We start from the raw sequence: 55,711 nt of genomic DNA, 5'->3' as shown, positions 1-55,711 counted from the left end.
CTCCTCCAGCCGCTTGATCCGGTCCCGCAATCCGGCGGCGGTTTCGAAATCCAGCGCCTTGGCCGCCGCCAGCATCTCCTTGCGCAGCTTCTTGACCAGCTTGGGGATCTCCTTGGGCGCTAAGTACTCCTCGGTCGTCTCGGCCACGCCACTCGCCGGGGTGTAGTAATCCTTCTCCTCGATGGACCCCAGGATCGTGCCCATCGCCTTTTTGACCGTCTCGGGGGTGATGCCGAACTCCTGGTTATAGGCCAACTGCTTGACGCGACGGCGCTCGGTCTCGTCGAGGCAGGCCTGCATGGAGCGGGTCACCACATCGGCGTACATCAGCACCCGGCCGTCCACATTGCGGGCGGCCCGGCCGCAGGTCTGGATCAGGGAGCGGGCGGAACGGAGGAACCCCTCCTTGTCGGCGTCCAGGATGGCCACCAGGGAAACCTCCGGCAGGTCCAGCCCCTCCCGCAGCAGGTTGATGCCCACCAGTACGTCGAACTCCCCCATCCTGAGATCACGCAGGATCTGCATACGCTCGATGGTGACGATGTCCGAGTGCAGGTAGCGCACCTTGACCCCCAACTCCCGATAATAGTTGGTCAACTCCTCGGCCATGCGCTTGGTCAGGGTAGTCACCAGTACACGTTCACCCTTGGCCACGGTTGCCCGGACCTCGTGGAGGAGATCGTCCACCTGGCCGAGTGCAGCCTCCCCCCCTAGTTTAGGGGGGGATTGAGGGGGGGTAGCCGTCGCCGGCCGGATCTCGATCTTCGGGTCCACCAGCCCGGTGGGGCGGATGACCTGTTCCACGAAGACGCCACCGCTCCGCTCCATCTCGAAATCCGCCGGCGTGGCCGAGACGTATACCGCCTGGCGGATGCGCCGTTCGAACTCCTGAAAATTGAGCGGCCGGTTGTCCAGGGCCGCCGGCAGACGGAAGCCATACTGCACCAGGGTTTCCTTGCGGCTGCGGTCTCCCCGGTACATGCCCCCCACCTGGGGGATGGTGATATGGGACTCGTCCACGAAGAGCACGAAATCCTCGGGGAAATAGTCGATCAGGGTGTAGGGGGGCTCCCCCTCCGTGCGCCCGTCGAAATAGCGGGAATAGTTCTCGATCCCCTGGCAGAACCCCATCTCCTCCATCATCTCGATGTCAAAAAAGGTGCGCTGCTCGATGCGCTGGGCCTCCAGCAGCATGTTCCGCTCCCCGAAATAGCGGAGGCGCTCCCCCAGGTCCACGCGAATCTGCTCCACCGCTTTTTCCAGGGTCTCGCGGGTGGAGACGTAATGGGATGCCGGATAGATGGCGCATTTGGCCAATTTCTGGAGCACCACCCCTCGTAACGGGTCGATCTCGCTGATGGCCTCAACCTCGTCGCCGAAGAACTCGATGCGCAGCGCCTTGTCGCTGTCGTAGGCGGGAAAGACCTCCACCACGTCGCCCCGCACCCGGAAGGTGCCGCGGTGGAAGTCCATATCGTTGCGTTCGTACTGGATCTCCACCAACTTTTTTAGCAGGGCGTCGCGGCCGAAATCCTCCCCCTGGTGGAAGAAGATGTGCAGGCTGGCATAGGCCTCGGGCGAGCCGATGCCATAGATGCAGGAGACCGAGGCCACGATGATCACGTCGCGCCGGGTCAGGAGGCTGCGGGTAGCCGAGTGGCGCATCTTGTCGATCTCGTCGTTGATCGATGAATCCTTCTCGATGAAGGTATCGGTGGTGGGGAGATAGGCTTCCGGCTGGTAATAGTCGTAGTAGGAGACGAAGTATTCCACGGCGTTGTCCGGGAAGAGTTCCTTGAACTCGCCGTAGAGCTGGGCCGCCAGGGTCTTGTTGGGGGCCAGCACCAGAGCCGGCCGGCCGGTCTGGGCGATGACGTTGGCCACGGTGAAGGTCTTGCCCGAACCGGTCACCCCCAGCAATACCTGATGTTGGTCGCCGCGCTCGATCCCTTCCACCAGTTCGGCAATGGCCTGGGGCTGGTCGCCGCGGGGGGTATAGGATGTGGTCAGGTTGAAGAGGGATGCACTCGAACTCATGGGGTTATTCTAGCCTTACCGGACAGCCCTGTCCAGCACCTTCCCGTCGGCCGATCTCAGCGTGACGGTCATGCCCATTCTGCCGACCGCATGGGTAGCGCAGGAAAGGCAGGGGTCGTAGAGGCGGATGCCGTGTTCGACCCGGTTAAGGAGCCCCTCGCCGAGCGCCCCCCCCTGGAGATGCTGTCGGGCGATGTCGGTGATGGTCCGGTCCATGGCGCGGCTGTTATGGGCCGTTGCCACGATCAGGTTGACCCCGGTCAACAGGCCGTCACGGTCCACATGGTAATGGTGGATCAGGGTGCCGCGGGGGGCCTCGGTGACGCCGACTCCCTCGGAGGCGTTGACTCCGGCTCGGGCCAGGAACTGACGATCGACGCACAGCGGGTCGTCCAGCAAGCCCGCGATCCGCTCCACGGCGTAGAGCATCTCGATCAACCGGGCCTGGTGGTAATCGAGGCTGGCGGTGGAGGTCCGCCGCCCCCCCAGAAGTTCCTTGCGGGCCTGCTCCGCCTGGGGCGCAGCCGCGAACGGGGCCACGGAGAGGCGGGCCAGGGGGCCGACACGGTAGAGACGATCCTCGCCAAAAATACATTCCGTGGGCTTCAGGTAGCTGTCGGTGGCCACGGTCTCACGGATGGCGGCGGCGTACTCCTCCGGCACCAGGTCGCCGACCGTCCCGCCGGCCGCATCCATGAACCGCAGCCGGCCGCTGTAATGGTCGAGGCACCCGTCCACGCCCACCAACCCCAGGAAGAGACTGGGAAAATCGCCGCAGTTGCCCATCTCGGACCGAAAGCCCTCGCTCCGCTCCCGCAACAGATCTAGGGCAAAGCGCGTCAACTCCCGCGCCTCGGGGAGTAGGGCGACGATGGCGGCGCGCCCCTCCTCGCCCAACGGCTCACCCATGCCCCCTGCCACGATATGTTCCGGGTGCAGGCGGCGGCCGGCGATCAGGTTGACGATCTCCTGGCCGATCTGGCGCAGGCGGACCCCCTTGCGGATGACCTCGGGGCGGTGGCGCGCCACGCCGACGATATTCCGTTCCGTGGGGTCGCTGTCAAGGCCGAGGACGATGTCCGGGGCGGAGAGGTGAAAAAAGCTGAGGGAATGGCTGAGGATCAGTTGGGCCAGGGAGAGAATCCGGCGGAGGTGCTGCGCTGCCGGGGGGATGGCTACCCCCATGATGTGTTCCCCGGCCATGGCCGCGGCCAGGGCGTGGCTGACCGGGCAGATGCCGCAAATCCGGGCGGTGATGGTCGGCATCTCCCAAAAGGGACGCCCCAGGCAAAAGGATTCGAAACCGCGGAATTCCCGGACGTGCAGTCGGGCCTCCGCCACCTGTCCGGCCGCGTCCAATTGGATGGTGATGGCGGCGTGCCCCTCGATGCGGCTCACCGGGGATATGGTGATGGTCGTGCCCATGGTGAAGAGTGTACCACACTTCAGAAGGATGTCAGGAAGAGGGGGAAGAGAGCTATAAACAGTAGGGGCGCATTGCATGCGCCCCTAACGATTCAGACAGGTAACCACCGAAGCAGTGGCATCCCGAATCTGCGGTCACGCGCTGTTTTCTTCGCTACGCAGCCACGGTTTCCCTAGCCCTGGCAATCCGCTTGACGGCCTCCCCGATCCCCAGGGTGACGATGATATCGCCGATACCGGGGGCTTGGCTGCCGCCCGAGAGGGCGACGCGTACCGGCTGTCCAACCTGGCCCATCTTCCACCCCTTGTCGGCGCAAATCTCCTTGAACAGGGCGTCGATATCCTCGGCCGTGGCGGTGGCGACGGTTGCCAGCCTTTGGGCCACCGCGTCGTAGACCGCCCGCAGGTGTTCCTTGTCGAACTTGGCCAGGGCGGCCTCGTCGTAGGCGTCGGGGGCCTTGAAATAGAAGGCGGCCCGGTCGGCCATCTCTTCCAGGGTCTGGGCCCGTTCCTGAAGCGTCTTTACCACCGCGGCCACCTCGGGCCCGCCCTGGGGGTCGATGCCGCGTGATTCCAGGTGGGGCAGGAGCAGCCCGGCCAGACGTGCCGGATCGCCGGTCTTGATGTAATGGGCATTCAGCCACAGCAACTTCTCCGTGTTGAAGACGCTGGCGGAGCGGCCGATGTTGGTGATGTCGAACTTCTGGATCATCTCCTCGCGGGTGAAGATCTCGTCGTCGCCGTGGCTCCACCCCAGACGTACCAGATAGTTCACCAGCGCCTCGGGAAGAAAACCCATGTCGCGGTAGGCCATCACGCTGGTGGCGCCGTGGCGCTTGGAGAGACGCGCCTTGTCGCTCCCCAGGATCATGGGAACGTGGGCGAATTTGGGCACCGGAAAGCCCAGTGCCTCGTAGAGCTGAATCTGGCGCGGGGTGTTGTTGACATGATCGTCGCCGCGGATCACGGTGGTGACCTTCATGATGGCGTCGTCGATCACGACGCAGAAGTTATAGGTCGGCGTACCGTCGCTGCGCTGGATGATCAGGTCGTCAAGTTCCTCGGCCGGGAAGGCGATGCGCCCCTTGATCAGGTCGTCGAAGGCCACCTCCCCCTCCTGGGGGGCGCGGAAGCGGACCACGAACGGCTTGTCGGCCGGCTGCTCGCCCAGTTCGCGGCAGGTGCCGTCATACTTGGGCTTGCGCCCTTCCTTCATGGCCTGTTCGCGCTTGGCCGTCAGCTCTTCGGCCGTACAGTAGCACTTGTAGGCCTTGCCCGCCTCCAGCAGCTTCTGGACATACTCCCGATAGAGGTCGAAGTTGTCGGTCTGGTAGAAGGGGCCCTCGTCCCAGTCCAGCCCGAGCCATTCCATGGCCTGCAGGATGGCGTCGATGGAGGCCTGGGTGGAACGTTCCACATCCGTGTCCTCTATGCGCAGGATGAAGGTGCCCCCCTGTTTTCTGGCCAGCAGCCAATTGAACAGGGCGGTACGGGCTCCCCCCACATGGAGGTAGCCGGTGGGGCTGGGTGCGAAACGGACGCGCAGGTCGGACATAGTGAATCTCCTTGACTATTTTAAGTGCGGCAGAGGCGTGGCATCTTTGCGGACGGTTACTATAGCACCGCCGGGCGGTCGAAAAAAGCACTTTCCCGGCGGAAAACGAATACATCCCCGCTAGCCGGCCCGATACCCCTGCCACGTGCCGCGCCGCCGCAGTTCGTTGATCACCGCGAACCACATCTGGTTGTTCTTCAGCCCCCATCGGGGAGCAACACAGATCGCCAGCGGTGCCGAACCGTACAGGCGCTGTATCGTGACATGGGCCGGCAGCCGTTCCAGAAAATCGGCGGCCGCGGCCACGTATTTCTCCAGGGTGAGCGGTACGAATTCGCCCCGGCGGTACATGGCGGCCAATTCGGTCCCTTCGACGGCATGGAGCTGATGGAGCTTGACCGAGTTGATCGGCAGGGAGGCGATCAGGTCGGCGCTTTTGAGGAATTCCTCCCGCCGTTCCCCGGGAAAGCCGTGGATCAGGTGGGCGCAGATATCGAAACTCCGCCCCGCCGCCCGTTTCACAGCCGCAACGAAATCGTCCACGGTATGGCCGCGATTGATCCGCGCCAAGATGGCGTCGTCCCGGGACTGCAGCCCCAACTCCAGGCAGACGTAATGATCGCGGGCGATCTCCGTCAGCAGTTCCAGCGCCCCATCGGTCAGGGAGTCGGGCCGGGTGCCGACCGAGATCCCGAGCACATCGGGATGGGCCAGAGCGCGGCGGTAGAGGTCGGCCAGCACATCCGCGGAGGCGTAGGTGTTGGTGTATTTTTGGAAATAGACGATGAACTTTTCGGAACCGAGACGGTGCCGATGGTAGGCCATGCCCGCCGAGAGTTGTTCTTCCAGCGGGATGACCGGCTGGGTGTCCTTGGGGGAGAAGGAGACGTTGTTGCAGTAGATGCAACCGCCGGTCCCCTTGCTGCCGTCCCGGTTGGGACAGGTGAAGCCGGCATCCACGTTGACCTTGCTGATCCGGCAGCCGAAGCGCCGGCGCAGGTAATGGCCGTAGGAGTTGATGCGCAGTTCGTGATGGACGGCGGTGGACAGCGGGTTTCCCAGGTTTGCCAGGAGTTCCTGCGTTGCGCGGCACGGATCGGGGGCGGCGCTGACGGCCGAGATCAAGGCGACATGGCTACAGCCGGCTTCCCGAACTGCGGGCAGGTTCTCCGACTTCACGCCGCCCAGGGCAAACACCGGGACCGGCAACGCCTCCACCGCCCGCTGCAGGGCTGCGCACCCCAGCGGTTCCCCATAGGCCGCCTTGGAGGGGGTCGCAAAGACCGGGCCGAAGGTGATGAAATCCGCCCCGTCATGCACCGCTTGGCGCGCCTCAGCCAAGCCGTGGCTGGAATAGCCGATCACCATCCCCTTGCCGTATTGTTGACGTACCTCGGCCACGGTCGCGGAGGCCGCCCCCAGATGGACGCCGTCGGCCCCCACCGCCAGGGCGACATCGACCCGGCTGTTGATGAAGAGCAGGGCTCCGAACTCCCGGGTCAGTACCCGAAGCGCCCGGGCAAGCTCCAAGTATTCGCCGTCCGGCAGATCCTTGTCCCGCAGTTGCACGGCGCGCACCCCGCCGGTCAGAGCAGTGCGCACCACGTCAACGAGCTGCCGACCGGCGGTCTGGGCGCGGTCGGTAATCAGATAGAGAGAGAAATCAATGGGTTTCATGGGTACATGGTGAACATAACGTAAGAGAAGCCGTGAAGGTGGTTGTTGAAAAACTCAGGTTGTTCAAAAATAGGCAGATCGTCGCACCCACAGAAAGACCTGCGGAGGCGTAGCAACGCTACGCCGCACAAGGGGCTTTCGAGGATGGCGGCGAGATGGCTGTTTTTCAACAACCTGTCAGGCAATCATGCCGTCCAGGGGGCTGGATGCGTTCGCATAGAGCTTGCGGGGAATCCGGCCGGCCTTGTAGGAAAGCCGTCCCGCCTCCACGGCCAACTTCATGGCGCGGGCCATGGCAATGGGGTCCTGGGCCCCGGCAATGGCGGTGTTCATGAGCACGCCGGCGCAGCCCAACTCCATGGCGACGGCCGCATCGGAGGCCGAGCCGACCCCGGCGTCCACGATCACCGGGATTTTGACCGACTCCAGGATGATCCTGATATTATAGGGGTTGCGGATACCCAGGCCGCTGCCGATGGGAGCCCCCAGCGGCATGACCGCAGCGCAGCCGATATCCTCCAGCTTCCGGCACATGATCACGTCGTCGCTGGTGTAGGGGAGCACGGTGAAGCCCTCCTTGACCAGGATCCGGGCGGCCTTGAGCAACTCCTCGTTATCCGGGAAAAGGGTTTTTTCGTCCCCCAGCACTTCGAGCTTGACGAAATCCGACATGCCCGCCTCGCGGGCCAGGCGGCAGGTGCGCACGGCGTCGTCAGCCGTGTAGCAGCCGGCGGTATTGGGGAGCAGGGTGTATTTCTTGGGGTCGATATAATCAAGGAGCGATTCTTTGCTCCGGTCCAGGTTGACCCGCCGCACCGCCACGGTAATAATCTCGGCCCCCGAGGCCTCCAGGGCCGCGGCAGTCTGTTGAAAGCTGGCGTACTTGCCGGTGCCCACCATCAGGCGGGAGGTAAACTCACGGCCGGCGATCGTCCATGTATCCTTTTGGGTTGTCATAGCAGAATGTCTCCTTGTTCAACAACGTGTTGACTTCAGGCGCAGGGGGCTGACGCGCGATTTTTCCCCACCGTTCCCCTACCCGTTTTTCATCCTCCGCCCACGAAGTGGACGACCTCGATCCTGTCCCCCTCCGCCAACCCACAGCTGTCGTAGGCCGCCTTGGGAACGATAGCCAGGTTGACCTCCACCGCCACCCGTTCGCGCGGGAGTTGCAGATGCTCCAGAAGCCCGGCGACCGTACTCCCCTCGGCGATGTCAGCCTGTTCGCCATTCAGTGTAATGTGCATGCTTTCTCCTTCAGCGCCCGGTACGAACTGACTGCACGGGTCACGAACAGGCTGTTGAAAAACCCAGGTTGTTCAAAAATAGTCAGATCGTCGCCCCCCGCAGAACGCCCAGAGGAGGCGTAGCAGCGCTACGCCGCACGAAAGGGCGTTCGAGGACGAAGGCCTGATGGCTGTTTTTCAACAACCTCCTAAAACGCAAAAAGCCGCGGAAGCGGCTTGGAACATCGGATGTTTGCGCTTCCCTACGCCGGCATTACCCGGATCAGGTACTAAGGGTCGCGACGCACCGCCGCTCTCAGTCGAAACTCCCCCAGCGTTTACATTAACCTAGTGTATTGACGCGGCTCTGTCAATTGAATTTATACCTGCACAGGAGCGAAAATAAAAAACTAAAACCCGCGTTTTTTCAATTCTTCTCCCGCATCCGCGATTTTGTGATATAGTCTTGGCGTTTTCGTCACATAATAAGCTCTTTAGTTTGAGGCCATAATGACCGAAAAGAGGATTATACGGCGGCTCAAAAAGCGTTTAACGATCCGTTTCGGTATAGACGGCGCCAACCGCGTAGCATTCAGCGAGGACCTATCGACAACCGGTATGTTCATCAAAACCGCCAATATCTGCCCGCCCAACAGCAGAATCAGGATCGAATTTACTGTCGATGACCATCTGGTTCAGGTTGATGCCCGGGTTATGTGGGCAAAGAAAGTGCCGCAAAACCTCTTCCACCTGGTCAAGAAGAGCGGCATGGGGGTGCGTTTTTTGCATTTCCAGGCCGGCGAAGAGCACTTCCTGCGGTTTCTTGAAGCGGCATAACCACGGTTAGCGGCAGCCGGTCGGACTCTCGACGGTTTTATGGCTTTGGGAAGGATGGCAGAGCATTCTATGGTGTGTAAAAAGATATTCATAGCCGCTACCGGCCAGCATTGCGGCAAAACCACCATCAGCCTGTCGCTCATGCATCTGGCCCGCAAAAAATATGAGCGGGTCGGCTTCATCAAGCCGATCGGCCCCAAGTGCATCGAGTACAACGGCCTGACCATGGACATGGATGCGGCCATGGTGGCCAGCGTTTACGGACTGGACGAGGACGCGCACCTCATGTCGCCCATGACCCTCACACCCGGTTCGACCAGAAAATTCCTGGACGGCAAAATTGCCCCTGAAACGCCCCGCATGCTTATCACCGGCGCGATTCGCGAGCTTGAGCAGAAATACGATTTTCTGATCATTGAGGGGGCGGGCCACGGTGGCGTCGGCTCGGTGGTCGGGGCGAACAATGCCCAGGTGGCGACCATGGCGGGCGCACCGGTGCTCATGGTTACCAACGGCGGCATCGGCAATGTGGTAGACGCCGTGGAGTTGAACCTGGCACTCTACGAACGGGAAAAAGCCGACGTTCGCGTTATCATGGTCAACAAGCTGCTGCCGGAAAAGCGCGAACGCTCCCTTGCCTATCTGAAAAAGGCCTTTAGCGGAAGCGACCTGCTGGTGACGAGTGCCTTCGATTACAGCCCGGTCCTGGCCCATCCGACCTTGCAGCATGTGGCCCAAATGCTCGGCCTGCCGCTCAAGGGGAACCCCGCTGAGAGGAGCCGCATCTGCCATAATATCCAGTTGGGTGCGGCATCGTCGCAGCGGGTCATCGACCATCTTGAGGATTCCACACTGCTCATAGTAACCAGTTCGAGGGATGAGTTGATTGTCACCGCCTCTTCGCTGCACCATATACCGGATTTCAAAAAGCGCCTGACCGGCCTGGTCATCAGCGGGCACGCACCCATGTCGCTCATCACCCAGCAGATTCTCGACGACAGCAAAATCCCCTATATCCGCGTCGAGGAGACCTCTTCGGAGGTTTTCTACCGCCTCAGGGAGCATGTCTCGAAGATCGGCCCGGATGACCTGGAAAAGATCGAACTGATCAACTCCACCTCTGAACGCTACATCGACTTTGCGGCTATCGATGCATTGTTGTAATGAACGATAATGTGCCGCTTTCAATTTCAGGCAAAAACTTCTTGACCTGACACTGTTTTTGATATTTATAGACAAACATTCATATTTCCGGTGGTATTATGATCCCATTGACCCGTCTGGACAAGCAGATGATGTATGTCAACCCCGACCACATCGTCAGTATCGAGGAGACACCCGATACGGTCATAACACTCTTCAACGGTCACCACTTCATTGTCAAGGAACCCGCTGCCGACATCATCACCAAGGTCGTGGCATTCCGCGCCAGGATCATTCGACGCGCCGGAGGCCCCGCGGGCAAGAAATACCTCGATAAGACGAAAAAAAATCTTTTTAGCAGTGCCACGCTGAACAGAGACCGTTCCATCGCCAATCGCGACGAGCACGAGCGCGTTCCATTTCACAGCCAGGAATTCTAGCACATGGATATAGCAACACTTATAGGTTTGTTAATGGGATTCGGGGCCGTCTTCGGCGGCGCTGCGTTGGAAGGGCTGCACATGAGCGCCCTGATTCAGCCGACCGCTGCCCTGATCGTTCTTGGTGGCACCTTTGGCGCCACGTTCGTAAGCTTCCCGCTTCCCGCCATCATCAAGGCCTTCAAGGATGTCAAAAACGCCTTCCTCCCCCCCAAGGTCGATCACGAGGCGGTTGTCAAGGACATCATCAACTATGCCACCAAGGCGCGGCGCAACGGCCTCATATCGTTGGAGCAGGAGGCCCAGTCGGCCAAGGACCCCTTCATCAAGAAAGGGATTTCGCTGGTGGTTGACGGCATTGACCCGCAAAAGCTGCGGGAAACCCTGGAAGCCGACATCATGTCCTACGAAGATCACACCAAACATAGTGTCGAGTTCTTCGAATCGGCCGGCGGCTACTCACCGACCATCGGTATCATCGGCGCCGTCCTCGGCCTGATCCACGTCATGAGCAACCTTTCCGACACCTCCAAACTGGGGGCCGGCATCGCCGTGGCCTTTGTCGCTACGATCTATGGTCTGATGGTTGCCAACATCGTCTGCATCCCCATCGGCACCAAACTCAAGATCCGCATGAAGGAAGAGGTGCTGCGGCGGGTCATGATCCTTGAGGGGCTGATCGCCATCCAGAACGGCGAAAACCCGCACTTCATCGAACAGAAGCTCAAAGCCTTTGTAGGCGCCCACTAACCCGCCATGGCACTGAAGCGAGAGCCCGAAAAGCATGTAAACCACGAACGCTGGTTGGTCTCCTATGGCGACTTCATTACCCTCCTGTTCGCGGTATTCGTCACCCTGTATGCCATGTCCCAGACCGACAAGAAAAAGGTCGAGGAGGTCATGCAGTCGCTTCAGCAATCCTTCGGCATGGTCACCGCCGGTGCTCCCACGCCCAAGATCAATGTCATCCAGTCCAAACCGATCAGCATCATACCGACCATCAAGCCGGAGATGTCCGTTGCCCCGTCCGGAAGGTCGCGGAGCGGCCAGGCCCGTACCCGCGCCGAGGAGAAGGACTTCCGCCAGATCAAATCTTCCATCGAGGCGTATCTGGTGAAACAGGGCGCCCAAAACAAGGTCGACCTCACCATTACCCGGCGGGGCCTGATCGTCAGCCTCAAGGAGGCAGGCTTTTTCGATTCCGGCCAAGCCCAGATCAAGCAGAGCGCCTATGAGCTTATCAACACCATTGCCGAGGTCATGACCCAGTATAACAACCCTCTGCGGATCGAGGGGCATACGGACAACGTCCCCATCAGTACCGCGCAGTTCCCGTCCAACTGGGAACTGTCCACCACCCGCGCCACCAATGTCCTCAAATACCTCCTCAAATACTACGACGCGGAGCCCGAAAAGATATCCGCCACCGGGTACGGAGAATTTCGCCCGGTCGCGGATAACTCCACACCTGAAAATCGCGCCAAGAACCGTCGCGTGGATATGGTTCTGCTCTCCGGAGAGGGCGAACGCGGCGAACCCTGAAACAGGCAACACTCCAGTTGGTAGCACCGGACTGTCTCCGTTTTTCCGTCTCCCACCGCAAGTTCTGCCTCCTCTTTCTCGAAAAGCAGCCCTTTCTAAACTTGCGACATTTACTGTCACACCCCCATGCTATTGTTTCCTAAAAACAATGTGGAGGTGCACGATGGAACCGATGGTATTGCTGGGATTGATTGTAGTAGCGTATGGCGGGTATGTGGCGTGGCTTGACCTGCGGAAGGATGTTTCAGCCGTGCTGCCCATCCGTGCCGCCAAGCGGGGGGGCGGACGTGCACGGATCGGGGAGTGCTACCTGCAATCGCCGATCAAGAAGGTGGCGGGGGTGTACGTTTGAAATTGCCTTCAACAGACTGTTCTTGACATGGGGAATATCCTTTTCCAACTCTTTCAGAAGCCGTTTCATCCGCTTGCGTTGCAGGTCGGCGGTGCCGCAGACCGGGCAGCAGCAGCAGACCACCGGCAAGGCGGCTTCTCGGGAAAAACGGATGATATCCTCTTCGGGCAGATACACCAGCGGCCTGATCACCACGGTCTCGCCGTTGTCCGCCAGCATGGAGGCGGCCATGGACTTGAGCGAACCGACAAAGAACTGGTTCAAGAGCAGGGTCTCGATAAAATCGTCCTGATGGTGCCCTAGGGCCAGTTTGTTGCACCCCAACTCCTGGGCTGCCGTATAGAGGGCGCCGCGCTTGAAGCGTGCGCAGATGGAACAGTAGGATGAGCCGGGCCGACGCTTCTCCTGAATCAGGGCATAGTGCTCGGTCGGCACCATACGGTAGGTGAAACCGTTCTCCCGCAGGAACCGCTCGATGACGTCCGTGCGGTAACCGGGGTACCCGGAATCGATGTTGACCGCCACGATCTCGAATGAAACGGGCGCGCGCCGCCGCAACTCCTCCAACAGCAGCAGCAGGGTATAGGAATCCTTCCCCCCCGACACCGCCACGGCGACACGGTCCCCCTCCTCGATCAGGCCGAAGTCGGCAACGGCCCGGCCAACCCCATGCCGCAACCTTCTGAGAAGCCCCTTATTTTCGAATTCATTAAGCGCCAGCGTCATAACGTCACAGAGCCCCACTTTGTTCCACACGGGCGAAGAAGTCCCGCACCAGGGGGGTAAAGGTTTCGTGTTCCAGCAGGAAAGCGTCGTGGCCGTACGCGGAGGTGATCAGGTGGTACTCCACCGGCTTCCCGAGGCCGCGCAGGCACTCCACCATCTCCTCGGTCTGGTAGGCGGGATAGAGCCAGTCGGAGGTAAAGGCGAAGAACTGCACCGGTGCAGCGACCGGGGCAAAGGCCTCGGCCAGCGATTCATACCCCAGGGCTACATCATAAAGATCCAGCGCCTTGGCCAGGTACAGGAAGGAGTTGGCATCGAAGCGGTCCACGAAGTTGTAGCCGTTGTAATTCAGGTAGCGCTCCACCTCGAACTGGCCGAAAAAGTCGAACTGGCCGTCCTTGGCCGAGAAACGCCGGCCGAATTTCGTATTCATGGATTCGTCCGACAGGAACGTGATGTGGCCGATGCCCCGGGCCAGGGCCAAACCGTCCTTGGGGTTGTGCTTGTACTCCCCCTTGCGCCAGGTAGGGTCGTTGAAGATGGCCCAGCGGGCCACGGCGTTGAGGGAGATGGCCTGGGGAGAAGGACGCGGCGTCGTTGCCAGCATGATGGCCGAGGCGACACTCCCGGGATGTTGGGTGGCCCACTCCAGGGCCTGCATCCCCCCCATGCTCCCCCCCATGACGCAGAGCAGTTTTTCGATACCGAGGGCATCGATCAGCAGCTTTTGGGCGCGCACCATGTCGCGTACGGTGATGACCGGAAAGGCGAGGTTGTAACGTTTGCCGGTTTTGGGGTTAATGGATGTGGGACCGGTGGAGCCGTGGCACGAACCGATTACATTGGAGCATATTACGAAATAGCGGTCGGTGTCCAGCAGGCGCCCCGGCCCGACGATGGCGTCCCACCAGCCCGGCTTGGTATCTTCTTCCCGGTGTTTGCCTGCCAGGTGGGCGTCACCGGTCCAGGCGTGTTCCACCAGGATAGCGTTGGAACGGGATGCGTTGAGGTGGCCGTAGGTTTCATACACAAGCGTGATCGGGGCAAGGAGGCGCCCGCTGTCCAGCCTGATGCCGGACTCGAAGGTTCTGGATTGTGCCGTGACGATGCCGACGGACATGAAAAAACCCCTTCACGCGGTATGAGAAGGGGCTGAAACGCTACGTTTACAGCACACCCCTCATCTTTGCCTTTCGGCAGGAATTAGCACCTGACGCCTCATTGGCCGGTTGCTGTGGCTTCGCAGGGCCTTTCCCTCCACCACTCTCGATAAGCAGGTCTATCGAACAAGAATAGTGGAAGAACACGAACATTGTCAACCAAATATGCTGCCGCAGTAACCAGCGTGCCGCCCGCCCTGCGACGCGTGAGGGGAGGAGCGTGCCGGGGTGAGACAGCCCCGTATCCGGCAGATGATGGCGAGACGGGAAAAACCTGGCCCGAGGCGGCTCCCGGCGGTGTCAAATTAGCTGGAAAAGGGGCGGGGCATCTGATATAAAACATGCTGAAATCATGAAGGATCAAGCACGCCCGAGGAGGAAATATGAAACGCCTGTTCTTGTTGCCGTTTTTGGCGGTGATGTTCGGTTGCGCCCAGAATCATTTCAATGTCCCTGCGGAACATTTTGCTGCACAGGTCAAGGTCCTCGGCGTGGCGCCCATCATCGTCGATGTGAACTCCGAGATCAAACACCCCGAGAAAGAGCAACTCGTCGCCCTGCTTGGCGACATGAACCGCAAGTATGAGCAGCAACTCGTGCGCAAGCTCAAAGCGACCGGCAACTTCTACACCGTGGCACTCCTGGACGGCGACCCGCAGCGCATCTTCGCCAATCTCTTCTTCCGCAGCGAAAAACGGGACGACGCCACCATACGGTATAACAAATACTTTTGGAAAACCGACGAGTTGCGAGACTATCTCAAGAAAAACAATCTGGATGCGGTCATGCTGCTGGTAGTCAGCGGCCTCACCCAGAACGAAAAGGTGTATTCCAACACCCTGCTGGCATCCCAGACCAGCAACTATAACTACCTCATTCTGACTGCCCAGATACTTGACGGCGACGGCACCATCCTCTGGGAGTACCCCAACTTCCGCGGGCGGATACTATCATACTCGCCCCTGATCAATCTCCAGTATCCCGATTTCAGCGAGGCGGAAGCCAACTTTTCCAGCAAGGCCGACCTGAAGTTCAAAACCATCGACGGCATCAGGCGAACGCTGGACCAGCGGCAAAAGGACCTCCTGTTGCGGGAGACCCAGGAATCCGAGGTCTACGGCAAGCAATTCGGGGATATCGTCTCGCTGCTGAAATATGATTCCGACGACGAGAAGAAGGGCACCACACCGGCCAGCAAGCCGGTGCCCCGCCCGGCGGAACAGCCGAAGCAGGTCGAACAGCCTGCACCACCCGCAGCGGCAAGCCAGCCTGCCGCCGTTCCGCCCGTGGCTCCGGCCACACCTGCTGTTCCTGTCGCGCCGGCCACCGACGAGATCGTCCCCGCCAAGGGGAGCACGCTATAACGCATTGTTCTACCGGACTTCTCCGGTTAGTGGGCCATGTCCTGAAAACAACAACACCTTTCCGAATAGTACCGGAAAGGTGTTGTTGTTTCTGACGTTACACTATTCTCAGCGCAAGAGCCATTGGTGTACGAGCGCCCCTCCCAGCCACAGGACGCCCCCCATGCCCAACGCCGCCGGCAGCCCCATCCCCTTCCGCAGACAGAGGTATGCCGCCGCAAAAAAGGCGCAGGTGGGCACCAGGCCCCACAATACCCCTTTAAGATAGCCGTTGATGAGCGCTCCGTCTCCCGGCCGGTCCGTGGCCAGCCAGACCAGGACGATCAGGCTGATGAGCGGCATGGCGGCGATCAGTCCTCCCAGGGACGGGACGCGCCTGCCCAACAGTACGCAGGCGATGATGAGGAGGTTGGCGGCGGCAAGCTTCAGCAGGAACATCTGATGATCATCAGCGACAGGTAATCGGGCGCATGGGCGGCGATCTCGGCAAAATCGGTCAGGACCATCTGGCGGCCGCTCCCGACCCGTTCCACGAAGACCGTGCTCCGTTCGCGGCCCGTCTGCCGGATAAGCTCCAGAATATCCCCGAAGACCGGCTTGACCTTGAGCAATACGACCGTTTCGAACCGCGCCAAGGCAAAGGCGATCTTCTCCACGCCGGCGGTGGCGGGGATGACCGCCATCTTCTCATCGGCCTCCACCAGCGGTATGCCGGCCGCGGCCGCAGAGGCGTTGACACTGGAGATGCCGGGGACGATCTCGATGGGGATATGGGGGCAGATCTCCCGCAGGATACGCTGCAGATAGATAAAGGTGGAATAGAAGAGCGGGTCGCCGATGGTCACGAAGGCCACATCCTTGCCGTCCTCGGCCCGGACGGCGATCAGGGCGGCCGCTTCCTGCCAGGCGTGCAGCAAACGGGCCTTGTCCGAGGTCATGGGAAACGGGTGGACGATGACCTCCTGGCGGCTTTCGTCCAGAAAGCCGCGGATCGTCGCCAGGGCGACGCTGGCCTCGGAAGGATTGGATACCGGCGCAAGGATCACGTCCGCCTGGCGCAGGACGCGCTCGGCCTTGCGGGTCAGCAACTCGGGATCGCCGGGGCCGACACCGACGGCAAAGATCGTTGCCATTATTCGTTCCCCTTGCGGGCGGTGATCACGTAGACCGGGTTCTGGGCCTCGAACATCTTGTACTCGGTCAGGTTGCGGGTCTTGGCGATATTGACGCAGGCAGCCTCGGTCGTAAAGCCGTGGTCTTCCAGAAATTCAACCGACTTGGTCAAGGTATCCAGGGTCACGGCGTTCAGCACCACCACCCCCTCCGGTTTGAGGCGGCTGTCCACCGTAATGATGATCTCCTCCAGGTGCCCCCCCGAGCCGCCGATGAAGACCCGGTCCGGGTCCGGCAGTTCGTCCAGGGCATCCGGCGCTTCCCCTTCCACCAGCTTCACGTTGCGGGTCGTAAACTTTTTCAGGTTCTCCCGGATAAAGGCCAGGCACTGGGCATTCTGCTCCACGGCAAAGATACGGCCATTGGGCATCAGGTTGGACGCCTCGATGGAGACGGAGCCGCTGCCGGCCCCCACGTCCCACAGCACCAGGTCATCCTGCAACTGGAGTTTGGCCAGGGTGACGGCCCGCACCTCCTGCTTGGTGATCAGCTTCTTGGAGGTCTGGAACTCCTCGTCGTCGATGCCGATCAGGGGGTAGTGGGTGAGATTCGGCGCATAGGTCCGGATCAGGATCAGGATATTGAGGCCGGAAGGCTGCAACGGCAACTCCAGCAGGCCGCGCACCGAGGTTTTGGTGAACTTCTCTCCCGGCAGCCCCAGGTCCTCGCACAGCCACGCCTCATACCCCTCGGCGCCCCGCTCGATCAGTTCGGCCGCAATGGCGGCCGGGGTATTGTTCTTGTCGGTCAGCACGCACGCCTTTTCAGCGGCCACGATCTTGTCCACCGCCGGTTGCAGGCCGCGGCCGTGCACCGACACGAAGATGGAGTCGTCCCACGGTTCCTTGATGCGGGCAAAGGCGTACTGCATGCTGGTGACATTGGGGAAAATCTCGATGCGTTCCTTGGCCAGGTTGCGCAGCAGGAAACGGGATACGCCGAAGAAGGTGGGATCGCCCGACGCCAGTATGGCCACGCGCTTTTCGGTCTTTTTCAGAAAATCCAGGATGTCGGAAAGCTCGCCAAAGGGCATCTTTTCGCCGGCGAAATCGGGAAAGCAATCCAGGTGCCGTTCGTGGCCGATCATCACCTCGGATTTGGCGATAATCTCCAGCGCCTTGGAGCCGAAGCCCTCCCAGCCCGTGATGCCCGCCCCCACCAGATAGATCTTCTGCTGTGTCATTGCCTGCGTCCCCCGCATGGGATTCAAACCTGCTTGTGGGCAGGGACTATAGCATCCCGGCCGGTAAAAATCATCTCTTTACTGCCCGCTGTCAGCGCGTGTTCTCTTTAATCACCTGCCCCGGACTGACAAAGGAGATCCCCTGCCCGGATCTGGCGCCGATCATGACGCACTCCACGATGGGGGTGTTGATGACCTTGAGGGCATCCCAGCGGACGACGAAACTGGCCCCGAATCCGCCGGCCGTATCCTGCTCTCCCAGGTAGACATACGTGGATCCCAACGGCGGCAGCGTCAACGGCTTGGCGAGGTGTGAGCGGAGCAGCTTGCCGCCGGTGTCGTAGTACTCTATGGCGGTGACCCTCATCTGGTTGTGCAGGTCCACATTCCGGATGCTCAGCATGGTCGCCAGGCTGAAAGGCAGCGCTTTCGGCCCGCTGAAGACATTGGAATAGACCGGCACGTACACGGTCTGTCCCTTTGAAAGCCGGTATTCGCCAGCATTGGGGGCGGCCGAGGCAGGGTCGTGGCCGAAGATGGCCAGGAGGAGGGCCAGCCCTGCCAGCGCGATACGTGGATGGTGTTTCATGTCATGCTCCTCAATTGGGACTGGAATTCGATGGCAACTCCGCTTCAGGCCGAGACGAGCCGCAGGTACTCCCGTTCGCTGATCAGGTCACGGTTGCTTGCGACCCGGTCGAGGAAGACCATGCCGCTGATGTGATCATGTTCATGCTGGAAGACGCGGGCGATGAAGCCGGACAACTCCTCCTCGCATACCCCGCCCCCGCGGGACAGGTAGCGCACGCCGATGCGCAGGCTGCGCGGCACCAGACCGCGGATGCCGGGCACGCTGAGGCACCCCTCCCACCCCTGTTCGGTCTCATCGGATCGCCACAGGATCTCCGGATTGAGCATGGCGGTGGGTGCCATTGCCGGGGCCTGGGGGTAGCGGGGATTGGGACGGGAGGCCACGATGAACAGGCGCAGCGGCTCGAAGACCTGGGGGGCGGCGATACCGACGCCATTGGCCTCGGCCATGGTCGCCAGCATGTCGTCGATCAGGGTCTGGATGAGCGGATCGGCCGGGTTGCCGACACAGGCGGTTTCCTGGCGGAGAACCGGCTGGCCCAGTTGGGCGATCTGGCGAAGAATAGGCATGGAAATTTCTCCTTTACCTCCTAGCCCGCCACGTGCAGCGTGCCGAGGATCTCGGTGCAGACCTGGTCGTGCCCAAGACCGCGGCAGTCGATCACCACGTCGGCGCACGCCAGGTAGAGCCTGTGGCGTTCTTCGAAGAGTTCGGCAAAGTTCTGGTCCGGGTGTTTCGCGATCCCTCGCCTCCCCAGGTCCAGAGCCCGCGACTCCAAGGTAGCCAGGTCAACATCCAGGAAAACGACAACCCCGTTCTCGGCCAGGTGCGCCATGGCGGGCCGGCTATAGACCGCGCTCCCCCCCGTGGCGATGACGTGCCCCCGGCACTCCAGGCCAAGCAGGATGCGTTCCTCGATCTCCCGCAGGGCCAGATACCCCTGGGAGTCGATGATGCTCTGGAGTGAGCGGCGCTCGCAACTCTGGATAAGGACGTCGGTGTCGATGAAGTCCAGCGAGGCCAGCTTGGCGAGGATAACGCCGACCGTACTTTTGCCCGCCCCCGGCATGCCGATCAGCACAATATTGGCGGCATCGCCCCGCCGGTCAGACGCCTTCAACCGCCCCTCCCAGTTTACCCTGCACGCTCTTCACCTTGTCTTCCATGGTCTGGATACGATCCGTGCGCGTCCCCACCCTCATGGTCGTTGAGATCCGGGGGGCGCCCATGCCATGCACGACCTCATGGCACCGTTTGACCGCCGCGAACACCGCATCCCATTCGCCTTCGATATTCGTCCCGTTCGCATGCAACACCCCCTTCAAGCCCGCCTGGGAAATGACCTTTTCACAGGCAGCCACATACGGCGATAACGATACGCCCACTCCGATCGGTATGATGCACAGATCCACAATCACGTTCATGGAGAACCTCCCTCCCCGCCACGCACGGGTATCCTCTCGAACCGCGTCCATCCCAAATCCGTCTGCACCCGGCATTCTGGCTTATTATAGCATTTGTTTTAAGATTGCTATATTCTTGTTTGCCATTTTGGTCCCAGGCGAGCCGCTTGCAGCCTACCAGATGGAGCGGTGAACAGTTCTCCGCACTACTCCCCGAACACCAGCGCCGCCCACCAGGCGGCAATGACCACGACAGCGCTGAGCAGCGCCAGCAGGACGTTCATCAGGCGGCCGGGGCGGCCGTACCTTCCCAGCAGATACTCCGTCAGCAGGCCGAGACAGGTCCCGAACAGAAAACCGAACAGGTGCGCCCCCAGATCGGTATTTTTCCCCTCTGTGCCGAGCAGGGCCAACAGGGCCAGGGCCGACGCCACGGGGAGCGGCCAGCGCCGTTGCAACTGCTGCCGGTACCGCACCAGGCTGAGCGCCGCCAGAATGCCCACAGCGCCGAATACCGCGGTGGAGGCCCCCACCGAACTATGACCGGGTGCCTGAACGTAGGCATTGGCAAGGTTACCGAGGATGCCGGCCCCCAGGAGCAGGCTCCAGGCCAGACCGGAGCCGAGTTCGCGACAGAGGAAGAGGACAAAAATGCCGCCGATGGCCAGGTTGCTCATCAGGTGCAGGCTGTCGGCGTGCAGCGTCAGGGCGGTCACGAGCCGCCACCACTGACCGCCCCTGATCTCGGCGGCCTGGGCGGTGCCGAGCGCAACCCAGTCCGGTTGGGAAAAGGTGAGCAGCATGCCTTCAAACTGAGTCAGGTTGTGGAAGGTTGCCAGGAGTACCAGAATGGAGAGGGTCGCCAGGGTATTCTCGGCCAGGGGATGGGCTGGGGGAGCCGCCGGGGGCCAGTCGCGGTTTTTCTCCTCGAAGAGCCGCAGCTCTTCCCGGGCTCTCTCCAGCTGGCTGGCCGGCACCGACAGGCATAAGCCGCCCCCGCTGCGTTCGAGACGGCACGGCACGGAGCGGGCATCCAGGACCAGCGCCCAGAGCTGGACCCGCCCCGTGGAAGGAGGCATGATCGCCGACGACCCGGCCGGCCAGGGAGTGACCTCCGACCATTCTTCCTCGTATGGCTCGCGTATTTCGCCCGTGTGCTCCATGGAGTAACTATAACCACCCCTGCCACACTTTACCAGGGCGCCGCTTAAAATTGCGCCGATGGTGCCGCCTCCCTGCGAGGGTGATGGCGGTTTATCGGCAGCGGCAGGCACATGCCGCCCGCGCGTTGCTTGACACGCCCGTGTCAAATAGTTATTATTCTTACATAGTAATAGTAACTTCAACATGGATCAGAGGACAGACCATGGACGCTTTGCAGGAGCAATTACGGCGGTTTGGGGATGCCTGCCGGGAAGCCGGCCTTAAGCTCACCCATCAACGACTGGAGATTTTCAGCGAACTGGCCCGGTCACCCGACCACCCCTCTGTGGAAGCGCTCCACCAGAGGTTGCGTAAAAAAATCCCCACCCTGTCGCTGGATACGGTGTACCGGACACTGGCAACCTTCACACGGCATGGTATGATTACCAAGGTGGAAACCGTGGAGAGCCAGGGGCGCTTCGAGGTGACGCTCGCACCCCACCACCACCTGATCTGCAGCAGATGCAACACGATCATGGACTTCCAATGGCCGTCCATGGACGAGGCAACACTCCCGGAAGCGGTAAAAGAATGGGGCAGGATCGACAACCGGAGTGTGGTGGTCTATGGGATCTGCAAAAACTGTCTGGATGGCTAGCTGCCGCCAGAGGTCGGTATTTTTTTATCATATATATAGTAATTTTTATTATCTAGTAAATATACTTAAAAACATGCATCGGCAATAATGTTTAAGGCGGAGCCTGGTACATAAGCGGGCTCCAGGAAGGCCAAACGGCTCATAGGGCATCCAGACAATCCACCATGAAAGGAGAACAATTATGAATAAGGAGAGCAAGTGTCCGGTAACGGGCAGAGTTGACAGGCCCACTGCCCGCAGCGGGCCGTCCATCCGGGACTGGTGGCCGAACCAGTTGAACCTGAAGATCCTTCATCAGCATTCTCCCCAGGGCAACCCCATGGGCGAGGGGTTCAACTACGCCGAAGAATTCAAACAACTCGACCTGGCGGCAGTGAAGAAGGACCTCTTTGCGCTCATGACCGACTCCCAGGAGTGGTGGCCGGCTGACTGGGGGCATTATGGGCCGTTCTTCATCCGCATGGCGTGGCACAGCGCGGGCACCTACCGCACCGGCGACGGCCGCGGAGGCGCGGGGTCCGGCGGCCAACGCTTTGCGCCCCTCAACAGTTGGCCGGACAACGTCAATCTCGACAAAGCGCGCCGCCTGCTGTGGCCGATCAAACAGAAATACGGCAGGAAGATCTCCTGGGCCGACCTGATAATCCTCGCCGGCAACTGCGCTCTGGAGTCCATGGGGTTCAAGACCTTTGGCTTCGGCGGCGGGCGCGAAGACGTCTGGGAACCGGAAGAGGATATCTACTGGGGAGGTGAAAAGGAATGGCTGGCCACCAGCGACAAGCCCAACAGCCGCTACTCCGGCGAGCGAAATCTGGAAAACCCCCTCGCCGCCGTACAGATGGGACTGATCTACGTAAACCCGGAAGGCCCGGACGGCAACCCGGACCCGGTCGCCTCCGGGCGTGACATTCGAGAGACCTTCGCCCGCATGGCCATGAACGACGAGGAAACCGTCGCGCTCATCGCCGGCGGGCACACCTTCGGCAAGTGCCACGGCGCCGGACCGGCGTCCCATGTGGGCCCCGAACCAGAAGCCGCCCCCATCGAAGAGCAGGGCCTCGGCTGGAGGAGCAGCTTCGGCAGCGGCAAGGGCGGCGACACGATCGGCAGCGGCATCGAGGGCGCCTGGAAACCGAACCCGACCACCTGGGACATGGGCTACCTGAACACGCTGTTCAAATACGAGTGGGAACTGGTGAAGAGCCCGGCCGGCGCGAATCAGTGGCTGGCCAGGGACGTGGCCGAAGAGGACATGGTGGTTGACGCCCACGACCCGTCGAAGAAGCGCCGGCCGATGATGACCACGGCGGACCTCTCCCTCCGCAACGACCCGATCTACGAGCCGATCGCGCGGCACTACCAGCAGAACCCCGAGGAATTCGCGGACGCCTTCGCCAGGGCGTGGTTCAAGCTGACCCACCGCGACATGGGACCGCGCTCGCGCTATCTGGGCGCGGAAGTGCCCAAGGAAGACCTCCTGTGGCAAGACCCGGTCCCCCCGGTCACTCACCCATTGATCGACGAACGGGACATCGCCTCCCTCAAGGGCAAGATCCTTGCTTCGGGCCTGTCCGTCTCCCAACTGGTCTCCACGGCCTGGGCGTCGGCTGCCACGTTCCGCGGCTCCGACAGGCGGGGCGGGGCGAACGGCGCGCGTATCCGCCTCGCGCCGCAGAAGGATTGGGAAGTCAACCAGCCGGCCCAGTTGGAGACGGTGCTGCAGACCCTCGAGGGGATCCAACAGGAGTTCAACGGAGCGCAGTCGGGCGGGAAAAGGGTTTCGCTCGCCGACGTGATCGTTCTGGGCGGATGCGCCGGCATCGAGCAGGCTGCGAGGAATGCCGGCCACGAGGTGACCGTCCCCTTCACGCCGGGACGCACGGATGCGGCTCAGGAGCAAACAGACGTGGCGGCGTTCGCCGTACTCGAGCCGATTGCCGACGGATTCCGCAACTACCTCAAAACCGCATACACCGTATCGGCGGAGGAGCTGCTCGTTGACCGGGCGCAGTTGCTGACGCTGACCGCCCCCGAGATGACGGTTCTCCTTGGCGGCATGCGTGTCCTGGACGCCAACGTCGGCCAGTCCCGGCACGGCGTCTTCACCGAGCGGCCCGGGGCACTCACCAACGACTTCTTCGTGAACCTGCTCGACATGCGCACCGCGTGGCAGGCAGCCCCGGAAGCCGACGGCGTGTTCGAGGGGCGTGACCGCACGAGCGGCGAACGCAAGTGGACCGGCACCCGGGTCGACCTCGTCTTCGGTTCCAACTCCCAACTCAGGGCCCTGGCGGAAGTCTACGGATGTGAGGATTCCCAGGAGAAGTTTCTGCACGACTTTGTAGCGGCGTGGAACAAAGTGATGAACCTTGACCGTTTCGACCTCGCCGGATCGTAACACAAGCGCCTTCCAAGGCTTCCAACCGAGATGTAAAAAGCCGCACCAGCGAGAAAGAGCGCAGGTGCGGCTTTTTGCAACGATCCGCCTTGTTTCCGATCAAACGGGGGACCGGCAACAAAACCGTCATATGGAGGGTTCGGTGCAGTTCTCTCCTGTCCCGGTCCTTGGACAGTGCTGCAGATCCACCCTGTCCCGGGGCGCCTCCTCCCGCCAGAGACCGATCCATGCATGGACGGCATCCTGATCAAAACCGACCATGCGCCGTTCGCCCGACTGCATCAGGGGGCGCTTGATGAGGAGCGGCTCCTCCAGCATGGCGGCGATGGCGCTGTCCGGCTCCATCTGCTCCGGGACCACCTCGCCGCTTTTCACCCGCGGTGCGGCCCGGTTGAACCACTCCCGCACCGGCAGGGCGCCGAAGAACGCCACAAGCTCCTCTGCGGTCCAGGGATGGGTAAGGATGCTGCGCTCTGCCAGTTCATGCCCCGCAGCCCGCAGCAACTCCTTCTGCTTCGTGTTGTTTATGCACCCCGGTTTTTCGTAGAAAATTACCCGCGCCATGGACACCTCCCCTTAGTATGGTTACATTTTGAGCAGGTCTCAGTTAACCACCATCCTGCCCGGCTCTCCCGTTCGCAAATGAAAAGAGGCGGCACCATGGCCGCCTCCCTCTGTTATCTGTACTGCATGGGTTTCATCCACCCTACCGCATCAATTCGAACTGACGATCCTCGCACGTTTCATCCTTGATATCGATGAACTTGTTGCAGATCTCGGTCATCATGTTGATGGCGCCCTGGTAGCCGATCAACGGGTAGCGATGCTTGTTGACCCGGTCGAAGATCGGGAAACCGAAACGGAACAGCGGAACCTTTGCATCGCGGGCGGCGAACTTGCCGTGGGAATCGCCGATGATGCCATCCACCGGATCGGTCATCAAAAGGCTCCGCAGGTGCCACAGGTCCTTGTTCATGTAGATCTTGCACCCCTGGCCGAACGGGGAGCTATCCAACAGGGCCTGCAGATCCTTCTCAACCTTCTTGTTACCCCTGCTGCACAGGATGTGGTACGGACGGGCACCCACTTCCAGCAGGAAGGATACGTAGCCCATCAGATAGTCCGGGTCTCCGTACACGGCGAATTTCTTGCCGTGGATGTACTGATGGGAGTCGGTGATGGCGTCCACGGCGCGGCCACGCTCGTTTTTCAGGGAGGCCGGCACATCCTTGCCGAACAACTCGGCCACCTTCATGACAAAGGCGTCGGTCTTCTCGATCCCCATGGGCATCGGCAGGGAGGCATGCTTCCCGGAGAAGTTGTCCTTGACCCAGCCGAAGGTCTTGGCAGTGGAGTAGGAGCCGATGGCAATGGTGGCCTTGCAGTTGATGGAGTCGGCGGCGTCATCCAGCTTGGTGCCCCCGGCGTAGAGATGGTAATTGCCGTCGCAAGGCGAATCGAAGCTGTCGGAGATGTCGGCCAGGACGGTATAGGGGATGCCGAAGGCCTCCAGGATGCGTTTGTACTCCCGGTAGTCGCCGGTGTTGAAGTCGCAGCCGGGGATCAGGTTGAGCTTGCCGGTGCAGCGTCCTTCAATCTGCTTCCCCTCGGTCAGGTTCTGCAGGATCGAGAGCAGCATGGAGTCGTAGCCGTTGATATGGGTACCGCTGAAGCTGGGGGTATTGGCGTAGGGAACCGGCATCTCCTTGGGCACAAATCCCTTCTGCTTGGCGTTTTTGATGAAGGCGGTCAGGTCGTCGCCGATGACCTCGGGCATGCAGGAGGTGAAGACCGCAATCATCTTCGGCTTGTAGATGGCATAGGCGTTTTCCAGCCCCTCGTGCAGGTTGTTCTGGCCGCCGAACACCGCGCCGTCCTCGGTCATGGCGTCCGATACGGCCGGAGCCGGCTCACGGAAGTGACGGTTGAGGGTTGAGCGGTAGTAGGATGCGCACCCCTGGGAGCCGTGAACAAAGGGGAGCGTCCCTTCAAAGCCGTGGGCTGCCAGCTGGGCGCCCAGCGGCTGACAGGCGTGAGCCGGGTTGATCACCAGAGCCTGACGGGCAAAGTTCTTCTCTTTATACTCATCCGTATTGATCCACTCTTTGACCCGCTCCACCTCTTCTGGCGGCGTCTCGACGATCGTTTTGACTTCAAGTCCTAGTGCGTTTGACATGATTTATCTCTCCTTAAGCCGTCCGGGACCAATCTGTCCACGGTACGGTTATTTTTTCCCGTAGGGGCAACCGACATGATCAGAAAGGCGCCTTCACCAGCTTCCATGTCGGGCTGTTAATCGCCATGTCAACATCGCGGGCAAATACCTCGAATCCCTTGTAGCCGTGGTACGGACCGGAATAGTCCCAACTATGCATCTGGCGGAAGGGGACACCCATCTTCTGGAAGACGTATTTCTCCTTGATGCCGGAACCGACCAGGTCGGGCTTGAGGGCGGCGGCAAACTTCTCGAACTCGTACTCGGATGGGTCGTCGTAGACCACGGTGGCGTCCGGCATCTCCGGCGCGGTACGGTCATAGTCGTCCGTGTGGGCAAATTCGTAGCCGGAGCCAACGCAGTCCATGCCCAAGTCCTCGTATGCGCCGATGGTGTGGCGCGGACGAAGTCCCCCAACCAGCAGCATGACCTTCTTCCCATCCAGACGCGGCTTGTACTCGTCGACGACGGCCTGCATGATCGGGTCATATTTGGCGATCACCGCCTCCACCTTGGCTTTGATGGTGTCGTCGAACAACTCGGCAAGCTGCCTGAGGCTGTTACGAATCTTGGTCGGACCGAAGAAGTTGAGCTCGACCCAAGGAATACCGTATTTCTCTTCCATAACCTTGCACATGTAGTTCATGGAGCGGTAGCAGTGGATGACGTTGAGCTTGACCTTGTGCGTGGCGGCGATCTTCTCCAGTTCGCCGTCGCCGGTCCAGACGGCCTTGACGTTGAAACCGCACTCTTCGAGAAGCGGCTTCGTTGACCAGGCATCGCCGCCGATGTTGTATTCCCCGATCAGGGCGATGTCATAGGGGCTTTCCGGTTCGGCGTACTCGCGGGTTCCAATGATGAAATCGCGAATCGTATCGTTGGAGATATGGTGCCCCAACGACTGGGAGACACCGCGGAACCCCTCGCAGTTACAGGGGATGATGGGGATGTCCAGATCCTTGGCCGACTGTTTGGCTACCGAGTTGATGTCGTCGCCGATCAGGCCGACCGGGCATTCGGAAAGGACCGAGATCCCCTTGGCCAGCGGGAACAACTCATGGGCCTCTTCCAACAGGGTCTTGAGTTTCTTGTCGCCGCCGTACACGATGTCTTTTTCCTGAAAATCGGAGGTGAACTGCATCGGGAAGCTGGTAACGCCGGTGATGCCGCTCATCATATTGCGGCGGGTGCCCCAGGAATACCAGCCGCAGCCGACCGGACCATGGGATACGTGGACCATATCGCGGATCGGTCCCCAGACCACCCCTTTGGCGCCGGCATAGGCGCAGCCGCGGGCGCTCATGACGCCGGGGACGGTCTTCTTGTTGGACTTGACGCAGGCAGAACCGGATGCCGGGTCATTGGCGCCCAGATGCGGGGCGCGCTTCTTTTTGGCCTTTTCGGGGTATACCGCCAGGGTTTCGGCGATCAAGGCTTCCGTCGACTCCTTGGTGATACCTTCAACTTTTCGTATCTTGTCTGACATAATAGGTCTCCTCTGATTATGAGAGGCGAATCCAGCCTCTGCTGTATGCCTTCCGAAACTAGGCCGCTGCCTCTGCCACGCCGACGATCGTTTCATCCTCGACTTCCATGATGCCGAACTCCATCAGAAGCTCTTCAAGTTCTTCCATCTCCAGCGGGGTCGGAACCACCAGCATCTTGTTGTCGGCGATCTTCTGGGCCAGGGTGCGGTACTCCTGGGCCTGTTTGTGTTCGGGCGAGTACTCGATGACCGTCATGCGGCGCAGCTCGGCGCGCTGCACCTGGTTGTCGCGGGGCACGAAGTAGATCATCTGGGTACCGAGGCGTTTTGCCAGGGCCTCGATCAGTTCGTCCTCCCGGTCGGTGTTGCGCGAGTTGCAGATAAGTCCCCCGAGGCGAACCTTGCCGGAGGAGGCGTATTTAAGGATACCTTTGGCGATGTTGTTGGCGGCGTACATGGCCATCATCTCCCCGGAGGTGACGATGTAGATCTCTTCGGCCTTGTTCTCACGGATCGGCATGGCGAACCCGCCGCAGACAACGTCGCCGAGAACGTCGTAGAAGACGAAATCCAGATCAGGGGTATAGGCGCCGTTCTCTTCCAGGAAGTTGATGGCGGTGATGACGCCGCGGCCGGCGCAACCGACACCCGGCTCGGGGCCGCCGGACTCGACACATTTCACATTGCCGTAACCGACCTTCATGACGTCGTCAAGCTCCAGGTCTTCGACCGTGCCCAACTCGCGAACCAGATCCATAACCGTATTCTGGGCCTTGGCATGCAGGATCAAACGGGTGGAGTCGGCCTTGGGGTCGCAACCGACGATCATGACCTTTTTGCCGATGGATGCCAAGCCGGCTACCGTGTTTTGTGTTGTCGTCGATTTGCCGATGCCGCCCTTACCGTAGATTGCGATCTGTCTCATGATACTGCTCCTTTCGCTCACCAATCCGTGAGCCTTCGAGATATGTTCGGGGCAACAAAAAAGGCGCCCCATTCCTCTGAATGGCGGCGCCTTTGCCGAATTCGATTATTGCTCTTACCAAGCGTGCCTCATGTTTTGAAATTGGTTGATGCATCCTGCATGCCAATTTGTAACAAGCTGAATTCAAAGCAATTCAGCCAAAAACTCTTCCACAGTGCCGCAGGAGCGCTTTCAAACTGCTCATATATTATGCATCCATGCATACTCCCGGTTCGCCCTCCACCTAACGGGTATGCCCACAAAAAAGGCACCATGGTTGGTGCCTTTCGTGTGATGCGTTCCTGCCCGTAGAAAAACAGGGTCAAGCGGCTTTCTTGAGGCCATACAGCTTGATCAACTGGTTGTTGTTGAGCGGCCGCCGCGTCTGCTGGGCAATCTTTCTTACCTTGTCCATCAGGTGCATGGCCTCGGAACGGCTGATGGCAATACCCATATCCTTGTACCGTTCGATCAGGCCGCTGGTGCCGGAATGCTTGCCCACCACGATCTGCCGCACGAGGCCCACTTCGGCCGGGTCGAATCCTTCGTAGTTTCTGGGGTCCTTGATGACCCCGTCGGCGTGCAGCCCCGATTCGTGGGCAAAGACCCGTTCGCCGACCACCGCCTTCCAGGCCGGCAGTGGCCGATTGGAGGCCTTGGCCACGAACAGGGACAGTTCCCGAAAACGGTGGGTATCAATGCCGGTGTCGATGCCGCTGGCATGCTTGAGCCCCATAATTACCTCCTCCAGTGCGGCGTTGCCGGCCCGTTCCCCCAGGCCGTTGACCGTCGTATTGACGAACATGGCACCGGCGCGGATGCCGGCAATGGCGTTGGCGGTGGCCATCCCCAGGTCGTTATGGGTATGCACCTCGAGGGGGAGTTCGGGCACGGCCGTACGCAGGGCGCGCACCATATCGAACGTGCCGAAGGGATCGAGGATGCCCAGGGTGTCGCAAAAACGGAAGCGGTCGCCCCCCATGGCCCAGGTGATCTGCATCAGTTCGATGAGGAAGGGGAGATCGGCCCGGCTGGCGTCCTCCCCGCCGACCGAGACGTATAGTCCCTTCCCCTTGGCGAATCCCAGGGCCACCTTGAGCTGCTCCTTGACCCACTCGCGGGTTTTCCTGATTTTGTTGCGGATCATGATATCCGAAACCGACAGGGAGATATCCACCGCCGTGACGCCGCTGTCGATGCTGGCCTGGATATCCGGCACCGTGGCCCGGTTCCAGGTGATCAGCCGGGCATTGAGCCCCAGGTCCACCAATGCCCTGACATCGCTCTGCTCATCCTTACCCATGGCCGGGATGCCGCATTCCAGCTCCTGTACGCCGATGGAGTCGAGCATGCGGGCAATGGCGATCTTATCGCGCCTGCTGAAGACCACGCCTGCGGTCTGTTCCCCGTCCCGCAACGTGGTATCGTCAATGATGATGGTTGGCTCGCTCATAACCGTCTCCTTGTCTGCCTATCCGCAACTGCCCATGGTGGCCAAACCGTAAATGTACTCCGGCCGATAATCCGGCTTGACGCCGGCATACATGAGTACATTGGTGCCGTGATCCCTGAAGCCCCGTTCCTGGAGCAGCGCAACCGCTCCCGAGTTGCAGGCGGGGGTGTCGATATATACGGTGATGCCTGCCGGTAGGCTGTTCAGAGCCTCGTCGAGCAGGTGCGCGGCCCGATCCGGCGAAACGGCGCTGAACGGTCCCAGCTGCACCGCCTGGCCGCAGGGCTGAATAACCGCAAAGGCGGAATCAGCCGCCAGAACCGTCCCGCGCCGGCAGGTAGCAGCAAGCAGGCCGTCGCGCCGATCCCCCCACCCGAGCCGGTCAAGGGCCGCGTCCCACGCCCCTGCCGCGGCAGGGGCCGTATCCGTTGGCGCGCCGGCCCTGCCGGTCCAGCGGATAATGGTGTCGGTGCTGTTGAATCCATGCTTTTCGTACAGGGCCTTGCCCATTTTCGAGGCGGTCAGCCAGAAGGTCTCGGCGCCGGCGCCCCGCAGGCTGTCAAACGCCCCGAGGAACAGCGCTTCGCCGATGCCGGTGCCGCGACAGTCCCGATCGACGATAAGATTGCCGATCCAGCCGCTGCAATCGTGGCGCAGGGAGGTCACGAAACCGACGGCAGCGCCCGTCTCGTCTCGTGCCGAGAGGCATCCGTCAGGGAACGCAGACAGCAGGAAATCGAATTCCCACGGTTCCGCCACCCAGTTTTCACCGGCGGCCAGCCTCAGAAAGCGAGGCACATCCTCTTTTCGAAACGGCTCGATGGTCATGCCCGGTTACTCCTCGCCCCTATCCTTGCGTCGGTACCGCACAGGCGGATTCACCGACCGTCACGTCCTGCCCGATCAGGCCGATGGCGTCGGCGCGGCACTGCTTGCAATGGCTGAACTGCCCGATGATGGCCTCGTTGGCCTTGCGCACCTCCGCCAGCCGCTGTTCGTCGGGCGCTTCGATATGTGCCAGTTCCGCCTGGGGGATGAGCGGCATGATGTTCATCACAAAGGCGCCCAATTTCTTAACCCGCTCCGCGATCAACGGCACCTGGTCATCGTTAACCCCCGGCACCAGCACGGTATTGACCTTGATGGTCAGCCCCAGTTCGGCGGCCCGCTTCAGCCCTTCGAACTGGTTGGCGATCAGGATCTGGGCGCCCTCCACACCGGTATAGTGGTGGCCGTGATAGATGACATGGCGATAGATCTGGGCTCCGACCTCGGGATCGACGGCGTTGATGGTGACGGTCAGGCTGTGCAACCCCATCTCGTACAGACGGTCGATGGACTCGGGGAGCAGCAGGCCGTTGGTGCTCATGCACAGCATGAGGTGCGGGAAGTCCTTTTTGACCAGCTCAAAGGTTTCAAAGGTCTGTTCGTTGGCCAGCGGGTCGCCGGGGCCGGCGATGCCGATCACCTTGATGATCGGCCCCACCACCGGGCTGGCCATCACCTCCCGTACCTTGACGATCGCCTCCTGGGGGGTCAGCAGGCGGCTGGTCACACCGGGCCGTGACTCGTTGGCGCAATCATGCTTCCGGGTGCAATAACCGCACTTGATGTTACACTGGGGGGCCACCGCCAGATGCATGCGGCCGTTTTTGTGATGGTTGCCGCCAAAGCAGGGGTGCCCCTGAATCCTGTTCTTCATGTCACATGCACTCGCCATGGGTATGCTCCTTTCAAACAAAAAGCCTGCGGCTCTCTCCGCAGGCTCCGTTGCCTTGTCGCTGAGTTGATTTCATTGTCCTCTGATGCGTCCTACGCATAGTGGTAAGGCATAGAGCGTGCCAGAGAGCCATTTCGATTTAAAATTATGCTGCAAAGGCTCGTATAACGGCCTATTGCCATCTGATCCCCCAAAGTTCTACCCTTTGGCGGCGACGGAGCGAGCCGAGATAATGCCTATTTCTTGAGCACTAATATTATTTGCATTCTGGTTTCGCTTTTGCAGGCCTTAGCAAGGATGCGTTGAAGTTCTGCCAATTCCCCTCTGGACGGTTGCCCCATGTTCAACCTGTACAATCCCGCAGAAATCAGCAGCAGAGCCACGGCAGCCTTTATCGGCATGGCCATCGGCGACGCCCTCGGCGCGACGGTCGAGTTCATGACGGCGTCGGAGATTGCCGCAAAATACGGCACCTTCAAGGAAATCATCGGCGGCGGCTGGCTCCGCCTGAAGCCGGGGCAGGTAACCGACGACACCGAGATGGCCCTCTGCATCGCCCGGGCAATCGTCGAAAACCAGGGATGGTCCGTGGAGAAGATCGCCCGCAATTTTGCCGCCTGGCTCAAATCCCGGCCGGTGGATTGCGGCGACACCTGCCGCAAGGGTATCCGCGCCTACATGTTGAACGGCACCCTGGAATCGCCCCCGAACGAGTGGGACGCCGGCAACGGCGCTGCCATGCGGATCGTGCCGGTGGCGCTCTTCTCCCTCCCCGACGGTGAACTGTTGAAGAAATATGCGCTCGAACAGGCCCACATCACCCACAACAACCCCCTGTCGGACGCGGCCTGCATCTGCCTGGGAGAACTTCTGCACCTGGCGATCTGCGGTGCATCCCGGACTCGTCTGCGCCGTCAAGCCGACGGCTTGGTGGCCCGGTTCCCCACCTTTCATTTCGAGCCCTACCGGGGGCTGGCCACCGGCTACGTGGTGGATACGCTCCAGACCGTCTTTCATTGGTTTTTCAAGGGGAAAAATTTTGAGGAGTGTGTCGTTGGCACCGTCAACCAGGGGGCTGACGCGGATACGACCGGCGCCATCTGCGGCATGCTGGCCGGGGCCTACTACGGTATGGAAGGCATTCCCCAGCGCTGGCTGAGGAAGGTGGACAAGAATGTGATTGCCGAGATCACCACGCTGGCCGGGCGGCTTATTGCCGCCAGCCCGGCGGGAAGTATGATGTAGACCATGTTTTACCTTTAGCTGGACCCAGGTTGTTCAAAAATAGTCAGATCGTCGCACCCGCAGAAGGCCCTGCGGAGGCGTAGCAGCGCTACGCCGCACAAAAGGGCCTTCGAGGACGGCGGCGAGATGGCTGTTTTTCAACAACCTTTTAGGATGCCGTCCGCAACCTGGCGCAGGCTTTTGCGTTTGTCCATGGCCAGTTTCTGCATGGCGCGATAGGCGTCGGCCTCGCTCAAGCGCTGTTTTTCCATCAACGTCCCCTTGGCCTTTTCAATCACCTTCCGATTCTCGATGGTTTCCTTGAGGTCTTCGATCTTTTCCTTGAGGTCCTCCACCTGCTCCGTATGGGCCAAGGCAATCTCGATCGCCGGGATGAGATCCTGCTCCCGGAGCGGCTTGGTTAAAAAAGCGGCAATTCCGCTCTCCGCTGCCCGTTTCGCGGTCTGGGCATCGTAGCAGTTGGTCAGGAGCATGATGGGGATCTTGAGCTTTTTCTTGATCTCTTTTGCCGCGGTTATACCGTCCATTATGGGCATGGCCACATCCAGCACCGCCATATCGGGAAAGCTCGCCATGGCCATCTCCACGGCGCTTTTGCCGTCCCCACACTCCAGCACATCCTCGAAGCCAAGCTCCATGAGCATGGCCTTCAGGCTCATCCTGATGAGTGGCTCATCGTCGCATATCAAAACTGTTTTCATGTAGCATCCTCCCGGTAACCATCGGATACGGACTTGATGTGCATCTAATATGCCATTGTCCACAAAAAAGCCCCGGCATTTACTGCCGGGGCCACGAATTTGCACAATTGTTTCAGTCCCTTATCCAGCAGGCTTACCGGAGCGCCGCCTCGGCCAGGACCTCTGCTACGTCGCGCACCTTGACGCTGTCGGCCTTCACGTCCTTGAGCCCGTCCTCGAACATGGTCAGGCAGTAGGGACAGGAGACACAGATGGTGTCCGGCTTCTCTTCCAGCGCTTCCCTGACCCGAGTGAGGTTGATCCGCTCGCCGGTATGCTCCTCCATCCACATCCTGCCGCCGCCGGCCCCGCAGCAGAAAGCGTTGTTGCGGTTGCGCTCCATCTCGGCCGGGGCCGTCCCGGTAGCCAGCTCGATCACCTCGCGCGGCGCGTCGTACACGTCGTTGTGCCGCCCCAGATAGCAGGAATCGTGGAACACGGTGGCCCCCAACTCCGCGGACGTCCCCTCCAGCTTGAGCCGGCCGTCCTGCACCAGGTTGCGCAGGAACTCGCTGTGGTGGATTACCTCCAGTTCGAGCCCATACTGCTTGTAATCGTTTTTCAGGGTCGAGAAACAGTGGGGGCACTGGGTGATGACCTTTTTGACGCCCCGCTCGGTGAAGATCCGCACGTTCTCTTTGGCCATGCGGTCAAAGACGTACTCGTTGCCCAGGCGGCGCAGACTGTCGCCGCAGCATTTTTCGTCCTTGCCCAGGATGCCCCAGGAGACGCCGGCCTTGTCCAGCAGTTGGGCCAGGGCCACGCTGACGTGCTTGCTGCGCGAGTCGAACGAACCGGCGCAGCCTACGTAGAGCAGGTACTCGGTGGTATTCTTGTCGAAAGGCTTGACCTCCATCTGGGCGCACCACTTGGTGCGCTCCGACGGGGCGATACCCCAGGGGTTGCTGCGCCCCTCCATGTTCTCGAACAGATTGAGCAACTCCTCGGGGAAGCGGGCCTCGTTCTCCACCAGGTGGCGACGCATCTTGACGATCTTGGGCATCTGCTCGATGAAGACCGGGCAGGCCTCCATGCAGGCTCCGCAGGTGGTACAGCCCCAGATCACCTCTTCGGCCACGCTCCCCTCGCCCCCGTCGCCGATCAGGGGGGTGACCGGCGTTGCCCCCTGCTTGAGCAGGGCGCCGTTCTCCAGCAGATTGACCTTGATATCGTGGACAACGGCCCGCGGGTTGAGCGGCTTGCCGGTGATATTGGCCGGACAGACCTTCTGGCAGCGGCCGCATTCGGTGCAGGCCATGGAATCCAGCAGGTCTTTCCAAGTGAAGCGGTCCGCCTGGGCGACGCCAAAGGTATTGCCGCTGACGAACTCTTCGCGGGGTTGGGTATTGGGCTTCTCCAGCCGCCGGAAGAAACAGTTGGGGATGGCGGTCAGGATGTGCATGTGCTTGCTGTGGGGCAGATAGCACATGAAGAGCAGGAGGGCGGCGGCATGGGCCCACCAGCTGACGCCGAACACCAGGGCTCCGGCGGAGGGCGCAATCAGGCCGGCCACAAAGCTCGAAACCGGCATATAGGTGTGGGCAACGGCGAGATAGATCACCGGCATGTGGGATATCCTGGCCCCGTTGATGCCGAAGTTGGCCATCATCAGGGTGGCGATCAGCGCCAGGATGAAGAACGCCTCGATGGTGCGGGCCTCGGGATAGGGGGGCGCGATGATCCGCCTGACCATGGCGATAACCACCGCCACGAGGGCCAGAAGCGACACGATATCGATCACCAAGAGAAGCGGGAAATAGATGCCGTCGGGCAGATGCGCCAGGCTGATGGACGGGAAGACGCCGTGCAGCAGGAACTCGGTGTTGGAGACCAGCAGGATGATGAACGACCAGAAGATGACGAAATGATTGAGGCCGAATGGCTTGGCCAGGACCCGTTTTTGGCCGAAGGCGTACTTCAGCATTTCGCCGATGCGGGCGCCGATATTGTCGAACCGGTTCTCCGCTTGGCCCAGGGCCACCAGGCTGAGCCTGCGCCAGCAGCCCCAGGCAAAGATGCCGAGGGAGATGATCAGGAGGGGGGTGAATATGGTCGGATTGGGTGTCATGTCTAAACCTCGATCTTTTGCAAATGAAAACTGCCTGAATCCGTGATGCCGGAGTGCCGCAGTGACCGGAAGAGCCGGAGCCCGCACGTCGCCCGTGTCGTAGCAAGCCACTCACTCTGCCGGCCCTCCGACGGGTTGCCGGCATCTTCTTAACGGCAAAGGCTGAGGCCTTCCGGACACTGTGGCATGGAGGCGTCACGGATTCAGGAGCTATGTTAGTGGGTACTTTGCTGTTGTTTCAATTCCCGAATCCGTTTCGTTATAGCCGGCACCACCTGGAACAGGTCGCCGACGATGCCGTAGGTGGCGACCTCGAAGATCGGCGCCTGGCGGTCGCGGTTGATGGCGATGACCATGTCCGAGTCCTGCATGCCGACCAGGTGCTGAATGGCGCCGGATATGCCGCAGGCGATGTAGATCTTGGGGCGGACGGTCTTGCCGGTCTGGCCGACCTGGCGGTCACCCGGCATCCAACCGGCATCCACGGCGCTGCGGGAGGCGCCCACCACACCGCCCAACTCTTCGGCCAATTCCTGCAGGATGGCGAAGTTTTCAGGCGCCATCATGCCGCGGCCGCCGGAGACGATGAAGTCGGCGCCGGTGATGTCCACATGGCTCTTGCTCGTGGCGTCGCGGATGATCTCCATGACCTTGGTGAGGATGCTCTCCTCCGGGACCACGAAGTCCACCCGGACGATGGTGCCCGTGGCGCCTTCCTTCCGTTCCGGCAACGGCATGACATTGGGGCGGACCGTGGCCATTTGGGGCCGGAATTTGTCGCACATGATGGTCGCCATGATGTTGCCGCCGAAGGCCGGGCGGGTCTGCATCAGGTTACGCTTGTCGTCGATATCCAGACCGGTGCAGTCGGCGGTCAATCCCGTCCCCACGCGGGTCGCGACGGCCCCGGCCAGGTCGCGCCCCATGCCGCTGGCGCCCATCAGGATGATTTCAGGCTTGTACGTGGCAATCAGGTGGCAACAGGCCTCGAGATACGCCTCGGTGCGGTAGTTGCGGTACACCGGCGCATCCAGCAGGTAGACCTTGGAAGCCCCGTAGGCGAAGGCCTCGGTGCAGAGGTGCTCCACCTTTTCGCCGATCACCAAGGCGCACAATTCCGCCCCCAGGGATGCGGCCAGCCGGGCCCCCGCCCCGAGCAGTTCCCACGAGACCTTGGCCGGCTCCCCCTCGGTCTGTTCGACGAAGACCCAGACCCCCCGGTAGGCGGCCAGTTTTTTGGCCAGGGCCGCGGCCTCCTCGTCCACCTCTTCTTCGGCCGGAGCGGCGATTGCCGCCAGTTGCTCCAGTATCTTCAACTCCTCGGGGGTAAAGAACATCTCCAAGGCACTGGCCGGGCAGATCTTGACGCATTTGACGCAGCCGATGCATTTTTCCGGGATGATGATCGGTTCGCCGGCATCGTTCATCTCAATGGCATTGACCGGGCAGACGCTCTGACAGCGGGCGCCGCAGGCGATACACTTGCCGGCGATGAGGTGCGCCTTGCCCCGGGGTTTTTTCACTTTGGGTTGCGATTCACTCATGGGAATTCCTTGGATAAAATGTGAATGGTGAAAAAAACTTCAATAAACGAGTGAATGGTGAATCGTGAATGGTGAAGAAAATTCAAGCATTTGTTCACTATCCACGTTTCACAGCGGCAGCATATCCTTCGCCAGCAGCTTGTCGATCAAAAGCGCCGCCGTACCCTCGGGATCGGCGTAGCCGTCTCCCAGGATCTCGCCCTTGACCCGCTCCGGCGAGAAGATCTTGCTGACCCAGGTAGGCGACCCCTTGAGGCCAATGGACTGCTCGTCCAGCTTGAGGACCTGATTGTTCCAGACCTCCACCTGGGCATCGGCCGCGGCCAGGCGCATGGGAACGCGGGGATAGCGCGGCCGGTTCAGTTCGCGCACCACGGTCAGCATGGCGGGCAGGGGCGCCTCCACGATCTCGTGGCGTCCTTCCAGTTTGCGGCTGACACGGATGCGTTTGCCCCCGACGTCCAGGTTGTCGATGCGGTCAACCAGGGTGAGCTGCTGGTAGGCGAGGCGGGTGGCTATGCCGGGGCCGACCTGGGCCGTATCGCCGTCGATGGTCTGCTTGCCGCACAACACCAAGCCGACCTCGTCCACCTCGCTGTTCAGCTTGCGGATTGCCGCCGAAAGCACATTGCTGGTGGCCAGGGTATCGGCTCCGCCGAAGACCCGGTCGGAGAGCAGGATGGCCATATCGACCCCCAGGGCCAGGGCCTTCCTGAGGGTTGCCTCGGCATTGGGCGGTCCCATGGAGAGGACGGCGACCTTGCACCCAAAGCGGTCCTTCAGGCGCAGCGCCTCTTCCAGGGCATGGGTATCATAGGGGTTGACGATAAAGGGTATGCCCTCGCGCACCAGGGTGTTGGTGACCGGATCGATCTGCACCTGGGTGGTGTCGGGGACCTGTTTGATACAGGCAACTACGAGCATGGATGAAGTTCTCCTGCAGTGCCTCGCGGCTGAATTTTAAAAAAGAATAAGCCCGGCACTCTGGTCAATGCCGGGCTCCGGTGCCCAATCTCGAATCCCGCCAAAGACGGAATGGAGTTTAGCATGAGCAGGAAGCGTGCCGATTTGACCCACATCAAAAGTATACACAAGGCAACAAAGACCAACTTTGCTGCTACGTTAAGGGGTTGCCAGGGGCAACTCACCCAAAGGGGGTTACGCAAATGCGAGGCCCGGCAAACCCGACGAGCCGTTGCTGTGCAAATTTTCGCGCCAAACGCCTAAAAAAAATGCACCGAGAGATTGAAAAGCTTACCAGCTTTGGGCGAACAATCAACAGCCCGGAAACCAGTCACACCAACAATTGCCACCAGCGATAGGTGCACAATATTTAAACACGTGATTAATAAATTTGCAATAAATCCTGTTTTCGACTACCATATGCCACATTTTTAATCACTGGAGGGGACATGGCAAAGCTCGATGAAAAACTTGAAGGCGTTTACCAAGAGGTCTTGAAGCGCAATCCCGGGGAGGCGGAGTTCCATCAGGCGGTTCTGGAGGTTCTGGAATCCCTGGGCCCGGTCGTCAGCAAACATCCCGAGTACCTGGAACGCAAGATCATCGAACGCATCTGCGAACCGGAGCGCCAGATCATTTTCCGCGTTCCCTGGCAGGATGACAAGGGAAAAGTGCATATCAACCGAGGTTTCCGCGTTGAATTCAACAGCGCCCTGGGCCCCTACAAAGGCGGCTTGCGCTTCCACCCGTCGGTCTACCTGGGGATCATCAAGTTCCTTGGATTCGAGCAGATATTCAAAAACTCACTCACCGGCATGCCCATCGGCGGCGGCAAGGGCGGTTCCGACTTCGACCCGAAAGGCAAGTCGGATGACGAGGTAATGCGCTTCTGCCAAAGTTTCATGACCGAACTCTACCGCCATATCGGCGAGCATACCGATGTGCCGGCCGGCGATATCGGCGTGGGCGGCAGGGAGATCGGCTACATGTTCGGGCAGTACAAGCGGATCACAAATCGCTGGGAGGCGGGCGTTCTCACCGGCAAGGGGCTCAAGTTCGGCGGCTCCCTGGTACGTACCGAAGCGACCGGCTACGGTGCCGCCTTTTTCATCAACGAGGCGCTCAAGACCCGCAAGGACTCGTTCGACGGCAAGACCTGCCTGGTCTCCGGCTCCGGCAACGTGGCCATCTATACCATAGAAAAGATTCACCAACTGGGCGGCAGGTGCATCGCCTGCTCCGACTCCAACGGGGTCATCGTGGACGAAAAGGGACTGGATGTGGGGTTGATCAAACAACTGAAAGAGGTGGAGCGCCGGCGCATCCAGGATTACGCCTCCTTCCACAAGCACGCCACGTATGTACCCAACGGCAAGATCTGGGAGATCCCCTGCCAGGTGGCCATGCCCTCCGCCACCCAGAACGAGATCAACGGCAAGGATGCGGCTACCCTGGTGAAAAACGGCTGCCTCGCCGTGGGCGAGGGGGCCAACATGCCCACTACCCCCGAGGGGGTCAAGGTGTTCCTGGACGCCAAGATCGTCTACGGCCCCGGCAAGGCGGCCAATGCCGGCGGGGTTGCCACATCGGCCCTCGAAATGCAGCAGAATGCCCAGCGCGACTCGTGGAAGTTCGACTACACCGAGAAGAGACTGGAAGACATCATGGTCAACATCCATCAACTCTGCCACGACATTGCAGAGGAGTACGGGGCACCGGGCAACTACGTTCTCGGCGCCAATATCGCCGGCTTCACCAAGGTTGCCGACGCCATGGTGGCCCACGGCCTCGTGTAGCCCCTTTGAGGACAGTTTCCCCAAGCCCGGCCCGACGGCCGGGCTTTTTTCGTTGACGCGCCCCCCTCCAGCGACTAAAAAAGAACCATGAATCTCCTTACCAACCTCAACCCGCCCCAGAAAGAGGCCGTGCTGCACGGCGAGGGGCCGCTCTTGATCCTGGCCGGCGCCGGATCGGGCAAGACCCGCGTCATTACCCACCGCATCGCCCACCTGATCCGGGAGCGGGGCGTACACCCCCGCAACATCCTGGCCGTGACCTTCACCAACAAGGCCGCCAACGAGATGGCCGAACGGGTCAGGAAACTGCTCGACGGCGGTGAAGTACCCCAGATATCCACCTTCCACGCCGCCTGCGGCCGCATCCTCCGCAGGGAGATCCACCATCTGGGCTTTGAGTCGTCCTTTGCCATCTACGACGACAAGGACTCCGAACGGCTCCTGAAGGATGTGCTGGCCGAACTGGACCTGGACGACAAACGCTTTCCCCCCAAGACCATCGGCGCCAAGATCGACGACTTCAAGAACCGCGGCCTCTTCCCCGAGGACCTGGACGCCGTGGCCACCGGCGACATCTTCAACGAACGGCTGGTGCGGATCTATGCCGCCTACCAGGAACGTTTGAAGAAGTGCAACGCCCTGGACTTCGGGGACATGCTGATCCAGACCGTCCGCCTGCTGGCCGACTTCCCCGAGGTTCGCCACTCCTACCAGGAACGTTTCCAGTGGATCCTGGTGGACGAATACCAGGACACCAACCCGGTGCAGTACAACCTGATCAAGCTTCTGGCGGGGGAACGGCGCAACCTGTGCGTGGTGGGGGACGACGACCAGTCCATCTACTCCTGGCGCGGGGCCGACATCCGCAACATCCTGGAGTTCGAAAAGGATTTCCCCGGTGTGCGCGTAGTCCGGCTGGAACAGAACTACCGCTCCACCGCCACTATCCTCAAGGCCGCCGGCGAGGTGGTCAGACACAACTTCGGCCGCAAGGGCAAGACCCTCTGGACCGAGAACCCTGCCGGCGAGAACATCCGTTACCTGCGGGTGGAGTCGGACCGGGAGGAGGCGCGCACCGTCTGCCGCGAGATCTCCCGCTTGCGGGCGGACGGCGTCCCCCTGGAGGAGATGGCGGTTTTCTACCGCACCAACGCCCAATCGCGCCAGGTTGAAGAGGCTCTCGTATCCGAGGCGCTCCCCTACCACATCGTGGGGGGCGTCAGGTTCTACGCCCGTATGGAGGTCAAGGACATCCTGGCCTACCTGCGCGTGCTGGACAACCCGGCCGACGAGATTTCCCTGAAACGGGTCATCAACGTGCCGGCCCGGGGCATCGGCACCGCCACCATCGACAAGATCTCCCTCCAGGCCAGCCGGGGGGGAATCAGCATGTACGCCGCCCTGCAGGATGCCGCCGAGAGCGGACTCTTGGGGGCCGGGCCGCGGGGCAAGGTCGCGGCCTTTGCCGCCATGATGGAGCGTTTCCGGGAGACCGGCGCATCCCTGGGGCTGCCGGAATTGGCCCGCATGGTGATGGAGGAGAGCGGCTACCTGACCCGGCTCAAGGAGAGCCGGGACGAGGAGGATGCGGAACGGCTGGAGAACCTGGAGCAGTTGCTGGCGGCCATGGAGGAGTTCTGCGAAAAGAACCCGGAGACCGGCCTGTCCGAATTTCTGGAGCAGGTATCCCTGGTATCGGACCTGGAGCAGGGGGAGCAGGGCAAACCCTCGGTGACGCTCATGACCCTGCACGCCGCCAAGGGGCTGGAGTTCAAGGCGGTCTTCATGATCGGCATGGAGGAGCGACTCTTCCCCCATGTGCGCGCCCTGGACGATATGGACGGCATGGAGGAGGAGCGACGCCTCTGCTACGTCGGCATGACCCGCGCCCGGGAACGGCTCTACCTGCTGAACGCCCGCCGGCGTTACCTGTTCGGCCAGGACCAGTCCAACCCGCCCTCCCGTTTTCTCAAGGACATACCGGGGGAGTTGCTGGATGAGGAGGGAACCGGGGGGGTGAGCGGTTACCGGACGGAGCGGCCGTTCGGGCAAACGTCAGCGATCCGCCAGGAATTTGCCCCAAGCCACAACCTGGCCGCTGCCGCCCAATTCAGCCATACCAACGACAACGAGGTTGAGGTCGTCCCGGAGCCGCCGGAGGAATATGGCGAGGTCTTTGTGGGCATGAAGGTGCGTCACGCCAAATTCGGCCTGGGCACCATCAGGAAGATCGAGGGGAGCGGCGAATCCCAGAAGGCCATCGTCTGGTTCAACTCGGCCGGCCCCAAGAAGCTGCTGCTCCGTTTCGCCGGGCTGGAGCGGGCCTAGGCCCGCTCAATCACCGCCTCCCCAGCACCGCTTTCTGATAGCTCGCCAACAGGTCAGGATCATCGATGGAGCCGTGGTGGTGCACCTGCCGCCAGCAGCCATCCATGAGCCTGAAGATCCTGCTCGTTCGGATGGCCAGGTTGAGGACCGTTTCCCCCACCCTGAACTCCCCCCGCTCCCTCCCTGCGACATAGAAGATCTCCCCCGCTGTGTGGAAGGTGTAGTCGTAGAATTCGAACCGGAACTCGGAGCGGCTGTTGAAGAGCCGTTCATATACCCCTCGAATCTCCTCCCAGCCGCGCTTGATCCCACCCAGCGGGTTGTCCATGACCGCCTCATCGCTCTGAGCCCAATTCCGCGCCATCTTTTCCATATCCCTGCCGTTGAGGGCCTCATAGAATTCCGCCAGGGCTCGCAGGGGCGGTGTCAGGCTGTTTTTGTCCTCTCTCCCGGTAACCGGTACCTGTTCTATCTTCATCGTATTATTAGCCCCTTCTCTTCTGGTGTAAGAGGTGAAACCTCTTTATCAAATAATGGCACATATATGGGCCATGTCTATCCAGCAGCATCAAAAAACGGCTAACCCTCTTTTGAATTTAGGTAGATATTGCAACCAGATACCACACCCAACTTTATACCATTTTAATGCATCCCCCCCTTGCCATGACGCGGTTTCCGGCTACAATTTTTCTGCACGACATGAAAACGACCTCTCCGCTTTCTCACCCCATGGCAGATCCAGAATAAAGGAGGAAACCGTGATAACCTTCTCCCTCAACGGCAAGAAACAGTCCGTGGACCTCAGCCCCGACACCCCGCTCCTCTGGGTGCTGCGGGACCACCTGCACCTCACCGGCACCAAGTTCGGCTGCGGCGAGGGTCTGTGCGGCGCCTGCACGGTCCACATCGACGGCCGGGCGGAGCGCTCCTGCATCACGCCGCTGTCCGAGGTGCAGGGCAAAAAGGTCACCACCATCGAGGGGATCGCCGAAAACCACCCCGTGAAAAAGGCCTGGCTGGCCGACGAGGTCTCCCAGTGCGGCTACTGCCAGCCGGGGCAGATCATGAGTGCCGTGGCGCTCATGAAGCAGAAGCCCCACCCCACGGATGCGGACATCGACGGCGCCATGAGCGGCAACCTCTGCCGCTGCGGCACCTATGGCCGCATCCGCCGGGCGATCCATACCGCCGCCACGGGCGGGAAGGGAGGTAAACGGTCATGAGCGAGATCATCAAGGTGAGCCGACGGGACTTCATCAAGACCGGCCTGCTGGTGGGGGGCGGATTGGTGCTGGCCTGCCATATCCCCCTGGGCGGCCGCGCCGCTGCCGCCACTGCCGCGACGACGACCTTTGCCCCCAACGCCTTCCTGCGCATCGGCACCGACGGCAGCGTGACCGTCATCGTCAACAAGTCAGAGATGGGGCAGGGGGTCTACACCTCCCTCCCCATGCTGATCGCCGAGGAGCTTGCGTGCGACTGGAACAAGGTGCGGGTCGAGGCGGCACCGGTGGCGCCGGAATACAACCATGCCCAGTACGGCCCGTTCATGGTGACCGGGGGCAGCAGCAGCGTGCGCTCCGAATGGGATCGGCTCTCCAGGGCCGGCGCGGCGGCCCGCGAGATGCTGGTGGCGGCGGCAGCCAAGGGTTGGAAGGTGGAGCCTGCGACCTGCCGAGCCGAAAACGGCGTGGTCATCGGCCCCGGCGGCAAGCGCTCCGGCTACGGCAGCCTGGCGGCCCGGGCCGCCAAACTGCCGGTGCCCCAGGAACCGAAACTGAAGGGTCTAAAACAACGGCGGCTGCTCGGCAAAGCGATCCACCGCCTGGACAGCCCGGCCAAGATCAACGGCACGGCGACCTTCGGCATCGACGTGCACACCTCCGGCATGCTCACCGCCGTCATCGCCCGGCCTCCGGTCTTCGGCGGCACGGTGAAAAGTTTCGATCCGCAGAAGGCCCTGGCAGTGCCGGGGGTGAAACAGGTAGTGGCCGTGCCCGCCGGGGTGGCGGTGGTGGCCGACGGTTTCTGGCCGGCCCAGAAGGGGCGTGAACTGCTGGAGATTACCTGGGACGAGGGGCAATGGGCACAAATATCCACACCCGCCATGCGCGAGGAGTATAGCCGGCTCTCCGCCATGCCGGGGTTGGCGGCACGCCATGACGGCGACGCCCCGACCGAACTGGCCAAGGCGGCCCATCCCCTGCAGGCCGAGTACGAGGTACCCTACCTGGCCCATGCCACCATGGAACCGCTCAACTGCTTCGTGGATCTGAAGAAGGACAGCTGCCTGATCCGTACCGGCTCCCAGTTCCAGACCGTGGACCGCAACGCCGCCGCTCGGGAGGCCGGGCTCAAACCGGAGCAGGTCACCCTGGAGACTACCTTCCTGGGTGGGGGGTTCGGCCGGAGGGCCTGCACCGGGTCTGACTTCGTCATCGAGGCGGTGCAGGTGGCCAAGGCGGTCGGGAAACCGGTCAAGGTGATCCGCTCCCGCGAGGACGACACGCGGGCCGGCTACTACCGCCCCATGTGGTATGACCGTATCGCCGCCTGCCTGGACGACAAGGGATACCCCCTGGCCTGGCGTCACACCATCGTGGGGCAGTCCATCATCGCCGGCACCCTCTTCGAGTCGGCCATGGTGAAGGGTGGGATCGACCACACCTCGGTCGAGGGGGCCTCAGAGATATCCTATACCATCCCCAACCTGCTGGTGGACCTGCACACCACGACGAACGGGGTGCCGGTGCTCTGGTGGCGCTCGGTTGGGCATTCCCACAACGCCTTCGTGGTGGAGAGTTTCCTGGACGAGTTGGCCCACAGCGCAGGCTTAGACCCCTACCAGTACCGCCGTTCCCTGCTGGCGAACCACCCCCGCCACTTGGCCGTGCTGCAGATGGCGGCCGAAAAGGCGAACTGGGGTGCAAAACTGCCGGCCGGCACCGGCCGGGGCATCGCCCTGCACGAATCCTTCGGCAGCTTCGTCGCCCAGGTGGCCGAGGTCTCCCTGGACGCCTCGGGTCAGGTCCAGGTCCATCGCGTCGTCTGTGCCATCGACTGCGGCCGGATCGTCAACCCGGACACCATTGCGGCCCAGATGGAGTCGGGCATCGTCTTTGGGCTCTCGGCGGCGCTCTACGGGGCCATCACCCTCAAGAACGGCCGGGTGGAGCAGGGAAATTTCGACACCTACCCGCTCGTGCGCATGCAGGCCGCGCCTCGGGTGGAGGTGCATATCATCCCCAGCGACGAGCCGCCCGGCGGCGTGGGCGAGCCGGGCGTTCCCCCCATCGCGCCGGCCGTGGCCAACGCCCTGTTCGCCGCCACGGGCGCCCGGGTGCGTTCGCTCCCCCTGACGCCGGAAAAGGTCACGGCAGCCCGGGGTACGGCATGACCGATCTGGAACTCTACGAGGAGATGGCGCGGCTCGCCCGGCAGGGCGAACCGTTTGCCCTGGCCACCGTCATCGCCCACAGCGGCTCGTCCCCCCGCAAGTCCGGCGCCAAGATGCTGGTGCGGAATGACGGGACCGTGCTGGGGAGCGTGGGAGGCGGCAGGGTGGAGTTGGAGACCGTGCAGGCGGCCCAGGCCGCCCTCGGCGACGGCGAACAGCGTACCCTCCCCTTTGTGCTGACCGAGGAGCAGGGCTTTGCCTGCGGCGGCAGCATGACGGTCTTTATCGACCCCCAGGGGCACAGGCCGCTCCTGGTCATGTTCGGGGCCGGCCATGTGGGCAGGGCGGTCACACGGCTCGCCCATACCTGCGGCTTCCGCGTGGTCGTGGTGGACGAGCGTCCCGACTGCAGCACCCGGGCCCTGCTCCCTGGGGCCGACGACATCGTCTGCGCCCCGGTGCGGGATGCCTTCCGGCAATTGACCCTCGACCGGGAGAGCTTTGCCGTGATCGCGACGCCGGGGCACCTGAACGACTTCGACGCCGTGCGGGGGTGCCTGGCCACCGACACCGGGTTTATCGGCCTGCTGGGGAGCCGCCGCAAGCGGGAGACCCTGCTGGCGCTTCTGGAGCGGGAGGGGTTTGGCGAGGAACAGCGCAGGCGGGTCATCACCCCGGTCGGCCTGGACATCGGCGCCCAAACCCCGGAGGAGATCGCGGTCAGCATCGTGGGGCAGTTGATCCAACTCAGGAAAAAACCGTGACGGGCCGGGTCGGGGCCATCATCCTGGCGGCCGGCCTCTCCCGGCGCATGGGGACCTGCAAGCAACTGCTCCCCCTGGGCGGTACGACGGTCATTGCCCGCTGCCTGGAGAGCCTGTTGGCAGGAGGAGCCGAAGAGATCATCGTGGTGGTGGGCCCCCAGGGGGACGACGTGGCCGAGGAGGCCCGCCGCCACCCGGTCCGCATCGTGCGGACCACGGCCCCACATGGCGATATGGCATGCTCGGTCAGGACCGGCCGCGCGGCACTGCCGCCCACCGTCAGCGGGGTCCTCATCGCCCCCTGCGACCACCCCCTGGTCTTGCCCGCAACCGTCGCCGGGTTGCTGGCAGCGCACCACCGCGACCCGAGGACCATCATCATCCCCTCCCACGGGGGGAGGCGCGGCCACCCTACCTGCTTCCCCCGCGGGATTCTCGACGAACTCGACGACACCGGCACCCTGCGCGACCTGGTCCGCCGCGACCCGGGGCGGCTCCGCCATCTGGATACCGAGGATCAAGGGGTCGTGTTGGACATGGACACCCCCGAAGACTACCAGCGCATTGTCCGCATCTGCCGCGAGGGATCAATTTAGCGCCGTTCGCCGAAGTAACCGCACGGGACACTAGTGCATCTGCTCCACCAGGTAGTTCTGGGGGCTCATCTGCTTGATCTGGTCGAGCTGGGCCTCCAGCCAGTCGATATGCGCCTCTTCCTCCCTGAGGATGGCCTCCAGCAATTCCCGCGTCCCGTTGTCCCCCACCTCCACCGCCAGCTTGATACTTTTATTGTACCCCTTGATCGCGACCTCCTCGGCGCTCCAGTCGTTTTCATGCATCTTGGGCACCTCGGCGCCGATATGGATCTTGTTGAGATCACTGACAATGGGGCGCCCTTCCAGGAAAAGGATGCGGGCTATGAGCTTTTCGGCGTGCTTCATCTCGTCGATGGCCCGCTTTTCAATGGCATGGTGCAACCGTTCGTAGCCCCAGTTGTCACACATCTCCGAGTGGACCATATACTGGTTGACGGCGGTTAACTCCTCTGCCAGGCGCAAGTTGAGATGCTCGATGATCTTGTCATTCCCCTTCATGGCGGCTGCTCCTTTACACGGCGATTTTGTTCCGGCCCCGCTCGGGACACTTGATTTAATTAGAGCACACTTCCCCCGCCGGTCAAGTGCACGCCGCCATCATCATAAAAATTGGTTGCGGGGCGACGCCGCTCGTGCTATCTGGTGCAGTCCATCCCAGCACGAGGAGCACCAGCAAAGCAATGATCCACCTTTCAAATATCACCAAGCAGCACGGTTCGCAGGTCCTGTTCCGCGACGCCAGTTTCCAGATACTGCCCGGCACGCGCAACGGTCTGGTGGGGCCGAACGGGGCCGGCAAGACCACCATCTTCCGCATCATCACCGGCGAAGAGGAGGTGGATGGCGGCGAGATCACCTGCGCCAAACGGACCACCATCGGCTATTTTTCCCAGGATGCGGGGGAGATGGCGGGACGATCGGCCCTCGCGGAGGTCATGGCCGGTTCGGCGGAAACCATGCGCCTTGCGGCCGAGTTGAAGGAGATGGAGGCGGCCATGTGCGTACCCCAGTCCGACGACGACATGGCCGCCCTGCTGGAGCGCTACGGCGTGGCCCAGGAGGAGTTCGAGCACCGGGGCGGCTACGACCTGGACACCCGTGCCCAGACCGTGCTGACCGGCCTCGGCATCGGGCCGGACCGCTTCGACCACCCGGTGGAGTCCTTCAGCGGCGGCTGGAAGATGCGTATCAACCTGGCCAAGATACTGACCCTCAAACCTGACGTGCTGCTCCTGGACGAACCGACCAACCATCTGGACGTGGAGTCGATCATCTGGCTTGAGGAGTGGCTGGCCAACGACTTCGACGGTGCGCTGCTGATGACCAGCCACGACCGGGACTTCATGAACCGCATCGTCACCCGCATCATCGAGGTGGCCAACAAGGCCGTTACCACCTATGGCGGCAATTACGATTTCTACGAACGGGAGCGCGACATCCGCCGGGAGCAGCTTCTGGCCAGCCACCGCCGCCAGCAGGAGATGCTGGCCAAGGAAGAGGAGTTCATCGCCCGTTTTGCCGCCCGCGCCTCCCATGCGGCCCAGGTGCAGTCGCGGGTCAAGAAGATCGACAAGATCGAGCGCATCGAGATCCCGCCCGAGGAGCGGGTGGTGCGCTTCGAGTTCAGCGAACCGCCCCGGAGCGGGGACGACGTGGTGGCCATGGAGGGGCTGGCCAAGAGCTGGCAGTTGCCCGACGGCCGGGAACACCCGGTTTTCAGCGGGGTATCCGGCATCATCCGCCGCCAGAACAAGATTGCCGTGGTGGGGGTCAACGGCGCCGGAAAGTCCACCTTCCTCAAGGTCCTTGCCGGCCAGACCGGACAGACCGCAGGCCACGTCAGCCTGGGTGCCAATGTGGAATTGGGCTATTTCAGCCAGCACGCCATGGATATCCTCGACCCGAAGAAGACCGTCTTCGAAACGGTCCAGGCAGCCATGCCCCTGGCCAATATCGGCGTGATCCGCAACCTGCTGGGCGCCTTTCTCTTCCAGGGTGACACGGTGGACAAACGCATCGATAACCTGTCCGGCGGCGAGAAAAGCCGGGTGGTGCTGGCGACCCTCCTGGCGCGGCCGGTCAATTTTCTGGTGCTGGACGAGCCGACCAATCACCTGGATATCAGATCACGGGAGATCCTGCTGGGCGCCTTGCAGGGGTTCGGCGGAACCGTCGTGCTGGTCAGCCACGACCGCCATTTCCTGCGTCTGCTGGTGGACCGGGTATTTGAGATCGACCACGGCGAAATGCGCGTCTACGAGGGGAATTACGAATATTACCTCGGCAAGTCCCATGCCGTGGTCTCTTAGATGGAATAAATTATTTTGCTTCGGATAATTAATAAGTTTGACATTGTGGATAAAATACTGTTACGTTGGCATAACGTCTAGGGTTCGTCCCGGACACATTAAACGAGCAGTATCAGGAGAAGGTAACGACATGGTAAACGGAACAGTGAAATGGTTTAACGACAGCAAGGGGTTTGGTTTTCTTGAGCAGGAAGGTGGCGAGGATGTTTTCGTTCATTTTTCCGCGATTGTTGGCGACGGCTTCAAATCCCTCGCTGAAGGCGACAGGGTTACGTTCGAAATAACCCGTGGTCCGAAAGGTCTGCAGGCCGCCAACGTTACCAGGGTTTAATCACTTATATCCTATAGCGTGATTAATAAAGCCCCGGAGAAATCCGGGGCTTTATTTTTGTTGGTTATAAAAAAACGACACGGATGGCCCATGACAAACCTGATTTCCCCGGAAGGACTGAAGAAACTGGAAGATGAATTCCACTACCTCTGGCGGGTGGAACGCCCCAAGATCGTCCAGGGAGTGTCCGACGCGGCGGCGGAAGGGGATCGCTCCGAGAATGCTGAATATATCTACGGCAAAAAACGGTTGCGGGAGATCGACCGCAAGTTGAAACACCTGAGCAGCCGACTTAAGTTGCTCAAGCCGGCCACCCCCCCGGCCAACCCCCAGATGGTTTCCTTCGGCTGCTGGGTAACCTACGAAGACGAGGATGGCAACGAGCGCTGCTATCAACTGGTCGGCCCGGATGAATTCGACGTTAGCCTGGGGCGAATCAGCATCGATTCGCCGGTCGGCCAAGCCCTGCTGCAGAAAAAGCTCGACGACGAGGTTGTTATCAGGCGTCCCAATGGCGATCTGACGGTCTATATTACCGACATCAGCGCCACGCGCCCGGCCGGAGCTCCCCGGTAAAACACCCTCCCGCCTGCCCCCTCAGTATACTCCTGCACCGTCCCAAGCAAGCCGCCGCAGGGCCGATAACACCCAGAGTGCAATTCGCAATGGCCGGCTGGCACCACACTTGCTATAATTCGAATAAAAACCGTCGCAAAGGAGACCTCCATGCGCACGAGCTTCGTGGTATCAATCGCTGCCATTCTGCTCATGGCGTCCACCGCACCGGCTGCGGCCACGGGGGACGTCACCGGCAGCGTCCCGCCCCCCCAGCCAGCCGTTGCCGTTGGTTCGCCCAACGTGGTGATCCCGAACCCGCCGCTCTTCATCACGCCGCCACGCCTCGGCTTCTATGCAGGTGTGGAGACCCCCTATGATATTATCTTTGCCTATGACACCTATTACCTCTACTGGGGCAACGCCTGGTACCGGGCGGCCAGCTACAAAGGTCCCTGGATAATTGCGCACCACGACAGCCTGCCGCCGATCATCCGCAAGTACAGGATCGAGAGCATCCGCCAGTTTCGCGATCTGGAGTACCGCACCTTTCTCAAGGAGAAGAATCATTACCGCGGCCGCTCCTTCCGTCCCGACAAGCGGTGAGGAAGCGGGGGGATCGGCAGTTCGGGCATTCCATAGATGATGGGATCGAATAGTGCCGAGGTAAACAGGCCCGCCAGCCCAGGTGGCAGTTTTTTCATCCCTGTTTCCCGGCCCGCAGGTATTGATCAGGCCAGACAGCCTCCACCCCCAGTTCGCGGGCGGCATGCAGGGGCCAGTAGGGATCGCGCAGCATCTCCCGGGCCAGGAATACGGCATCGGCCTGGCCGGTAACCAGGATCTGTTCCGCCTGGACCGGGTCGGTAATGAGGCCGACCGCACCGGTGGGGAGTGCCGCCTCGGCGCGGATTGCGGCGGCAAAGGGGACCTGGAAACCGGGGGCAAAGGGCACCCGCTCGCCCGAGGCAACAAACCCGGACGAGCAATCGATCAGATCAACCCCCAGATCCTTGAGCAGGCGGCAGAGGCATATGGACTGGTCAAGGCCCCAGCCCCCCTCGGCCCAATCAACGCAGGAAAGCCGCACGAACAGCGGCAAATCCAGGGGCCATTCCTCGCGCACGGCCCGGGCCACCCGCAGCGGGAAGCGCATCCTGTTTTCGAGGCTGCCGCCATAGTCGTCCTCCCGCAGGTTCGACAGGGGGGAGAGGAATTCGTGCAGCAGGTAGCCATGGGCCATGTGAATCTCCGCCACCTGGAAACCGGCCGTCAAGGAGCGACGCGCCGCGGCGCGGAATTGGTTTTCGACCGTATCCAGGTCGGCAAGGGCAAGTTCATGGGGCACGGGGTGGCCGGGGGCAAAAGGCTCCGGGCTGGGAGCCAGCGGCTGCCACCCCCGGGCATCCGGCCCCACCGGTCCACTGCCGCGCCAGGGGAGGTCGCAGGAGGCCTTGCGCCCGGCATGGGCCAACTGGATGCCCGGCACGGCCCCGTTCTCGCGGATGAAGCGGACGATCGGCTTGAATGCCGCGACATGATCATCGTTCCAGATGCCGCTGTCGTCGGGGCTGATGCGTCCTTCGGGACTCACGGCGGTGGCTTCGACCATCACCAGACCGGCGCCCCCCACGGCCCGGCTGCCCAGATGGACCATATGCCAGTCGGTGGGCAGGCCGTCCCGGCTGGAATACTGGCACATGGGAGAGACAAAGATACGATTGCGGAAGGTAACGGAACGCAGGGCGAGCGGGGTGAAGAGTTTACTCATGACGACTGCCTCCTTGGGCTGCGGTCGGGGAAAGACCCCTTCCGGGCGGAAACTACTCTATCATCAGAAATGCGTAACGGTTCATCTCCTGTTCGTAATCGGGCAACACCGCAAGCGGGTAGCCGAACTTGGCCACGGTGGCAAAGACATCCACGCCCATCCCCTCGGGTGACGGGCGTGCCAGCTTGCGATTGCGGCAGTGGTCCCGGCTGCCGGCGCACTCCCGGCAGAGTGTGCAACTGTCCATGAAGAGGAGGAAGGCCTTGTGATAGCCACTGATGAACGCCTGCCGTTCCACCTCCAGCAGCGCGCGGTTGACCTCCCGTGACCAGTCATGACGCTGTTCCGGGTCCTCAAGGCGCATGGGGATATGGAAGAGCACACCCAGCCGGAATTCATGGAAGAACTTCCGGCACTCGTCCACGGCAGGGGTGTTGGGGGGACAGGAGGCGTTCCTGCCATACTCGTTGCAGCCGAACCGGCATTTCATCCGCACCCATTGTGCAACAACGATCTCGGAAGGATCGATCCAGCGGAAATCGGAAAATCCCGCATCATTGAATATCCGTTGCAGTATCGTCTGGTCAGCCATCGCCCTTCCCTGTTCCCAGGCCGCAAACTCCAGCCGGCAACCTAGTACAACCTGTTCCATGATTATTGACAAAAAACTTGCCGCCCGGAGGCTATGGCAGGGTCACCAGCCACACATAGGGCACCATGCCGTAATTCCAGGCTAGGCAGAGCCGCCGGTAGCCGGAAAACAGCAGGGCCTCATCCCGGCAGCAGATGACGATGGGGGCCTTCAGGGTCAGGGTGCCGGCGCGTTGCAGGGAATCCTCCATGGCGCTATAACTCTTCCGGTAGCCCCGCTTGGCCTTGGCCAGGTATGTGGCATAGTCGTCATAGGTGTGATAGGCACCGCTCACCACGATCCCCCCGATCCGGTCGGAACGGGGGTACGGTTCCAGTCGTCCCCGGTCGAAGGCCACAACCAGCCGTTCCCATTCGATGTCATGGCGCCGGTAGAACCCCTGCTTGTCGGGGTGGTTGAGGAACTCCCACTCTTCCTCGCCGATGTCGGGTTTGAGCCATTGGATGGTATGGCCGGATGCGGAAAACATTGATCCCCGTTTCTCAATCGAGCGTCGTACGCAGCCGCTTGCGCTGGGACACGATTTTCTTCGCGCTCAGGCGTTCTTCCCGGGCCTTCCTGGGCACACGGGTAGCGATACGCTTCTTCACCTTGCGTTCACGTTTTTCCAGGGCAACCCGCAGACGTTCCATGGCAACTTCCCGGTTCTGGAGCTGGGAACGGCTCTCCGAGGCCTGAGCCACAATGCCGGTCGGCAGGTGGCGGATGCGCACCGCCGAGTCGGTCACGTTCCGGTGCTGGCCGCCCGGACCGGACCCACGGTAGAACTCCACCGTTATGTCGGATTCACGAATCTCAACCGCCATGGCATCTCCATCAAATTAAACTCTACAGCCACTCCCATCACTGGGATTGCTGGCTCCCGGGCTGTTGGGCCTTTTCCTCTTCGCCCTTGCGCCGCTCTATGTTGTCCAGGATTTTCTGGCTCCGCGTCCGTCCGGGGGGGAGCTCGTCGCTCTCAACCTTGGGCGGCGCGACCTCCATCGGGGGCGGCACATAGTCAGGCGTCGTGGTCACCGGCGGCCGGGATGCATCCTCCTGGCGAGCCCGCTCCTCCTGCTGTTGTATCTCTTCCTTGATCCGCGGGTCGCGGGTGGTGATATCCGGCCCCTTGAGAACCTTGTGACGATACTTGGCCGGCACCGCCTCCAGGCTGTCGGTGAAATTGACCACTCCCTGGTCGTCGATCCAGCGGTATGTCGCGGCACTACCCCCGGCAGCCGTGCAACAGAGGGCTATCGCCGCCATGGCCACGATTTTCATGGCAAACCTCCTGCACCTCGAACATTCAGATGCGTACGCATCCCTGTTCCTATTGTAGCACCCTTTCATGGCCACCGACAGACATGGGGCGGAAGCAGCATCAGAAGCGCAACTTGCGCCGATCGAAGACAAAGGAGGTCTCCATGCGTTTCATCTCCCGGGCAAAATCATGGAACAGGTTCCAATAAATCTCGTCGAGGGTCAGGTTGGCCCAGAAATCCTTGCTCTCCATGCATTTAAGCGTGTAGTAGCCGAACATGTAATGGGCCAGTTCCGGGCGGATCAGCCCGGAGTTCATCTGGAGGGCCACCTCCTCCAGCAGACCGACGAAATCCCGTTTGTCCTGGGCATCGATCTGGGCCAGGCGCGGATCGTCGGCGAACATCAGGGAGCAGATCTCCTTGAACCGCGGGTTTTCCTTCAGGCGGCGGCGCAGCAGGGTGAAATGCTCCTCCCGCTTCTGCCGCCCCTGGCGCCGGTATTCCAGAAGGCCGTTGACAAAGGCGAAGATGGTCACCAGCCCGCCGACAATAATGGCAAAATCCTTGAGGAACCCGTAGTTCATGTTCATGGCGCACCCTTTTGCATTGCTTTTTGCATCACCAGCCCGCTCAGGAGCCCTTCACGCAGAGGGCGTACTTGAGATAGCGCCCCTCGGGGAAAGTGACCGGATAGGGGAAATCCTCCGGCTGCCCCGCCAGGCCGACCACCCTCAGGTCACTGCCCGCCTGGAGCGCGCCGCGGCGCAACTCCTTGAGATACTCCGCCGTATCCACCTTCTGGTGGTTGGAGGAGGCGATCAAAAGGCCGTTGCCGCTCAAGAGCGGCAGGGCGGCCGCCACCAGGTCCGAGGTGCCGCCGCGGGTCGTGAAGCGGCTCTTGGCCGTGGTGGAGAAGGAAGGGGGGTCCATCAGCACCACATCGTAACGGCACCCGCGGCTGCCCAGGTCGGCCAGCACCTGTTGGCAGTCCCCCACAATGAATTCATGCCGCTTGGGATTGAGCCGGTTGAGGCCGAAATTCGCCCTGGCCCACTCGGTATAGCCGGGCGAGGCGTCCACGCTCGTCACCTGTACGGCACCCGCCGAGGCGGCAGCCACCGAGAAGGCGCCGGTGTAGGCGAACAGGTTGAGCACCCGCTTGCCGGGAACCCTGGACATCAGGTCCCGGCGGTTTTTGCGCTGGTCCAGGAACAGCCCGGTGTTCAGCCCCTGCTCCAGACTCACCAGGAAGTTGAGGCCGTTTTCCCGCACCTCCAGGCGCTGGGGCGCGGCGGTGCCGGCAAGCAGCCTGCCGTAGCTCTTGGTGTCGCTGACCGCTTCCAGTTCGCGGGTTTTCTGAGGGCGGCTCTTCTCGTAGATCCCCTGGGGTGCAAGCAGGTCGCCCAGGGCCTGGGTCACGAGCTTGAGATACGGCCGCCAGCCGGCGCAGTAGATCTGCACCATCAGGTAATCGCCGTAACGGTCCACAGTCAGGCCGGGAAGCCCGTCCCCCTCGGCGTTGACCAGCCGGTAGGC

55 protein-coding genes, 1 pseudogene and 2 riboswitches (2 of these 58 running past the window's edge) are annotated in these 55,711 nt (G+C 61.4%); of the genes and pseudogenes, 19 read left to right on the top strand and 37 right to left on the bottom strand.

Features of this window, described 5'->3' with window-relative positions:
• The 7 genes and pseudogenes from uvrB to thiS all read right to left on the bottom strand — a co-directional run.
• A protein-coding gene (gene uvrB, locus F6V25_RS01555; RefSeq protein WP_151126602.1) for an excinuclease ABC subunit UvrB crosses the window boundary here: on the bottom strand, positions 1-2,037 show its 5' portion. The gene continues 21 nt to the left of window position 1, outside the view; only the first 2,037 of its 2,058 coding nucleotides appear in the window; its start codon is at positions 2,035-2,037; its stop codon lies off the left edge, out of view.
• Positions 2,038-2,052: 15 nt separating this feature from the next.
• The gene (locus tag F6V25_RS01550; protein WP_151126600.1) at positions 2,053-3,462 is read right to left on the bottom strand and encodes a Ni/Fe hydrogenase subunit alpha; all 1,410 of its coding nucleotides are present in this window, start codon (positions 3,460-3,462) and stop codon (positions 2,053-2,055) included.
• 154 nt (positions 3,463-3,616) lie between these two features.
• Positions 3,617-5,017 carry a glutamate--tRNA ligase gene (gene gltX / locus F6V25_RS01545; RefSeq protein ID WP_151126598.1) on the bottom strand — a complete coding sequence of 467 codons (1,401 nt, stop codon included), beginning with the start codon at positions 5,015-5,017 and terminating at the stop codon, positions 3,617-3,619.
• A gap of 120 nt (positions 5,018-5,137) precedes the next feature.
• Positions 5,138-6,067, bottom strand: a complete 930-nt coding sequence (mnmL, locus tag F6V25_RS17155) for a tRNA modification radical SAM protein MnmL/YtqA (protein WP_218043524.1) — start codon at positions 6,065-6,067, stop codon at positions 5,138-5,140.
• 9 nt (positions 6,068-6,076) lie between these two features.
• A pseudogene (gene thiE / locus F6V25_RS17150) lies at positions 6,077-6,694 on the bottom strand (thiamine phosphate synthase); the annotation flags it as partial.
• A gap of 177 nt (positions 6,695-6,871) precedes the next feature.
• Positions 6,872-7,651, bottom strand: a complete 780-nt coding sequence (locus F6V25_RS01535) for a thiazole synthase (protein WP_151126594.1) — start codon at positions 7,649-7,651, stop codon at positions 6,872-6,874.
• A gap of 89 nt (positions 7,652-7,740) precedes the next feature.
• Entirely contained in the window at positions 7,741-7,941 is a 201-nt protein-coding gene (gene thiS, locus F6V25_RS01530; RefSeq protein WP_151126592.1) for a sulfur carrier protein ThiS, read from the bottom strand.
• A 222-nt stretch (positions 7,942-8,163) separates the two neighbouring features.
• Positions 8,164-8,263, bottom strand: a riboswitch (TPP riboswitch).
• A gap of 167 nt (positions 8,264-8,430) precedes the next feature.
• Here thiS and F6V25_RS01525 point away from each other — a divergent pair.
• From F6V25_RS01525 to F6V25_RS01505, 5 genes are all read left to right on the top strand, one after another.
• Positions 8,431-8,757, top strand: a complete 327-nt coding sequence (locus F6V25_RS01525; protein WP_151126590.1) for a PilZ domain-containing protein — start codon at positions 8,431-8,433, stop codon at positions 8,755-8,757.
• Positions 8,758-8,829: 72 nt separating this feature from the next.
• Positions 8,830-9,921 (top strand): AAA family ATPase, encoded by a 1,092-nt coding sequence (locus tag F6V25_RS01520; protein ID WP_151127195.1) that lies wholly within the window; start codon positions 8,830-8,832, stop codon positions 9,919-9,921.
• Between the two features lie 98 nt (positions 9,922-10,019).
• Positions 10,020-10,340: a flagellar FlbD family protein gene (locus F6V25_RS01515; RefSeq protein ID WP_151126588.1), complete on the top strand. Its 321-nt coding sequence runs from the start codon at positions 10,020-10,022 to the stop codon at positions 10,338-10,340.
• Between the two features lie 3 nt (positions 10,341-10,343).
• Entirely contained in the window at positions 10,344-11,090 is a 747-nt protein-coding gene (locus F6V25_RS01510) for a flagellar motor protein (protein WP_149307459.1), read from the top strand.
• 6 nt (positions 11,091-11,096) lie between these two features.
• Positions 11,097-11,882: an OmpA family protein gene (locus F6V25_RS01505; protein ID WP_151126586.1), complete on the top strand. Its 786-nt coding sequence runs from the start codon at positions 11,097-11,099 to the stop codon at positions 11,880-11,882.
• 244 nt (positions 11,883-12,126) lie between these two features.
• On the opposite strand, the gene ttcA is transcribed toward F6V25_RS01505, so the two are convergent.
• Positions 12,127-12,960: a tRNA 2-thiocytidine(32) synthetase TtcA gene (ttcA, locus tag F6V25_RS01500; RefSeq protein WP_151126584.1), complete on the bottom strand. Its 834-nt coding sequence runs from the start codon at positions 12,958-12,960 to the stop codon at positions 12,127-12,129.
• 4 nt (positions 12,961-12,964) lie between these two features.
• Positions 12,965-14,080, bottom strand: a complete 1,116-nt coding sequence (gene metX / locus F6V25_RS01495) for a homoserine O-acetyltransferase MetX (RefSeq protein ID WP_151126582.1) — start codon at positions 14,078-14,080, stop codon at positions 12,965-12,967.
• 57 nt (positions 14,081-14,137) lie between these two features.
• Positions 14,138-14,236, bottom strand: a riboswitch (SAM riboswitch).
• 267 nt (positions 14,237-14,503) lie between these two features.
• On the opposite strand from metX, the gene F6V25_RS01490 reads away from it, so the two are divergent.
• On the top strand, positions 14,504-15,484 hold the full coding sequence (locus tag F6V25_RS01490) for a hypothetical protein (RefSeq protein WP_151126580.1): 981 nt from the start codon (positions 14,504-14,506) through the stop codon (positions 15,482-15,484).
• A 108-nt stretch (positions 15,485-15,592) separates the two neighbouring features.
• Here F6V25_RS01490 and F6V25_RS01485 read toward each other — a convergent pair whose 3' ends face one another.
• The 8 genes from F6V25_RS01485 to F6V25_RS01450 all read right to left on the bottom strand — a co-directional run bounded on the left by F6V25_RS01485 (position 15,593) and on the right by F6V25_RS01450 (position 20,998).
• On the bottom strand, positions 15,593-15,922 hold the full coding sequence (locus F6V25_RS01485) for a DUF3147 family protein (protein ID WP_151126578.1): 330 nt from the start codon (positions 15,920-15,922) through the stop codon (positions 15,593-15,595).
• Positions 15,910-16,617 carry a precorrin-2 C(20)-methyltransferase gene (gene cobI, locus F6V25_RS01480; RefSeq protein ID WP_151126576.1) on the bottom strand — a complete coding sequence of 236 codons (708 nt, stop codon included), beginning with the start codon at positions 16,615-16,617 and terminating at the stop codon, positions 15,910-15,912. The genes F6V25_RS01485 and cobI overlap by 13 nt, the downstream gene beginning before the upstream one ends.
• A complete protein-coding gene (cbiE, locus tag F6V25_RS01475) occupies positions 16,617-17,840 on the bottom strand; it encodes a precorrin-6y C5,15-methyltransferase (decarboxylating) subunit CbiE (RefSeq protein ID WP_151126575.1) in 1,224 nt (407 codons plus the stop codon). The genes cobI and cbiE overlap by 1 nt, the downstream gene beginning before the upstream one ends.
• A 91-nt stretch (positions 17,841-17,931) precedes the next feature.
• Positions 17,932-18,429, bottom strand: coding sequence for a DUF3124 domain-containing protein (locus F6V25_RS01470; RefSeq protein WP_151126573.1), 498 nt, complete (start codon positions 18,427-18,429; stop codon positions 17,932-17,934).
• 44 nt (positions 18,430-18,473) lie between these two features.
• On the bottom strand, positions 18,474-19,001 hold the full coding sequence (gene def, locus F6V25_RS01465; protein ID WP_151126572.1) for a peptide deformylase: 528 nt from the start codon (positions 18,999-19,001) through the stop codon (positions 18,474-18,476).
• Positions 19,002-19,021: 20 nt separating this feature from the next.
• Positions 19,022-19,552 carry a shikimate kinase gene (locus F6V25_RS01460; RefSeq protein ID WP_246166926.1) on the bottom strand — a complete coding sequence of 177 codons (531 nt, stop codon included), beginning with the start codon at positions 19,550-19,552 and terminating at the stop codon, positions 19,022-19,024.
• Positions 19,539-19,856 carry an MTH1187 family thiamine-binding protein gene (locus F6V25_RS01455; protein WP_151126570.1) on the bottom strand — a complete coding sequence of 106 codons (318 nt, stop codon included), beginning with the start codon at positions 19,854-19,856 and terminating at the stop codon, positions 19,539-19,541. Before F6V25_RS01455 ends, F6V25_RS01460 begins: the two co-directional genes overlap by 14 nt.
• Before the next feature lie 185 nt (positions 19,857-20,041).
• Entirely contained in the window at positions 20,042-20,998 is a 957-nt protein-coding gene (locus tag F6V25_RS01450) for a rhomboid family intramembrane serine protease (protein WP_151126568.1), read from the bottom strand.
• Between the two features lie 203 nt (positions 20,999-21,201).
• Here F6V25_RS01450 and F6V25_RS01445 point away from each other — a divergent pair, with 203 nt between their 5' ends.
• Together F6V25_RS01445 and katG are read left to right on the top strand one after the other, a co-directional pair.
• Positions 21,202-21,636, top strand: coding sequence for a Fur family transcriptional regulator (locus tag F6V25_RS01445; protein ID WP_151126566.1), 435 nt, complete (start codon positions 21,202-21,204; stop codon positions 21,634-21,636).
• Positions 21,637-21,817: 181 nt separating this feature from the next.
• The gene (katG, locus tag F6V25_RS01440) at positions 21,818-24,034 is read left to right on the top strand and encodes a catalase/peroxidase HPI (protein ID WP_151126564.1); all 2,217 of its coding nucleotides are present in this window, start codon (positions 21,818-21,820) and stop codon (positions 24,032-24,034) included.
• A gap of 126 nt (positions 24,035-24,160) precedes the next feature.
• Here katG and F6V25_RS01435 read toward each other — a convergent pair whose 3' ends face one another.
• From F6V25_RS01435 to F6V25_RS01405, 7 genes are all read right to left on the bottom strand, one after another.
• Positions 24,161-24,598: an ArsC/Spx/MgsR family protein gene (locus F6V25_RS01435; protein WP_151126561.1), complete on the bottom strand. Its 438-nt coding sequence runs from the start codon at positions 24,596-24,598 to the stop codon at positions 24,161-24,163.
• Between the two features lie 142 nt (positions 24,599-24,740).
• Positions 24,741-26,210: a nitrogenase molybdenum-iron protein subunit beta gene (nifK, locus tag F6V25_RS01430; RefSeq protein WP_151126559.1), complete on the bottom strand. Its 1,470-nt coding sequence runs from the start codon at positions 26,208-26,210 to the stop codon at positions 24,741-24,743.
• Positions 26,211-26,289: 79 nt separating this feature from the next.
• Positions 26,290-27,735 (bottom strand): nitrogenase molybdenum-iron protein alpha chain, encoded by a 1,446-nt coding sequence (gene nifD, locus F6V25_RS01425; RefSeq protein ID WP_151126557.1) that lies wholly within the window; start codon positions 27,733-27,735, stop codon positions 26,290-26,292.
• Between the two features lie 58 nt (positions 27,736-27,793).
• A complete protein-coding gene (nifH, locus tag F6V25_RS01420; protein WP_151126555.1) occupies positions 27,794-28,660 on the bottom strand; it encodes a nitrogenase iron protein in 867 nt (288 codons plus the stop codon).
• A gap of 361 nt (positions 28,661-29,021) precedes the next feature.
• Positions 29,022-30,152 (bottom strand): homocitrate synthase, encoded by a 1,131-nt coding sequence (gene nifV / locus F6V25_RS01415; protein ID WP_151126553.1) that lies wholly within the window; start codon positions 30,150-30,152, stop codon positions 29,022-29,024.
• An 18-nt stretch (positions 30,153-30,170) separates the two neighbouring features.
• Complete coding sequence (locus F6V25_RS01410; RefSeq protein WP_151126551.1) at positions 30,171-30,980, bottom strand: GNAT family N-acetyltransferase; 810 nt, start codon at positions 30,978-30,980, stop codon at positions 30,171-30,173.
• A 19-nt stretch (positions 30,981-30,999) separates the two neighbouring features.
• Entirely contained in the window at positions 31,000-31,872 is an 873-nt protein-coding gene (locus F6V25_RS01405; protein WP_151126548.1) for a radical SAM protein, read from the bottom strand.
• A gap of 339 nt (positions 31,873-32,211) precedes the next feature.
• Between F6V25_RS01405 and draG the strand changes: the two genes are divergently transcribed.
• Positions 32,212-33,117 (top strand): ADP-ribosyl-[dinitrogen reductase] hydrolase, encoded by a 906-nt coding sequence (draG, locus tag F6V25_RS01400; RefSeq protein ID WP_151126545.1) that lies wholly within the window; start codon positions 32,212-32,214, stop codon positions 33,115-33,117.
• Between the two features lie 137 nt (positions 33,118-33,254).
• On the opposite strand, the gene F6V25_RS01395 is transcribed toward draG, so the two are convergent.
• From F6V25_RS01395 to F6V25_RS01380, 4 genes are all read right to left on the bottom strand, one after another.
• Positions 33,255-33,818, bottom strand: a complete 564-nt coding sequence (locus F6V25_RS01395) for an ANTAR domain-containing response regulator (RefSeq protein ID WP_151126544.1) — start codon at positions 33,816-33,818, stop codon at positions 33,255-33,257.
• 133 nt (positions 33,819-33,951) lie between these two features.
• Entirely contained in the window at positions 33,952-35,925 is a 1,974-nt protein-coding gene (locus tag F6V25_RS01390; protein WP_151126541.1) for a heterodisulfide reductase-related iron-sulfur binding cluster, read from the bottom strand.
• 215 nt (positions 35,926-36,140) lie between these two features.
• Entirely contained in the window at positions 36,141-37,469 is a 1,329-nt protein-coding gene (locus tag F6V25_RS01385) for an electron transfer flavoprotein subunit alpha (RefSeq protein WP_151126538.1), read from the bottom strand.
• 108 nt (positions 37,470-37,577) lie between these two features.
• On the bottom strand, positions 37,578-38,393 hold the full coding sequence (locus tag F6V25_RS01380) for an electron transfer flavoprotein subunit beta/FixA family protein (protein ID WP_149307482.1): 816 nt from the start codon (positions 38,391-38,393) through the stop codon (positions 37,578-37,580).
• Between the two features lie 488 nt (positions 38,394-38,881).
• Between F6V25_RS01380 and gdhA the strand changes: the two genes are divergently transcribed.
• Both gdhA and F6V25_RS01370 read left to right on the top strand, forming a co-directional pair.
• The gene (gene gdhA, locus F6V25_RS01375; RefSeq protein WP_149307483.1) at positions 38,882-40,228 is read left to right on the top strand and encodes an NADP-specific glutamate dehydrogenase; all 1,347 of its coding nucleotides are present in this window, start codon (positions 38,882-38,884) and stop codon (positions 40,226-40,228) included.
• A gap of 87 nt (positions 40,229-40,315) precedes the next feature.
• Entirely contained in the window at positions 40,316-42,556 is a 2,241-nt protein-coding gene (locus F6V25_RS01370) for an ATP-dependent helicase (RefSeq protein WP_151126535.1), read from the top strand.
• Between the two features lie 10 nt (positions 42,557-42,566).
• Here F6V25_RS01370 and F6V25_RS01365 read toward each other — a convergent pair whose 3' ends face one another.
• On the bottom strand, positions 42,567-43,034 hold the full coding sequence (locus F6V25_RS01365; RefSeq protein ID WP_151126532.1) for a YybH family protein: 468 nt from the start codon (positions 43,032-43,034) through the stop codon (positions 42,567-42,569).
• A 280-nt stretch (positions 43,035-43,314) separates the two neighbouring features.
• On the opposite strand from F6V25_RS01365, the gene F6V25_RS01360 reads away from it, so the two are divergent.
• The 4 genes from F6V25_RS01360 to F6V25_RS01345 are packed head-to-tail and all read left to right on the top strand — an operon-like array spanning position 43,315 to position 47,313.
• Positions 43,315-43,779: a (2Fe-2S)-binding protein gene (locus F6V25_RS01360; protein ID WP_151126529.1), complete on the top strand. Its 465-nt coding sequence runs from the start codon at positions 43,315-43,317 to the stop codon at positions 43,777-43,779.
• Positions 43,776-45,953: a xanthine dehydrogenase family protein molybdopterin-binding subunit gene (locus tag F6V25_RS01355; protein WP_151126526.1), complete on the top strand. Its 2,178-nt coding sequence runs from the start codon at positions 43,776-43,778 to the stop codon at positions 45,951-45,953. The genes F6V25_RS01360 and F6V25_RS01355 overlap by 4 nt, the downstream gene beginning before the upstream one ends.
• Positions 45,950-46,717 (top strand): XdhC family protein, encoded by a 768-nt coding sequence (locus F6V25_RS01350; protein ID WP_151126523.1) that lies wholly within the window; start codon positions 45,950-45,952, stop codon positions 46,715-46,717. Before F6V25_RS01355 ends, F6V25_RS01350 begins: the two co-directional genes overlap by 4 nt.
• Entirely contained in the window at positions 46,714-47,313 is a 600-nt protein-coding gene (locus F6V25_RS01345) for a nucleotidyltransferase family protein (protein ID WP_151126520.1), read from the top strand. Before F6V25_RS01350 ends, F6V25_RS01345 begins: the two co-directional genes overlap by 4 nt.
• A 30-nt stretch (positions 47,314-47,343) precedes the next feature.
• On the opposite strand, the gene bfr is transcribed toward F6V25_RS01345, so the two are convergent.
• Complete coding sequence (bfr, locus tag F6V25_RS01340) at positions 47,344-47,811, bottom strand: bacterioferritin (RefSeq protein ID WP_151126517.1); 468 nt, start codon at positions 47,809-47,811, stop codon at positions 47,344-47,346.
• Between the two features lie 182 nt (positions 47,812-47,993).
• Between bfr and F6V25_RS01335 the strand changes: the two genes are divergently transcribed.
• The 4 genes from F6V25_RS01335 (at position 47,994) to F6V25_RS01320 (ending at position 51,114) form a co-directional block, all read left to right on the top strand.
• Positions 47,994-49,622: an ABC-F family ATP-binding cassette domain-containing protein gene (locus F6V25_RS01335; protein ID WP_151126514.1), complete on the top strand. Its 1,629-nt coding sequence runs from the start codon at positions 47,994-47,996 to the stop codon at positions 49,620-49,622.
• A 130-nt stretch (positions 49,623-49,752) separates the two neighbouring features.
• Positions 49,753-49,953 (top strand): cold-shock protein, encoded by a 201-nt coding sequence (locus F6V25_RS01330; protein WP_149307493.1) that lies wholly within the window; start codon positions 49,753-49,755, stop codon positions 49,951-49,953.
• 90 nt (positions 49,954-50,043) lie between these two features.
• On the top strand, positions 50,044-50,529 hold the full coding sequence (gene greB / locus F6V25_RS01325) for a transcription elongation factor GreB (RefSeq protein WP_151126511.1): 486 nt from the start codon (positions 50,044-50,046) through the stop codon (positions 50,527-50,529).
• Between the two features lie 150 nt (positions 50,530-50,679).
• A complete protein-coding gene (locus F6V25_RS01320) occupies positions 50,680-51,114 on the top strand; it encodes a hypothetical protein (protein ID WP_151126509.1) in 435 nt (144 codons plus the stop codon).
• Between the two features lie 94 nt (positions 51,115-51,208).
• Here F6V25_RS01320 and F6V25_RS01315 read toward each other — a convergent pair whose 3' ends face one another.
• The 7 genes from F6V25_RS01315 to F6V25_RS01285 all read right to left on the bottom strand — a co-directional run.
• Positions 51,209-52,279 carry an NADH:flavin oxidoreductase/NADH oxidase gene (locus F6V25_RS01315; RefSeq protein ID WP_151126506.1) on the bottom strand — a complete coding sequence of 357 codons (1,071 nt, stop codon included), beginning with the start codon at positions 52,277-52,279 and terminating at the stop codon, positions 51,209-51,211.
• Positions 52,280-52,331: 52 nt separating this feature from the next.
• Complete coding sequence (locus F6V25_RS01310; protein ID WP_151126504.1) at positions 52,332-52,871, bottom strand: DUF2284 domain-containing protein; 540 nt, start codon at positions 52,869-52,871, stop codon at positions 52,332-52,334.
• Positions 52,872-52,962: 91 nt separating this feature from the next.
• Entirely contained in the window at positions 52,963-53,400 is a 438-nt protein-coding gene (locus F6V25_RS01305) for a hypothetical protein (RefSeq protein ID WP_151126501.1), read from the bottom strand.
• Between the two features lie 13 nt (positions 53,401-53,413).
• The gene (locus F6V25_RS01300; RefSeq protein ID WP_151126499.1) at positions 53,414-53,737 is read right to left on the bottom strand and encodes a peptide chain release factor family protein; all 324 of its coding nucleotides are present in this window, start codon (positions 53,735-53,737) and stop codon (positions 53,414-53,416) included.
• Positions 53,738-53,774: 37 nt separating this feature from the next.
• Complete coding sequence (locus F6V25_RS01295) at positions 53,775-54,194, bottom strand: DUF4124 domain-containing protein (RefSeq protein WP_191966040.1); 420 nt, start codon at positions 54,192-54,194, stop codon at positions 53,775-53,777.
• 100 nt (positions 54,195-54,294) lie between these two features.
• Positions 54,295-54,765, bottom strand: a complete 471-nt coding sequence (locus F6V25_RS01290; RefSeq protein ID WP_151126494.1) for a hypothetical protein — start codon at positions 54,763-54,765, stop codon at positions 54,295-54,297.
• A 40-nt stretch (positions 54,766-54,805) separates the two neighbouring features.
• Positions 54,806-55,711: the 3' portion of a class I SAM-dependent rRNA methyltransferase gene (locus tag F6V25_RS01285; RefSeq protein ID WP_151126491.1), read on the bottom strand. The gene runs 300 nt beyond the window's last position; only the last 906 of its 1,206 coding nucleotides appear in the window; its start codon lies beyond the right edge, outside the window; it ends in the stop codon at positions 54,806-54,808.

It is taken from the genome of Oryzomonas japonica (genome assembly GCF_008802365.1).
In the GTDB taxonomy this organism is placed as follows: domain Bacteria; phylum Desulfobacterota; class Desulfuromonadia; order Geobacterales; family Pseudopelobacteraceae; genus Oryzomonas; species Oryzomonas japonica.
Note: the sequence above shows the minus strand (reverse complement) of the source record. Positions and strands in the feature narration are given on the sequence as shown.

What these genes read in the sequence shown, in the direction of transcription:
- F6V25_RS01550 (WP_151126600.1), bottom strand. Translation starts at nt 3,462, where the DNA reads ATGGGCACGACCATCACCATATCCCCGGTGAGCCGCATCGAGGGGCAC.
- gltX (WP_151126598.1), bottom strand. Translation starts at nt 5,017, where the DNA reads ATGTCCGACCTGCGCGTCCGTTTCGCACCCAGCCCCACCGGCTACCTC.
- F6V25_RS01535 (WP_151126594.1), bottom strand. Translation starts at nt 7,651, where the DNA reads ATGACAACCCAAAAGGATACATGGACGATCGCCGGCCGTGAGTTTACC.
- thiS (WP_151126592.1), bottom strand. Translation starts at nt 7,941, where the DNA reads ATGCACATTACACTGAATGGCGAACAGGCTGACATCGCCGAGGGGAGT.
- F6V25_RS01525 (WP_151126590.1), top strand. Translation starts at nt 8,431, where the DNA reads ATGACCGAAAAGAGGATTATACGGCGGCTCAAAAAGCGTTTAACGATC.
- F6V25_RS01515 (WP_151126588.1), top strand. Translation starts at nt 10,020, where the DNA reads ATGATCCCATTGACCCGTCTGGACAAGCAGATGATGTATGTCAACCCC.
- F6V25_RS01510 (WP_149307459.1), top strand. Translation starts at nt 10,344, where the DNA reads ATGGATATAGCAACACTTATAGGTTTGTTAATGGGATTCGGGGCCGTC.
- F6V25_RS01505 (WP_151126586.1), top strand. Translation starts at nt 11,097, where the DNA reads ATGGCACTGAAGCGAGAGCCCGAAAAGCATGTAAACCACGAACGCTGG.
- ttcA (WP_151126584.1), bottom strand. Translation starts at nt 12,960, where the DNA reads ATGACGCTGGCGCTTAATGAATTCGAAAATAAGGGGCTTCTCAGAAGG.
- metX (WP_151126582.1), bottom strand. Translation starts at nt 14,080, where the DNA reads ATGTCCGTCGGCATCGTCACGGCACAATCCAGAACCTTCGAGTCCGGC.
- F6V25_RS01490 (WP_151126580.1), top strand. Translation starts at nt 14,504, where the DNA reads ATGAAACGCCTGTTCTTGTTGCCGTTTTTGGCGGTGATGTTCGGTTGC.
- F6V25_RS01485 (WP_151126578.1), bottom strand. Translation starts at nt 15,922, where the DNA reads ATGTTCCTGCTGAAGCTTGCCGCCGCCAACCTCCTCATCATCGCCTGC.
- cobI (WP_151126576.1), bottom strand. Translation starts at nt 16,617, where the DNA reads ATGGCAACGATCTTTGCCGTCGGTGTCGGCCCCGGCGATCCCGAGTTG.
- cbiE (WP_151126575.1), bottom strand. Translation starts at nt 17,840, where the DNA reads ATGACACAGCAGAAGATCTATCTGGTGGGGGCGGGCATCACGGGCTGG.
- F6V25_RS01470 (WP_151126573.1), bottom strand. Translation starts at nt 18,429, where the DNA reads ATGAAACACCATCCACGTATCGCGCTGGCAGGGCTGGCCCTCCTCCTG.
- def (WP_151126572.1), bottom strand. Translation starts at nt 19,001, where the DNA reads ATGCCTATTCTTCGCCAGATCGCCCAACTGGGCCAGCCGGTTCTCCGC.
- F6V25_RS01455 (WP_151126570.1), bottom strand. Translation starts at nt 19,856, where the DNA reads ATGAACGTGATTGTGGATCTGTGCATCATACCGATCGGAGTGGGCGTA.
- F6V25_RS01450 (WP_151126568.1), bottom strand. Translation starts at nt 20,998, where the DNA reads ATGGAGCACACGGGCGAAATACGCGAGCCATACGAGGAAGAATGGTCG.
- F6V25_RS01445 (WP_151126566.1), top strand. Translation starts at nt 21,202, where the DNA reads ATGGACGCTTTGCAGGAGCAATTACGGCGGTTTGGGGATGCCTGCCGG.
- katG (WP_151126564.1), top strand. Translation starts at nt 21,818, where the DNA reads ATGAATAAGGAGAGCAAGTGTCCGGTAACGGGCAGAGTTGACAGGCCC.
- F6V25_RS01435 (WP_151126561.1), bottom strand. Translation starts at nt 24,598, where the DNA reads ATGGCGCGGGTAATTTTCTACGAAAAACCGGGGTGCATAAACAACACG.
- nifK (WP_151126559.1), bottom strand. Translation starts at nt 26,210, where the DNA reads ATGTCAAACGCACTAGGACTTGAAGTCAAAACGATCGTCGAGACGCCG.
- nifD (WP_151126557.1), bottom strand. Translation starts at nt 27,735, where the DNA reads ATGTCAGACAAGATACGAAAAGTTGAAGGTATCACCAAGGAGTCGACG.
- nifH (WP_151126555.1), bottom strand. Translation starts at nt 28,660, where the DNA reads ATGAGACAGATCGCAATCTACGGTAAGGGCGGCATCGGCAAATCGACG.
- nifV (WP_151126553.1), bottom strand. Translation starts at nt 30,152, where the DNA reads ATGAGCGAGCCAACCATCATCATTGACGATACCACGTTGCGGGACGGG.
- F6V25_RS01410 (WP_151126551.1), bottom strand. Translation starts at nt 30,980, where the DNA reads ATGACCATCGAGCCGTTTCGAAAAGAGGATGTGCCTCGCTTTCTGAGG.
- F6V25_RS01405 (WP_151126548.1), bottom strand. Translation starts at nt 31,872, where the DNA reads ATGGCGAGTGCATGTGACATGAAGAACAGGATTCAGGGGCACCCCTGC.
- draG (WP_151126545.1), top strand. Translation starts at nt 32,212, where the DNA reads ATGTTCAACCTGTACAATCCCGCAGAAATCAGCAGCAGAGCCACGGCA.
- F6V25_RS01395 (WP_151126544.1), bottom strand. Translation starts at nt 33,818, where the DNA reads ATGAAAACAGTTTTGATATGCGACGATGAGCCACTCATCAGGATGAGC.
- F6V25_RS01390 (WP_151126541.1), bottom strand. Translation starts at nt 35,925, where the DNA reads ATGACACCCAATCCGACCATATTCACCCCCCTCCTGATCATCTCCCTC.
- F6V25_RS01385 (WP_151126538.1), bottom strand. Translation starts at nt 37,469, where the DNA reads ATGAGTGAATCGCAACCCAAAGTGAAAAAACCCCGGGGCAAGGCGCAC.
- F6V25_RS01380 (WP_149307482.1), bottom strand. Translation starts at nt 38,393, where the DNA reads ATGCTCGTAGTTGCCTGTATCAAACAGGTCCCCGACACCACCCAGGTG.
- gdhA (WP_149307483.1), top strand. Translation starts at nt 38,882, where the DNA reads ATGGCAAAGCTCGATGAAAAACTTGAAGGCGTTTACCAAGAGGTCTTG.
- F6V25_RS01370 (WP_151126535.1), top strand. Translation starts at nt 40,316, where the DNA reads ATGAATCTCCTTACCAACCTCAACCCGCCCCAGAAAGAGGCCGTGCTG.
- F6V25_RS01365 (WP_151126532.1), bottom strand. Translation starts at nt 43,034, where the DNA reads ATGAAGATAGAACAGGTACCGGTTACCGGGAGAGAGGACAAAAACAGC.
- F6V25_RS01355 (WP_151126526.1), top strand. Translation starts at nt 43,776, where the DNA reads ATGAGCGAGATCATCAAGGTGAGCCGACGGGACTTCATCAAGACCGGC.
- F6V25_RS01350 (WP_151126523.1), top strand. Translation starts at nt 45,950, where the DNA reads ATGACCGATCTGGAACTCTACGAGGAGATGGCGCGGCTCGCCCGGCAG.
- bfr (WP_151126517.1), bottom strand. Translation starts at nt 47,811, where the DNA reads ATGAAGGGGAATGACAAGATCATCGAGCATCTCAACTTGCGCCTGGCA.
- F6V25_RS01335 (WP_151126514.1), top strand. Translation starts at nt 47,994, where the DNA reads ATGATCCACCTTTCAAATATCACCAAGCAGCACGGTTCGCAGGTCCTG.
- F6V25_RS01330 (WP_149307493.1), top strand. Translation starts at nt 49,753, where the DNA reads ATGGTAAACGGAACAGTGAAATGGTTTAACGACAGCAAGGGGTTTGGT.
- greB (WP_151126511.1), top strand. Translation starts at nt 50,044, where the DNA reads ATGACAAACCTGATTTCCCCGGAAGGACTGAAGAAACTGGAAGATGAA.
- F6V25_RS01320 (WP_151126509.1), top strand. Translation starts at nt 50,680, where the DNA reads ATGCGCACGAGCTTCGTGGTATCAATCGCTGCCATTCTGCTCATGGCG.
- F6V25_RS01315 (WP_151126506.1), bottom strand. Translation starts at nt 52,279, where the DNA reads ATGAGTAAACTCTTCACCCCGCTCGCCCTGCGTTCCGTTACCTTCCGC.
- F6V25_RS01310 (WP_151126504.1), bottom strand. Translation starts at nt 52,871, where the DNA reads ATGGCTGACCAGACGATACTGCAACGGATATTCAATGATGCGGGATTT.
- F6V25_RS01305 (WP_151126501.1), bottom strand. Translation starts at nt 53,400, where the DNA reads ATGTTTTCCGCATCCGGCCATACCATCCAATGGCTCAAACCCGACATC.
- F6V25_RS01300 (WP_151126499.1), bottom strand. Translation starts at nt 53,737, where the DNA reads ATGGCGGTTGAGATTCGTGAATCCGACATAACGGTGGAGTTCTACCGT.
- F6V25_RS01295 (WP_191966040.1), bottom strand. Translation starts at nt 54,194, where the DNA reads ATGAAAATCGTGGCCATGGCGGCGATAGCCCTCTGTTGCACGGCTGCC.
- F6V25_RS01290 (WP_151126494.1), bottom strand. Translation starts at nt 54,765, where the DNA reads ATGAACATGAACTACGGGTTCCTCAAGGATTTTGCCATTATTGTCGGC.